Below are 55,219 nucleotides of genomic sequence, written 5' to 3'. Positions count from 1 at the left end.
ACCGCGAAGATGAACGGCTTGCCGGTGATGCCGGCGCCGACGATCCCGCCGTCCGCGGCCTCCTTCTCGACCTGGTCGATCGCGGCGTCGAGGTTCGCCAGCGAGGCCGGGCCGAAGGTGGTCGGCTTGGTGTGGTCCAGGCCGTTGTCCAGCGTGATCAGCGCGAAGCGGCCCGCGCCGAAGGGCAGGTCGAGGTGGCGTACGTGCGCGGACGTGACGACCTCGTCGGGGAACTGCGCGGAGGCCTGCTGCAGAAGCTCGGCGGTGGTGCTCACTTGTCCCCCTCGAAGTGCGGGTTCTCCCAGATGACCGTCGCGCCCATGCCGAAGCCGACGCACATGGTGGTCAGGCCGTAGCGGACGTGCGGCTGCTCCTCGAACTGGCGGGCCAGCTGCGTCATCAGACGGACGCCGGAGGAGGCCAGCGGGTGACCGAAGGCGATGGCGCCGCCGTACTGGTTGACGCGCGCGTCGTCGTCGGCGATGCCGTAGTGCTCCAGGAAGGCCAGGACCTGGACGGCGAAGGCCTCGTTGATCTCGAAGAGGTTGATGTCCTCGATCGACAGACCGGCCTTGGCGAGGGCCTTCTCCGTGGCCGGGATCGGGCCGTAGCCCATGACCTCCGGCTCGACGCCCGCGAAGGCGTACGAGACGAGGCGCATCTTGACCGGCAGGTCGTGCTCGCGGGCGAAGTCCTCGGAGGCGATGATCGAGGCGGTCGCACCGTCGTTGAGACCGGCGGCGTTGCCGGCGGTGACGCGCCCGTGCACGCGGAACGGCGTCTTCAGACCGGAGAGGTTCTCCAGCGTCGTACCCGGACGCATCGGCTCGTCGGCGGTGACCAGACCCCAGCCGGTCTCGCCGGCCTCCGGGTTGGTGCGGCGCACCGAGATCGGCACCAGGTCCTGCTGGATCTTGCCGTCGGCGTACGCCTTGGCGGCCTTCTCCTGCGAGCGCACCGCGTACTCGTCGGCGCGCTGCTTGGTGATCGTCGGGTACCGGTCGTGCAGGTTCTCGGCGGTCATGCCCATGAACAGGGCGGACTCGTCGACGAGCTTCTCGCTCACGAACCGCGGGTTCGGGTCCACGCCCTCGCCCATCGGGTGGCGGCCCATGTGCTCCACGCCACCGGCGATGACGGCGTCGTAGGCGCCGAAGGCGATCGAGCCGGCGGTGGTGGTGACGGCGGTCAGGGCGCCGGCGCACATGCGGTCGATCGAGTAGCCCGGCACGGACTGCGGCAGGCCCGCGAGGATGCCGGCGGTACGGCCGAGGGTCAGACCCTGGTCACCGATCTGCGTGGTCGCGGCGATGGCGACCTCGTCGATCTTCTTGGGGTCCAGACCGGGGTTGCGGCGCAGCAGCTCCCGGATCGCCTTCACGACGAGGTCGTCGGCGCGGGTCTCGTGGTAGATGCCCTTCGGGCCCGCCTTGCCGAACGGGGTGCGGACGCCGTCGACGAAGACGACGTCCCTGACGGTACGAGGCACGATGGCTCTCCTCCAGAATGGGACGCTGAGCGCTTGCTTACGACCATGCTACTTGTGAGTAATGTAGCTGCCCAGTCCCCTCGGCCGGAGCGGCGAACGTCACATGCCCGCAGTCACCTCCGTGTGGACCGGCGTCAAGACGGCCGGCGCGGTGTCCCCTTCCCTTCCCCGTCCCCTTCTGCTGCGCGCCCTCCCCGGATCTTGGCGTGATCTCGACGTCCCGGCTCCGCTTCCGTGGCCCCTACGGCACCCACGGGGAGATCGTTCAGGCCCCCTTCGCCGAGAGCGCCTTCACCAGCACCGGCGTCACCAGGGCCACCTGCCAGGGGCGCGCGCCGTAGCCGGTCAGCGCGGCCTCCACGGAGTCGGTGTCGACGGCCTTCGGCGGCTCCCAGCAGATGCGCCGCACCGTGTCCGGCGCCACCAGGTTCTCCTGCGGCAGGTTGAGCTGCTCGGCGAGGGCGGTGACCCCCGCCCGGGCCGAGGAGAGGCGGGCCGCGGCGGCGGGGTCCTTGTCGGCCCAGGCGCGCGGCGGCGGCGGCCCGGCCACGGGCTGGCCCGGCTGCGGCAGCGCGGTGTCCGGCAGCGCCTTGGCCCGGTCGACGGCCGCCTGCCACTGCTCCAGCTGCCGCCGCCCCATCCGGTGCCCGAAGCCGTTCAGCGCCGCGAGCGCGTGGACGTTGGCAGGAAGGGACAGCGCAGCCTCCACGATGGCCGCGTCGCTCAGCACCTTGCCCGGCGACACGTCCCGGCGCTGCGCGATCCGGTCGCGGGTCTCCCACAGCTCCCGTACGACGCCGAGCTGCCGGCGCCGCCTTACCTTGTGCATCCCGGACGTGCGCCGCCAGGGGTCCTTGCGCGGCTCGGCGGGCGGTGCCGTCGCGATCGCGTCGAACTCCTGGAGGGCCCACTCCAGCTTGCCCTGGCGGTCCAGCTCCTTCTCCAGGGCGTCGCGCAGGTCGACGAGCAGCTCCACGTCGAGGGCGGCGTACCGCAGCCAGGGCTCGGGCAGCGGGCGGGTCGACCAGTCGACGGCGGAGTGGCCCTTCTCCAGGACGTAGCCGAGGACGCCCTCGACCATGGCGCCGAGGCCGACCCGGGGGAAACCGGCCAGCCGGCCGGCCAGTTCGGTGTCGAACAGCCGGGTCGGGATCATGCCTATCTCGCGCAGGCAGGGCAGGTCCTGGGTGGCGGCGTGCAGGTCCCACTCGGCGCCGGACAGCGCCGCGCCGAGCCCGGACAGGTCGGGACAGGCCACCGGGTCGATCAGCGCCGTCCCGGCGCCCTCGCGGCGCAGCTGCACCAGGTAGGCGCGCTGGCCGTAGCGGTATCCGGAGGCGCGCTCGGCGTCGACGGCGACGGGGCCGGAGCCGGCGGCGAACGCGGAGATCACCTCGGTGAGGGAGGCCGCGTCGGCGATCACGGGCGGAATGCCCTCGCGGGGTTCGAGCAGCGGCGTCGGCGCCCCCGTCACAGAAGATCCGGCGTCGTCCGGAGGAGTGCCTCCGGTGGTGCGCAGGGAACTGTCTGCTGCGGTGTCTTGGGCGTCGGTCACCTGTCAAGGGTATCCGTGTATGGACTGCGCCCGTCGACGGAACGTTCCGTCGACGGGCGCGGGAGGGTCGTAAACCGGTCAGCCCGGGGGCGCGAAGACCTCGCGCGGGTGAATCGGTCGCTGCGCCGAACGGCTCAGTGGATGATCCCGGTGCGCAGGGCCACGGCCACCATGCCGGCGCGGTCGCCCGTGCCCAACTTGCGGGCGATGCGGGCGAGGTGGCTCTTGACGGTCAGGGCGGACAGGCCCATCGAGACGCCGATGGCCTTGTTGGACTGGCCCTCCGCGACCAGGCGCAGCACCTCGACCTCGCGGCCGGACAGCTCGCGGTAGCCACCCGGGTGACTCGGGGCACCCGGGGGGCGGCGGTGCATCCGGGCGGCGCCGAGGGGAGCGGCGCCGGGCCGGGCGGGCAGGCCGATGTTGGTACGGGTGCCGGTGACGACGTAGCCCTTGACGCCGCCGGCCAGCGCGTTGCGGACCGCGCCGATGTCGTCGGCCGCGGACAGCGCCAGCCCGTTGGGCCAGCCCGCGGCGCGGGTCTCGGACAGGAGGGTCAGGCCGGAGCCGTCGGGCAGGTGGACGTCGGCGACGCAGATGTCGCGGGGGTTGCCGATGCGGGGACGAGCCTCCGCGATGGACGAGGCCTCGATGACATCGCGCACGCCGAGCGCCCACAGGTGACGGGTGACGGTGGAGCGGACGCGCGGGTCGGCCACGACCACCATGGCGGTCGGCTTGTTCGGGCGGTAGGCGACCAGGCTTGCGGGCTGCTCGAGGAGAACGGACACCAGGCCTCCTGGGGTGGGGGGACGGGGCCGGCTTGTGGGGAATCAGCCGGGACGAACCGTGCTTTCTAGGTCACAGTCGTCTTCGGCAGCAAACTCGTCCGCCTTTAGAGAATGATCACGATCTAGTGAGTAACAATCTGTGCAATTCGGACACGCGATCGATCATCCGAAGATCAAGTCGGTTCGAGCGGATGCGATCCGGGTTCGAAAGTGGCCGTATCGACAAAGAGATGGTCAATGAGGCGTCCAAGCGGGGGACCCCCGGGAACCTTGCGGTCATCTCACCGTGACTGCGGGCCCCTGCGCTGCGGCAGCGTGACCACCGAGGCGTCCCCCGGACCGGCCGGCGGCAGCCCCGCGACCTGCGCCAGCAGATCGCACCAGGAGGCCAGATGGGACGCCGTGTCCGGCACTCCGCCGAGGCCCTCGCGGGGCGTCCAGGAGGCCCGGATCTCGATCTGCGAGGCGGCCGGCCGCTCGGCCAGCCCGCCGAAGTAGTGCGAACTCGCGCGCGTGATCGTCCCGCTCGGCTCGCCGTAGCCCAGCCCGCGCGCCTGCAGCGCCCCGGTCAGCCACGACCAGCACACCTCCGGCAGCAGCGGATCGGCCGCCATCTCCGGCTCCAGTTCCGCGCGCACCAGCGTCACCAGCCGGAACGTCCCGCGCCAGGCGTCGTGCCCGGCCGGGTCGTGCAGCAGCACCAGCCGCCCGTCGGCCAGCTCCTGCTCGCCGTCGACCACCACAGCCTCCAGCGCGTACGCGTGCGGGGCCAGCCGCTGCGGCGCGGGAGTGGGCTCCACCTCGACCTGCGGCCGCAGCCGGCTGTTGCGCAGGGCGTCGACCGCGGCCCGGAAAGCCGGCGGGCCCGCGGTACCGGAGTGCCGGTCCGCCTCCTCGGTGTCCTTCACGTCGTCCATTCCGTCAGCGCTGTCCGACATTCGTCCCTGAGCCCCAGCCATGCGGGGAAGAGTAAGGGGAAGCGCGGCTGTGTGCAGGGCAAGACACCCCCTGAGGGCTGCGGCACTTCTCTCCTCGCGGCCGTGCGAGACTTGCCGTCGTGAGTGCCAACGGAGAGCCCCTGGGCCAGCAGCCGACAGCGACGTACGACAGCGCCTTCCTCAAGGCGTGCAGGCGTGAGCCCGTGCCGCACACGCCGGTGTGGTTCATGCGTCAGGCCGGCCGCTCGCTGCCCGAGTACCGCAAGGTCCGCGAGGGCGTTCCGATGCTCGAATCCTGCATGCGGCCCGAGCTGGCCGCCGAGATCACGCTCCAGCCGGTACGGCGCCATGGCGTGGACGCGGCGATCTACTTCAGCGACATCGTCGTCCCGCTCAAGGCCATCGGCCTCGACCTCGACATCAAGCCCGGCGTCGGCCCGGTCGTCGAGCAGCCGATCCGCACCCGCGCCGACCTCGCCCGGCTGCGCGACCTCACCCCCGAGGACGTCCCGTACGTCACCGAGACCATCGGTCTGCTCACCCGCGAGCTGGGCGCCACCCCGCTGATCGGTTTCGCCGGCGCGCCTTTCACCCTCGCGAGCTACCTGGTCGAGGGCGGTCCGTCGCGCACGTACGAGAACGCCAAGGCGATGATGTACGGCGACCCCGAGCTCTGGGCCGACCTGCTCGACCGGCTCGCGGACATCACGGCCGCGTTCCTCAAGGTCCAGATCGAGGCCGGCGTGAGCGCGGTCCAGCTCTTCGACTCCTGGGCCGGCGCGCTCGCCCCCGCCGACTACCGGAACTCGGCCATGCCCGCCTCGGCGAAGGTCTTCGACGCCGTCGCCGGGTACGGCATCCCGCGCATCCACTTCGGTGTCGGCACCGGTGAGCTGCTGAAGCTCATGGGCGAGGCCGGCGCGGACGTCGTCGGCGTCGACTGGCGCGTCCCGCTGGACGAGGCCGCCCGCCGCGTCGGCCCCGGCAAGGCGCTCCAGGGCAACATCGACCCGACGGTCCTGTTCACCGACAAGAACACCGTCGAGGCCAAGGCCCAGGAGGTGCTGGACGCCGCCGCCGGACTGGAGGGCCATGTCTTCAACCTCGGCCACGGAGTCATGCCGAACACCGACCCGGACGCGCTGACCCGGCTCGCGGAGTACGTCCACACGCGCACCGCCCGCTGACTCACCACGTGGAGCGGGGCCGCGCCCGTCTGCCGAACAGCAGGCCGCGCGGCTCCGGCGGGGGCGGGGTGCCGGGCTTGAGGGGCCAGGCGAGCAGCACGCCCGCGACGAAGCCGACCACGTGCGCCGCGTACGCGACGGTGCCGGCGCCGGAGACGCCGTGCCCCGAGGAGTACACGGCCTGGAGCACGAACCAGAAGCCCAGCACCAGCCAGGCCGGCAGCCGCAGCGGCAGGAAGACCAGGAACGGCACGAGCACCCAGACCCGCGCCCTCGGCCACAGCACGATGTACGCGCCGAGCACCCCGGCGATCGCCCCGGACGCCCCGATCAGCGGGTCGCCCGAGGAGGCGTTGAGCAGCGCGAAGCCGTATCCCGCCGCGTAGCCGCAGACGACGTAGAAGACGAAGAACCGGACATGGCCCATCCGGTCCTCGACGTTGTTGCCGAAGATCAGCAGGAACAGCATGTTCCCCAGCAGGTGCAGCCAGCTGCCGTGCAGGAACATCGCCGTGAACACCGACAGGGGCGGGGACTTGTCGTACGACGGCGGCCCCACGACACAGCCCGGCCCCCGCGGGCCCACGCCCGGCTGCCCCGTCGGCACCAGCCGCGGCAGCTGATGGTGGATCAGCTCCCTCGGCACCGCCGCGTAGTGGTCCATGAACGCCTGGAGATGGCACAGCCGCGCCAGATCGCCGCCGCCGGCCACGGAGCCCGCCATGCCGGGCGTGCGGAGGAACACGACGACGTTGGCCGCGATGAGCGCGTACGTCACCCAGGGAGTGCGGCGCACCGGGTTCACGTCATGGACGGGGATGACCACACAGGAGTACTGCCCGGGACGCGGTGGGCGAATCGCTGAACGGCCGGGGCGCGCCGTGCGTATCTGTTCTCAACCGACGTGAGGACAGGCGATGACGAACGCTCCGCAGGTATCGGCGATGCATGCTCTGCCCGACGGTGAGGCGGAGATCTCCCTCGTGGTGCGGCTGCCCTGGGAGGACGTGGCACGGCTCGGCCAGGAGGCCGGGCGGCTGGCCGCGCAGACGGGGCGGCCGGTGACGCTGGACGAGGCGGTCGGCCACCGCCTGCGCTCCACCCGGCCCGCGGCCACCCACGCGCGGCCCGCGGGCGAGCAGCCGGCCGCCGTCTCCGCCGGCGCGTCCGTGGCCTCGCTGCCGAGGATCAGCGGGACGGCCTAGGACACCGCACCCGCCGCGGCGGCGGCCCGCACCCTTGCCGTCGCCTTTCTCGCCGCCACCAGGACCGGGTCCCACACCGGTGAGAAGGGCGGGGCGTAGCCCAGGTCCAGGGCCGTCATCTGCTCCACCGTCATCCGCGCGGTCAGCGCGACCGCCGCGATGTCGACCCGCTTCGCCGCCCCTTCCCTGCCGACGATCTGGACGCCCAGCAGCCGGCCCGTGCGGTGTTCGGCGAGCATCTTGACCGTCATGGGGGCGGCGCCGGGGTAGTAGCCGGCGCGGTTGGTGGACTCGATGGTGACGGTCTCGTAGCGCAGGCCCACCCGGTCGGCGTCCTTCTCGCGCAGGCCGGTGCGGGCGATCTCCAGGTCGCACACCTTGCTGACCGCCGTGCCGACGACCCCCGGGAACGTGGCGTAGCCGCCACCGGCGTTCGTGCCGATGACCTGGCCGTGCTTGTTGGCGTGGGTGCCGAGCGGGGCGTACTGCTCCTGGCCGGAGACCAGGTTCAGCACCTCCACGCAGTCGCCGCCCGCCCAGATGTCCTCGTGGCCGCGCACCCGCATCCCGAGGTCGGTGAGCAGGCCGCCGTGCGCGCCGAGCGGGAGACCGGCGGCGTGGGCGAGCGCGGTCTCCGGGCGGACGCCGATGCCGAGGACCACCACGTCCGCCGGGTACTCGGCGTGCGCCGTGGCCACCGCGCGCGCGTGGCCGTCGTCCCCGGTGCGGATCCCGGTGACCTCGGCGTCGTTCACCATGGTGATGCCGAGGCCCTCCATGGCCTTGTGCACCAGACGGCCCATGTCCGCGTCGAGCGTCGACATGGGTTCCCTGCCGCGGTTGACGACGGTCACCTCGAAGCCGCGGTTGATCAGCGCCTCGGCCATCTCCACGCCGATGTAGCCCGCGCCCACGACCACGGCCCTGCGGCCACGCGCGCGTGCCAGAGTCTCCAGCAGGGCCTGGCCGTCGTCCAGGGTCTGCACGCCGTGCACCCCGGGAGCGTCCGCGCCGGGCAGGTCGGGGCGGACCGGGCGGGCGCCCGTGGCGATGACGAGCTTGTCGTACGCCGTCCAGGACTCGGCGCCGGAATCGACGTCGCGCGCGCGTACCCGCCGCCCGGCCACATCGATGTCCGTGACCTCCGTGCGCAGCCGCAGATCGATGTCGCGCGCGCGGTGCTCCTCGGGAGTGCGGGCGATCAGGTCGTCCCGCTCGGGGACGTCACCGCCCACCCAGTAGGGGATGCCGCACGCCGAGAAGGAGGTGAAGTGGCCCCGCTCGAAGGCCACGATCTCCAGCTCGCCGGGCCCTTTCAGCCGGCGTGCCTGGGACGCCGCGGACATGCCCGCGGCGTCACCGCCGATCACGACCAGCCGTTCCGTGCCGCCCCGCCCATCGCTCATGGTCATGGGAACACGCTACGGGGCCGCGTCAGTTCAGTCCCGGCCGGTCCCGCGCGCGTCAGGGCCGGAGTCCGGGTCCGGTACCGGGCGCGTGGACGGCAGCGGGCCCAGCGCCGTCGGCACGGGAACGGGCGCGGGCTTCGCGCGGCGCGGCAGCCGGGGCCGTACGACCCGCAGCCACACCAGTGCCGTGAGGGCCGCGCAGGCCGCGAACGGCAGGGCGGCGCCGAGCGCGAGGGCGATCCAGCGCAGCATCGTGACGAACACGTGCCAGCCGCCGGACACGGCGTCCACGACGCCCGGAGAGCGGTCCGGGGCGGCCTTGCGCACGGGCTTCTCGGACAGCGACAGGGTGACGGTCGCGAGGCTCGTGCGGTCCTTCAGGGACGCCTGCTGCGCCAGCAGGGCCTCCAGATCGGCCTCGCGGCTGTTCAACTCGCCCTCCAGGGACACGACATCGCTCAGCCTGTCCGCCCGGCCCATCAGCGCCCGGACCCGGTCCACGCCGGCCCGCTGCGACCGCACCCGGCTGTCCACGTCCACGACCTGGTCGGTGACGTCGACCGCCTTCGCGGTGCGCTCGACGAGCCTGCCGGTGCCCTGGAGAGCGGCGAGGACCTCGTCGTACCGCGCGTTCGGCACCCGCAGGACGACCCGGGTCCGCTCGTGGCCGTCGGCGTCCCGGTCGGTGTTCTCCTCGCCGACGAAGCCGCCCGCGCCCTCGGCGGTCGACCGGGCCGCGGCCAGGGCCCTGGCGGCGTCCTTGACCTCGACGGTCAGGGAGGCGGTGCGGACGACGGCGTCCGGAGCGAGGCTCGGCGTCCGGCGAGCGGACCCCGTGGCGCCCGAGGTGCCCTTGCCGGACGCGCCGTTGACGCCCGTGACCGGCCGCCGGGCCGCGTCGCCCGCGGCGGACTTCGCCGAGGCGTTGCCCTGGTCTGCGGCGGCGCCGCAGCCGGCGAGGGCGAGACAGGCGGCGAGCAGCAGCCCGGCGAGCGGCCGGACGGGGCGGCGTGGGGAACGTGGTGTGCGCATGGGCGGTACCCCCTGGGGACGGCGATCTGCGATGTCTGTGACGGCCCTACGACGGCCGGGCGGGCGCAGACGTTTGACGGCGCGGGTTCCGATGCGGTCACGGTCCGGACGCGTCGCGATCACCGGGGCACGGCGGAGAGGACCTTCGGGCCCTGGCGGGAGTGTCAGAGGGGTCTGAGAGAGTGGAGGGCATGAGCGCAACGGGTACGCGTACGGGGCATGTCGTCGTCATCGGAGCCGGGATCGCCGGGCTGGCCGCCGCCCACCGGCTGCTGGGCCGGGGCGCGCGCGTGACCGTGCTGGAGGCCGCGGACCGGGTCGGCGGCAAGCTGCTGCCCGGCGAGATCGCGGGCGTGCGGGTCGACCTGGGCGCCGAGTCGATGCTCGCCCGCCGCCCCGAGGCGGTGGCCCTCGCGCGCGAGGTCGGGCTCGATGAGCGCCTGCAGCCGCCGGCCACCGCGACCGCCTCGATCTGGACCCGGGGCGCCCTGCGGCCCATGCCCAAGGGCCATGTGATGGGCGTGCCCGGCACCGCCGCCGCCCTCACCGGCGTGCTGTCCGCCGAGGGCCTCGCCCGCATCGGGCGCGACGCCGACCTGCCGCGCACCGAGGTCGGCGACGACGTGGCCGTGGGGGAGTACGTCGCCGCCCGGCTCGGCCGCGAGGTCGTCGACCGCCTCGTCGAGCCCCTGCTCGGCGGGGTCTACGCGGGCGACGCGTACCGCATCTCGATGCGCTCGGCCGTTCCCCAGCTCTTCCAGGCGGCCCGCAGCCACACCTCGCTCACCGAAGGAGTCCGCGAGATCCAGGCCAGGGCGGCCGCCGACCGGCAGACCGGCCCGGTCTTCATGGGCATCGAGGGCGGCGTGGGCACGCTGCCGCTCGCGGTCGCCGACGCCGTCCGCGCGCGCGGCGGCGAGATCCGCACAGGGACGCCCGTGCGCGAGCTGCGCCGGGAGGCCGACGGCGGCTGGCGGGTGGTCGCCGGGGAGCGGGCGCTGCGCGCCGACGCGGTCGTCCTCGCCGTCCCGGCCCCTGCGGCCGCCGGGCTGCTGGGCGCCGAGTCCCCGGCGGCCGCCGCCGAACTGCGCTCGATCGAGTACGCGTCGATGGCCCTGGTCACGCTCGCCTACCGGCGCGCCGGACTGAGGCTCCCCGAGGGCAGCGGCTTCCTGGTCCCGCCGGTCGACGGCCGCACCATCAAGGCGTCCACGTTCGCCTCCCACAAGTGGGGCTGGATCGCGAAGGAGGACCCGGACGTGGTCGTGCTGCGCACGTCCGTGGGCCGGTACGGCGAGACGGAGATCCTCCAGCGCGACGACGCCGCCCTGGTCGAGGTCTCCCGGCACGACTTGCGCGAGGCCACCGGCCTGGACGCCGAACCCCTCCGGACCCGGGTCACCCGCTGGACCGACGGCCTGCCGCAGTACCCGGTCGGGCACCACGCGCGCGTGGCCCGCATCCGCGAGCACGTGGCGAAGCTGCCGGGCCTCGCGGTGTGCGGCGCGCCGTACGACGGCGTCGGCATCCCGGCCTGCATCGCGAGCGCCCATGCCGCCGTCGACCGGCTCGGCGGCGATCCGACCGGAATCCGGGAGCTGGCGGCCAACCCGGTGCAAAGCCTCCACGGCGGAGCGGGAGAATAGGAACCATGAGCGACGACGCCCCCACCACCGAGCCCGGCAGGATCCCGAACAAGGGCAAGCTGGCCAAGGACCTCAACGAGGTCATCCGTTACACCCTGTGGTCGGTCTTCAAGCTGAAGGACGTGCTGCCCGAGGACCGCGCGGGTTACGCCGACGAGGTCCAGGAGCTGTTCGACCAGCTCGCCGCCAAGGACGTCACGGTCCGCGGCACCTACGACGTCTCCGGCCTGCGCGCCGACGCCGACCTCATGATCTGGTGGCACGCCGAGACCAGCGACCAGCTCCAGGAGGCGTACAACCTCTTCCGGCGCACGAAGCTCGGCCGCGCCCTGGAGCCCGTGTGGTCCAACATGGCGCTGCACCGCCCGGCCGAGTTCAACCGCTCGCACATCCCGGCGTTCCTCGCCGACGAGACGCCGCGCAACTACGTGAGCGTCTACCCCTTCGTGCGCTCCTACGACTGGTACCTGCTGCCCGACGAGGACCGTCGCCGCATGCTCGCCGACCACGGCAAGATGGCCCGCGGCTACCCCGACGTGCGCGCCAACACGGTCGCCTCGTTCTCCCTCGGCGACTACGAGTGGGTCCTGGCCTTCGAGGCCGACGAGCTGTACCGCATCGTCGACCTCATGCGCCACCTGCGCGGCTCCGAGGCCCGCCGGCACGTCCGCGAGGAGATCCCGTTCTACACGGGCCGCCGCAAGGACGTCGCGGACCTGGTGGCGGGCCTGGCCTAACCCCGCGGGGACTTCGTGCCCTTGCCGGCCGAAGCGGTCGGCCGGGGCTCCTGGTGCGGTGCGCACGACGCGTGCCGCCCCGGGACCCGGCCGTTGAGCAGGTACGCCCAGAAGTGGCCGTTGACGCACGCGTTGGCGCCGCCCGCGATGCCGTGGGTGCCCGCGTCCCGCTCGGTCACCAGGACCGAACCGGCCAGCCGCCGGTTCATCTCCAGCGCCCCCGTGTACGGCGCCGCCGCGTCCCGCTCGGCCGCCAGGATCAGCACCGGCGGCAGCTCACCGGGCCGGGTCCGCACGTCCAGCGGCTTCTGCCGCGGCGCCGGCCAGTAGGCGCACGGCAGGTTCATCCACGCGTTGTCCCAGGTCTCGAACGGCGCCACGCGGGCGAGCCGGGTGTTGTCCCGGTCCCATGTCTTCCAGTCCGTCGGCCAGGGGGCGTCGTTGCACTCCACCGCCGTGTACACCGCGTTGCTGTTCTCCGCCGCCGCCCGCGCGGCCGGGTCCGGCCCCGCCGCGGCCAGCCGGACCAGCGGCTTCGGGTCGCCCTTGAGATAGGCCGAGAGCGCGGCCGCCCGGCTCGGCCAGTCGTCGTCGTAGTAGCCGGCGCCCAGGAACGCGTCCTGGAGCTGGCTGGGGCCGACCTTCCCGTCCGCCGCCTTCCGAGCCAGGCGCTCGCGCGCGGTGTCGTAGCCGCGCTGTACCTTCCCGGCGGTGTTCCCGAGCCCGTAGACGTCGTCGTGGCGGGCGATCCAGCCCTTGAAGTCCGCCCAGCGCCGCTCGAACGCGGCCGACTGGTCCAGGTTGGAGCGGTACCAGATGTTCTCCGGATCCGGGTTCACCGGTGCGTCCAGCACCATGCGCCGCAGGTGTGAGGGGAACATCGAGGCGTACAGCGCACCGAAGTACGTGCCGTACGACGCCCCCACGAACGTCAGCCGGTCCTCGCCCAGCGCGGCCCGCAGGACGTCCAGGTCACGGGCGTTGTTCAGCGAGGTGTAGTGGCGCAGCCCGCTGCCGGAGCGCCGGGCGCAGCCGCGCGCGTACGCCTTCGCCCGGGCGATCCGCTCCCGCTTGTAGGCCGCCGACGGATGCACCGGCGCCGCGCCGGGCGCCGTGGCGAGGCGCCGGGGGTCCTCGCAGGACAGCGGCGCCGAGCGGCCCACACCGCGCGGGGCGTAGCCGACGAGGTCGTACGCGGCGGCGACCTGCTTCCACTGCGGGACGGCGCCGATCAGCGGGAAGACCATGCTGGAGGCGCCGGGGCCGCCCGGGTTGTAGACGAGGGCGCCCTGCCGGGGTACCCGCCGCTCGCTGTCGCGCGGGTCCTTCTGCGTCGCCTCGGCCCGGCTGACGGTCAGCTTGATCTGCGGCCCGTCCGGGCGGGCGTAGTCGAGCGGGACGCTCACCGTGCCGCACCGCACGGAGCCCGCCGCCGCGGGGATGTCGGCGCGCGAGCACGCGCCGAAGTCGATGCCCCGCGCGCGGGCGCGGGCCGCGGCCACGGCGGTGCCGCGCAGCTCGGCCGCGCCGGGCACACCGGGCGCGCCGGGCAGAGCGCGCCCGGCGTCGAGAGCGTGTCCCGCCGGGGCGGCGGCCAGGGTGGTCAGGAGCAAGGACCCGGCGGCCGAGTACAGGGCGGCAGCTCTCATCGCGTATCCCTTCGGTGCGGCGACGGCGATGGCACGACTGCCACGCCCCGGCGACATCACAAGGGATGTTTCGTTCGGCCGTGGGGGAAGGCAAGCACCATCGGGCCGGTGTCGGCCCCAATGCCCCCGATGCGCCCCCTGCAGCCGCCCTCACTCCCGCCAGGGCTGGTCGCGATGGGTGAAGGCCGCGCGCAGTTCCGGCTCGCCGATCGCCCGGATCCCGCGCACGGCGACGGAGGTGAGGAACGACCGCTCGTCCCCGGCCGGCCTGCGGGTCAGGCCGTCCAGCAGCCGCAGCCCGGCGGGCGAGGCCCAGCGGGAGTACGGCTGCACCTCGAACCGGGTGATGGCGAGGCAGCTCAGGGAGAGCATGAGCGGCAGGGCGAACCACAGGCCGACCAGCAGCCGCGGGGTCCCGGTGGGCAGGGGCAGCAGCAGCGCGCTCACGCCGAGCGCCGCCACGGCCAGCGCGCCCGCCCGTACCTGGCGCACGGCCGCCGCGACGGTCGTGCCGGCACCGTCGGGGACGGCGAGCCCGGCGCGTTCCAGCCGGTCGGCGAGCCGCCGTACGGCCTCGGCACCGGCCGCGCGGGCCCGTACGGGCTGGATCCGGGACTGGCCCTGCGGCCCGATGGCCCCGATGACGGACTGCTCGATCTCGTCGTGCCCCCGCGGGTCCACCACCGTGGCCCAGCCGGTGTGCGCGAGCAGCAGGCGCCGCTGCCGGGCCATCGAGACCATCGTCACATCGGCGACCCGGGCGGGACCGCCGGAGAGGAAGGCCGCCTCGTACAGCGTCAACGCGTGCGCGCGTTCCTGGTCCACCGCGGCACCGGCCGCGTCCGGTGCCGCCGCGTGTACGGCCGCAAGACACAGCCGGGTGCACGCCGTACCGGCGAAAGCCCAGGCCAGGAGCAGGAGAAGAACCCAGAACATGACAAGTTTCTATGCCGACGGCCTGGGTGAGCGCCATGCCCTTTTCACCATCCGGACGCAGTGTGGCCGGTATGTGACGTTCCGTTCCGGGCGGTCGGCGTGGTCAGGGGGTGCTCGGCCCGGCGGTGGCGGGCGGCAGGGAGTACGACGGGGCCGGCGACGGCGTCAGCGGGACGGCGGTGCTCGGGGCGACCGCCGGCGGGGTCGGCACCGGGGTGGGGGAGGCCGCCAGCTCCCGGGCGAGCGTGGCGAAGTCGACGTACCCCGTCGCCTCCAGGACCTTGATGTGGTCGAGGACGGTCGCGTTGGCGTCGTCGGCGAGATCGCGGACCAGGGAGTTCTGGGTGTCGGCCCGGACCTGGGCGGCCAGCGCGTACACCCGGCCGTGCGCGAGGCGCAGCACGGCGGCGAAGTCGCGGTCGAAGTCCTCGCCCTGCGCGCCGTTCAGGTTCGCGAGCCACTGCTTCTGCTGGGCGTTCGGCTCGTTCGGCAGGGGAACGCCGAGCTGGCCGGCGACCGTGCGGAGGTGCGCGTCCAGCGAGGTGTGCCCGTCGACCAGGTGCTGGCCCGCGGTGCGGACGGCCGTCGTGGTGCCCTTCTGCTCCGCCAGCTCGCCGGCGGGCAGCTCCCAGAGCCCCGCGAGCCGCACCTTGGTGATGAAGTCCTTGTCCTGGGCCGACAGCGGACCGTAGGGGGTGGTGACGGTCTGCGTGCTCAGCGTGCTCGCGTCGGCCGTGTCCTGCCGGTCGGCGTAGGACCAGATCGGGTAGAGCAGTGCCGCCGCGGTGGTCGCGAGTGCCGCGATGACCAGCCCGGTGCCGCTGAATATGCCTCGGCCCTTGATCGGGGGTCGGGGTCGCATGGCGCCTCCTGTAGCGCACCGCACGCGTGTGCAGGGGGGATGTGGTGCGGCTTGGCATATTACTGGCGCCGGTTCTCTGCGGGGCCTGGGCGAGGTGCGCGCATGATCGCCGTTTCCGTGCGGTGCGTCGGCGACCGCCGGCACGTTGTGGCTGGTCGCGGCCACGCGGCGGAGCCGCACATGAGTACGGCCCCGTGCCTCTTTGGGGCGCTTGCACCGGGTCGGTACCGGTGAGCGACCTCACTTCCCGCTCAGCCCCGGTGGCCCGGCAGCACCTTCCGGGCCATCCGGGCCACCCGCCCGCCGGGCCGCCTCGGCGCCGGCCCCGACCGGTCCAGCCACCACTCCCGCAGCTCCCGGCGCGCCCCCGCCTCCCGCGGGCGGCCGGCGTGCAGCAGGTGGCCGGCGAAGGTCAGGGCGTCTCGGCGGTACCCCCCGCTCATCGGCTGCTCGCGCGCGTACTCCAGGAACAGCTCCCGGTACCCCGCGCCGAGGATCACCGGCAGCTCCGGAGCCACCTTCGCCACCACGTCGGCCCGCTTCGCCGCGAGGGCCCGGGCCTGGACCCGCATCCGGGCCCGGTCGAACCCCTCCGGCACCGGTGTCCCCGCCACCAGCGAGGACAGCACGGCGGCCTGGGCGACGCCGACCCGCTCACGCGCGGCCTCCACGGGCCGCGCGAGCACGGCGACGCCGCCTCCGTCCGCCCGCGCGGCACCGGCGGCGGCGCTGCCCGTACCGCCGGCGTCACCCGCGCCCGAGGTGGGGGCACCGGTGGCGGCCCCCGTGCCGCCACCGGTGCCGGCTCGTTCCCGCCCGGCCGTCACCGCGTCCCGGATCAGGGTCAACTCCCTTTCCAGTTCGGTCGGTTCGGGGAAGTTCTCGTCGCGCTCCAGCAGCACTCCGGGCGGCGTGGTCCGGGCGGCGAGCTCGGTCAGGATGTCCAGGACCGGGCGCGGCACGGGGTGGGCGTGGCTGTCGTGCCACACCCCGTCGCGCTCGAAGCCGCCCGCGACATGGACGTAGGCGAGCGCCTCCAGCGGCAGACCGGCCAGCGCCCGGACCGGGTCCTCGCCCCGGTTGACGTGGTTGGTGTGCAGGTTGGCCACATCGATCAGCAGCCGTACGCCGGTGCGCTCGACCAGCTCGGACAGGAACTGCGCCTCGGTCAGCTCCTCGCCCGGCCAGGAGAACAGCGCGGCGATGTTCTCCAGCGCCAGCGGCACCGGCAGGGCGTCCTGCGCGATGCGGACGTTCTCGCACAGCACGTCCAGGGCGTCCCGGGTGCGCGGCACCGGCAGCAGGTGCCCGGCCTCCAGCAGGGGGGACGCGGTGAGCGCCCCGCCCGCCCGCACGAACGCGATGTGCTCGGTGACCAGCGGGGAACCGAGGGCCTCCGCCCGCTCCGCCAGCGCCGTCAGCCGCCCCTCGTCCGGGCGGTCGGCATCGCCGAGCCCCAGGGAGACCCCGTGCGGGATCACGGTCACGCCGCGCTCGCGCAGCCGCAGCAGCGACTGAGGGAGGTGCCCCGGGCAGACGTTCTCCGCCACGACCTCCACCCAGTCGATCCCCGGCATCCGCTCCACGGCGTCCGCGATCTCCGGCCGCCAGCCGATCCCCGCGCCCAGCCGCCCCATGGCCCTTCCCCGCATGACCCCTCCCCTCGTGTCCCGTCGTGTCCCCTCGTGCGAATGACGGAGGTATCGCCCCGGCGGGCGGTGCCGAATCCCCTTCCCGTCGCGTTCAGAGCAACATTTGAGGTTCAGCCCCGCACGGGCCACCGCTCGGGGCCGCGGCCCAGCACGCGCAGGATCTCCTCCAGCGTGCCGGAGCCCTCGGCCACCGTCAGGGGCGGGGCGAACGCGAAGCCGGGGCCGCGCCGGGCGGGGTCGGCCGGTACCGCGCGGGCCACGGCGCGGGCGGCGGCGAGGACGTGTGCGGGGAACCGCACGGGGATGCCGAGGGTGGCCGCCACGTCCCAGGCGTGGACGACGTAGTCGATGAAGTGGAAGCTGACCGCTCGGTCGCCGGGGAAGTCGCCGCCCAGCTCCGGCAGGGTGAACTCCCGTCCCTGCACGCCCGGTTCGGCGAACGCCGCGAGCACCGAGGCGGCGGCCGAGCGGTGGGTCCGGGCGGGCTCGCTCATGTCCTCGGGGTCCCGCCAGTGCTCCGGCCGCCGCCCCGCGCCGCGCGCCGCGGCGGCGAACCCGAAGTGCTGTGCGGTCATGTGGGCGACGAGCCGGCGCAGGTCCCAGCCGGCGCAGGGGGTGTCCCGCGTCCAGTCCGCGGGCGTGGCCAGGTCCACCACGCGCACGGCCTCCTGGACGGCGATCCGGTCGAGTTCCACGAAGTCCGTTCCGGTCACAGTCATGGCCCGAGCATAAAACAAAGCGAACGGTCGTGCTCTTTTTTCGGGAAACCCGGTCCGGGCTCCAGCCGGGTGCCGGATCACGGGACTTGAGGGAGCGGGACGCCGTCCACGGCCGCATCCCGCAGCCGCGCCGCGACGGCCACCCGCGCCCTGCGGTACACGCTCTCCTCGTCGTGCAGGACGGACAGGGCGTTCGCCGTCTCCAGCAACGCCACGACTTCGAAGGCGAGTTGCGGGACGTCCGTGTCCGCGCGCAGCTCACCCGCCGTACGGGCCTCGTCGATCGTGCGCTCCACGTGCGCCGACCAGTCGCGCTGGGCGCGGACCGCGGCGTCGTGCAGCGGCCCGGTCCGGGCGTCGTACTCGGCCATGACGCCGTAGAAGAAGCAGCCGCCGGGGAACACCCGGCCGCGTGAGTACTCCAGCCACAGCTCGCACAGCCGCCACACGCGCCCCACCCCGGCCGGGGTCTGCGCCGCGGGCCGGAGCACCCGCTCGGTGAAGATCCGCGCGGCCTCCCGCACGGTGGCCAGCTGAAGCTCCTGCTTGGAGCCGAACAGCGCGAACACCCCGCTCTTGCTCAGCTCCAGCTCGGTGGCGAGCCGTCCGACGGTGAGCGCCTCCAGGCCCTCCACCGAGGCGATCTCCACCGTGCGGCGCAGCACCAACTGCCGGGTGCGGTTGCCCCGTTCGACCCGGCCGTCGACCCGCGTCATCGCGCCGGCCCCTGCTAGCGCAGTGCCGGGTGATCGGCGACGACCGTGCACGAGCCCGGCGCGATCTCGGTGAAGCCGGCGTCACGCACCACCGGCAGCCCGCTGCCGGTCAGCCGCGTCCAGTCGGTCGGGCCGGCGGTGCGGACGGCGAGCGCGAAGCCCGTGTCCCGCCAGGCCGCGCGCTCCGCCTCCGGCAGCGCCCACCAGGCCAGTTGCGCGCCATGCCCGGCCTGGGCCATGGCCTTGCCGGCGGACATCTCCAGCTCCGGGTTGAGCCACAGCACGGGCTGGGCCGGATCGGGCGCGGCGGGCGGCTCAGGGTCGTCCAGCTCGGTGCCGGACACCTGGAGTCTGGCCAGGTCCTTGGGCCAGCCGTCGAGCGGGACCGGCGGGAACACCCGTACCTCGGCCGACTTGCCGGTCACCGTGATCCCGGGCAGCGCCTCGGCCCGCCGCCACTCGGCCCCGCGGGCCCGCCGGACCACCTTGCGGATCCGCGCGTCCTCCCAGTCGCGTACCGCCTCGGCCCACGCGCCGTCGCCGTGCGCCCGCTCGTCCCCGAGCAGCACGAGCACGGCACGGGCGGCCGTCTCCAGCGCGTCGGTGCGGGCGGGCGGCGCGGCGCGCTCCAGCCGTACGACGAGGGGGAGGACGAACTGGGGCGCTTCGTCACGCGTGTCGGTCGCGGGCTCGGTCGGGGGCATGGCATCAGGGCTCACAACAGCCCACCTTAAACGGCACACGGCACGGCGTGACCGGCCCACGGACCGGACAGGGCAGCGGTCCCCGCGGCACGACCGACCACAATGGCCGCATGCAATGTGCCTTACGACTGTCCGCCGTAGGCCGCCGCTACGGCATCCGCGGCCCCTGGGTGCTACGAGGCGTCGACCTCACCATCGCGCCCGGCACCCTCACCCGCATAGAAGGAGCGAACGGCACCGGAAAGTCCACCCTCCTGCGTCTCCTCGCCCGCCTGGACGCGCCGACCGAGGGCCGCGTCACCGGCCGCCCGCGCACGGCGTACGTCCCCGAACGCTTCCCCTCGGCGCTCCCCTTCACCCCCCTCGGCTACCTCACCCACCTCGGCACGGTGCACGGCCTGAGCCGCGCGACGGCACGGCACGCCGCACGCACCTGGCTGGAGCGGTTCGGCGCCGGCGGCCACGCCGACACCCCGATGGCGCGGCTGTCCAAGGGAAGCAGCCAGAAGGTCGCCGTCGCCCAGTCCCTGCTCGGCGAGCCGGAGCTGCTGGTGCTGGACGAGGCCTGGACCGGGCTGGACGCGGCGGCGCGGGCCGAGCTGGAGCGGGCCGTGGCCGAGCGTACCGCCGCCGGGGGCGCCGTGGTGTTCGTCGACCACGACCCGCGCCGGCTGGCCGGAACACCGGACGCGACGTACACCGTGCTCGACGGCGCGCTCAAGCCCCGTACGGGCGGCGGGAGTTCACCGGCCGGGCCGCTCGCCCTGATCGTCGCGCAGGGGCCGGCCGGCGGGGCGCTGCCGCCCGAGGCGGCACGGACCGGCGCCACCGCCGAGGAGACGGTTCCCGGCGGCTACCGCCTCACCGTCCCCGCCTCCCACTCGGACATCCTGCTGCGCGCCCTGCTCACGGCCCGCCCGCCCTGGCACGTCGTGCGGGTCACCCCGCCCCCGGACCACGCACCGGCCCCCGACGGCCTCGCGCCACCCCCCGATCCAGGAAGCCGCCCATGACCGCACTCCTGCGCTACCAGCTGGACCTGCTGGTGCGCTCCCAGCGCTGGCTGCCGCCGGTGCTCCTCTACGCCGCGTACCTAGGAATCGGCGTGCAGAGCGGCCAGCCCGTCCTCGACTCGCTCGGCTACACGGCCGGCGGTCTGCTGCCGGTCGCGGCCTGGCTGGTGCGGATCTGTGCCACCGGCGAGCCGGACGCGGCCCGCGCCTGTGCCGCCGCCGCGCGCGGCCCCGCCCGCGCCCACCTCGCCGCCCTGCTGACCGCGCTGCTCACGGCGGCGGCGCTCGGGGTGGTGGCGACCTCGGTGGTGACGCTGATCAGCGCCCCGGCGGACAACGGCCACCAGATACGCGTACCCCTGCTGAGGGCGGCCGCGGCCGGACTGCCGGCCACGCTCGCCTGCGCTCTGATCGGCGCGGCCGTCGGCGCGCTCACCAACCGGCCGGTGCTGCGCTCCACCGGCCGCGCGGTGCCCGCGATGCTGCTGGGCGCGCTGCTGTCCGTGGTGCTCACCGGCTCCCCGGCGCAGGCCGCGGTGAGCGGTCTGGTCACCGGTTCGCGGACCGGCCGGATCACGGTGCCGCTGCTGCCGCTGGCCGCGGCGCTCCTGCTCGCCGCCGTCGCCTTCGCCACGGCCGCCTGGCTCAGCTCCCGCCGCTCACCCTGACCGGTGCCCGTCGGTCTGCCCGATCAGTTCGGAGACCTTCACGAACCGGTAGCCGCGCCTGCGCAGTTCCGGTACGACCGTGCGGACGGCCCGCTCGGTGGCCGGGGCGGCGCTGCGGGTGCAGTGCATGACGACCACCGAGCCGGGCCGCACCCCGTCCAGCACCTGCCGGGCGACGGCTCCGGCATCCGTCGCGAACGCGTCGCCGCTCACCACGTCCCACTGCACCGCCGTCACCCCGAGCCCGCTCAGCGCGCGCAGCGACCGCTCGTCGTGACAGCCGCCGGGGAAGCGGAAGTACGGCATCGGGTGCGCCACGCCCGCCTTCTTCAGGGAGGCGTACGCGTGCTCCACGTCCGCGCGCATCCGGTCGGCCGGCAGGGCCGGCAAGCCGTGGCAGTCGGCGGTGAACGCGTCGTGGCCGTAGGAGTGGTTGGCGACCTCGAAACGCGGGTCGCGGCCGAGAGCGCGGGCCTGCGCCGGGTACTTCTCGGCCCACCGGCCGGTCATGAAGACGGTCGCCGGCACCTTCAGCGCGCGCAGGGCGCTGATGAGTCCGGGGTTGTCGAAGTGCTCGCCGGCGGCCGCGCGGCGCTCCTCGTCGGCGGTCATGTCGGCGTCGAAGGTCAGCGCGACCGCCTTGCCCCGCGTGCGCGGGCCGTGCTCGAAGACCGGGGTCAGCCCGCCGGGCCCCGGCGCGAGCACGGGCGGCCGTACGACGGGAGGGATGATGGAGACGGGTACGGCGGACCTGCCCGGGCCCTGACGGCCACCGCCCGCACCGCCGCAGGCGGCGAGCGCCGCGCCCAGGACACAGACCGCGGTGATCCGGCATGCTCGCGCGATCATCATGCGAACGTACGGGTAGATCTTCGCTTGTATGCCGAAATGCCGGACGGCGCGGCGGCACGGTCACCCGGTCGGCGGGCTCAGCGGCCGTAGCGGCCGGTGAGGGTTCCCTCGGCGAGCGTGTGGCCGGTCAGGGCCTTCTGGAGGTCGGCCGGGGCGGCGTCCGGGGAAAGTGCCGGGCGGCGGTCGGTGGCGTACACCGTGAGGACGTAGCGGTGCGGGCGCTCGCCGCGGGGCGGGCAGGGGCCGCCGTAGCCGGCCCTCCCGAAGCCGTTGCGGCCCTGCGTCGCGCCCGGCGGGCGCTCCCCCGCGGCGAGACGCGCGGTGCCGCGCCCGATGCCCCACGCCAGCCAGTGCGTGAACGTGCCGTGCGGGGCGTCCAGGTCCTGTAGGACCAGGGCAAGGGACGCCGTGCGGGCGGGTACGCCGGTGACGGCGAGCGGCGGGGAGATGTCGGCTCCGTCGCAGGTGAAGCGGCGCGGGATCGTGCCGCCCTCGGCGTACGCGCTGCTCGTGACCGTGATGCGGGCGGCGGCGGGCTTGGGGGAGTGGGTGCCGGCGCCCGGGGCGCTCGTGCGGCCCGCACCGCCGCACCCGGCGACGCAGCCCAGCACGGCCGCCAGGACCGCCGGTGCCACCACGCTCTTACGCATGCCCGGCACGCTAGCCGGACCGTGCCCCGCCGTCACCGTCCGGCGCGCGTGACGCCGTGTCGGCGTCCGGCACGTGCTGCGTACTCCCGCCGTCCAGGGCGCGCTGTGCGTCGGCGCCGTCCGGTGCCCGCAGCGCCCGGTCGCCGTCGGGTGCCCCCACTGCTCTGTCGCCTTCCCGTGTCTGCGGGGCGGTGTCACCGTTCGGCGCCTGCTGCGGGTTGTTGCCCCGCTCCAGGAAGTGCAGCAGCTCCACCGGGATGGGCAGCACCAGCGTGGAGTTCTTCTCGGCCGACACCGCCATCACCGTCTGGAGCAGCCGCAGTTGGAGCGCGGCGGGGGTGTCGGCCATCTGCTGGGCGGCCTCGGCGAGCTTCTTGGAGGCCTGGAGCTCGGCGTCGGCGTTGATGATCCGGGCCCGGCGCTCGCGGTCCGCCTCGGCCTGGCGGGCCATGGACCGCTTCATCGTGTCGGGCAGGGAGACGTCCTTGATCTCGACCCGGTCGACCTGGATGCCCCAGCCGACGGCGGGGCTGTCGATCATCAGCTCCAGCCCCTGGTTGAGCTTCTCGCGGTTGGACAGCAGGTCGTCCAGGTCGCTCTTGCCGATGATCGACCTGAGCGACGTCTGGGCCATCTGCGACACCGCGAACTTGTAGTCCTCGACCTTCACCAGGGCGCTCTCCGGGTCGACCACCCTGAAGTAGACGACCGCGTCCACCCGGACGGTGACGTTGTCGCGGGTGATGCCCTCCTGGGCCGGGATCGGCATCGTCACGATCTGCATGTTGACCTTCTGCAGCCGGTCCACGAAGGGGATGACCAGCGTGAAGCCCGGCGCCCGTGCCTCACCGCTGACGCGCCCGAGCCGGAACAGCACACCGCGTTCGTACTGCTTGACCACCCGGGCCGCCATCGCCAGGTAGACCAGACCGGCGGAACCTGCCGCCGCGATGGCGCCCAGCAGCTCCTGGAGCATGGTGACCTCCTCACGGAGAGGTCTGCTTTTGTCCGCTGCTGTCACCATAAGCCGGTTGGGCCGCTCTGCAAGGGGTACCGGCGGACCGGTGCACTCCGCGAGGACCGGGCCGGGATGCCGAGGGGCGTCGGCATCCCGGCCCGGGGACAGCGGCCGTCGGGGCGGCCCGGGCGGTGACCGGTCAGACGGCCTGCGCCGCCGTGACCCGCACCGGTTCCGTCCCGGCCGCGCTGTGGCGTTCGGCCCAGTTCTCCAGGGCCGTACGACAGGCGTGGTCGAGGTGGTGCAGGCCGGTCAGGTCCAGGCGGACCGGGCGGTCCTGGGGGAGGGACTCCAGGCTGTCGAGGATCTTCGGCAGCCGCAGGAAGGTCGCGTTGCCCGACAGGTGGGCCTCGACCGGACCCGCGCCCTTGTCGACCACCTCCAGCCTGACGTGCGAGGCCTCCCAGGCCGTCTTGACCACCGCGAGCGCCAGGCCGATCAGCACGCCCTCGAACATGCTGACCGCCACGATCGAGACCGCCGTCACGGCCAGGATCAGGGCCTCGCCCCGGTGCTCGCGCCACAGCCCCGCGAGGGCCCGGACCGGCACCAGCTTGGCGCCCGAGTGGATCAGGATGCCGGCGAGCGCCGGGATCGGGATGTACGCCAGCACACCGGGCAGCAGCGCGGCGAACAGCAGCAGCCACACGCCGTGCAGCACCCGGGAGGCCTTGGTACGGGCGCCCGCCTGGACGTTGGCCGCGCTGCGCACGATCACCGCGGTCATCGGCAGCGCGCCGAGCAGCCCGCAGATCGCGTTGCCGGTGCCCTGGGCGACCAGCTCCTTGTCGTACGCGGTGCGCGGCCCGGAGTGCAGCCGGTCCACGGCCGCCGCGCTGAACAGCGACTCGGCGGACGCGATCAGCGTGAAGGCGACGACCGTGCCGAGCACCCCGACGCCCGCCAGCTCGCCGAAGGCGCTCAGCGGGGGCGGCTGGACGGCGCCCAGCAGCCCCCGCACCTCGACGGTGGCCACCGGCAGGTCCAGTGCGAACGCGGCCAGCATGGCGAGACCGACCGCGGCCAGCGGGCCGGGGACCGTGCGCGCCTTCGCCGGGACGTGCTTCCACAGCAGCAGGACCGCGACCGTGCCCGCCGCGACGGCGAGCGAGGCCAGGGCCGTGCCGTCGCCGAAGGCGGCCCAGAACGCCCCGGGCAGCCCGGCGATCTTGCCCGGCCCGGAGTCGGGGGCCTTGGCCGCCAGCGCCGGATACAGCTGCCCGGCGACGAGGACCAGCCCGATTCCGGCCAGCATGCCCTCGACGACGGAGACCGAGATGGCGCGGAAGTAACGGCCCAGCCTCAGCAGGCCCATGGCGATCTGGATCGCTCCGGCGGCGAGCACGATCACGCCGAGCACCGGCAGGCCGTGCTCCTTGACCGCCTCGAAGACGAGCACGGTCAGGCCGGCGGCGGGCCCCGACACCTGGAGGCTGCTGCCGCGCATCAGCCCGGTGACGAGGCCGCCCACGATGCCGGTGACCAGACCGAGTTCGGCCGGGACACCGGAGGCGACGGCCACGCCGACGCACAGCGGCAGCGCGACCAGGAAGACGACGAGGGACGCGGCGAAGTCCTGCCGCGCGTGGGGGAGACGGGGTATCCGGGATATGAGGGGGTTCTTGCCGGTCGTCGGCTTGGCGTCGGTCATCGATGCGCTCACAGGGACTCGAAGGTGTCGGTCTGCGGGCGGTGCGCCCGTACGGAGCCCGTGTGCACCTCGTAGTACCAGGCGTGCAGGCCGAGTTGACCCTGTGTCAGCTTCCGCGCGACGCAGGGGTACGAGCGCAGCCGCAGCAGCTGGGTCAGGACGTGGGCCTGCACGCCCTTGGCGACCTCCGGGTCCTCGGCCTGGCCGGCCGGGCGCGGGGTGGCGGCGTGTGCCAGCCAGTCGCGCACGGCCGGTACGGCGGTCAGGTCGTCGCCGCGCACCAGCGCGCCGACGGCCCCGCAGTGCGAGTGGCCGCAGACGACGATGTCGCGGACGCCGAGCACCTCCACGGCGTACTCGATGGTGGCGGCCTCGCTGGTCGGGTGCTGTGAGGTGTGGGGCGGGACGATGTTGCCCGCGGTGCGCAGCTCGAAGAGCTGGCCGGGGCGGGCGCCGGTGATCAGGGCCGGGACGACCCGGGAGTCGGAGCAGGTGATGAAGAGCACCTGCGGTGACTGGCCTTCGGCGAGTCCGGCGAACTCCTCAGGGCGCTGTCCGAAGCTACGGGCGTTGTCGATGAGGGGCTGCATATGTGTGGTTCCTCCTGGCGCGCCTGCACGGGCGCGTCGGTGTTGAACGATGATGGTGGGGGGAGCGAGAGGGCCCGGTGGGGCCGGGCCGGCGTCGGCCGGCTGTCAGCAGGGGAAGACCTGAAGTGCCGCCGGGGTGTGGGGTCTTGAGGCCTTCGGGGCGCGTGGCTCCACGGCTCCGGGGATGCCCGGGGCGTCGGTGCCGGCGACCCGGCCGGCTATGAGCGGGTGCTCCTGCGCGCACGCGGCGGAGCCCGCGCCGTCACGTACCGCCTCGGCGGGGGAGGTGATTCCGGGCTCGGCGTTGGCCTGTGCCTGACTGGGCGTGTGCGCGGGTGCGAAGGATCCCGCGAGGGTGAAGAACGGGAACGCGAGCAGTGTGACGGCGAGGAGGACGAACGGGGTCCGGGTCGTCGTACCTCGGAACATGCGCCCCCCTTCCGTGTGTTCACGCGTCTCGTGCACACCAAGCATTGGTCAATGCTTGGTCAAGAAACACGTTAACCCTGCAAAGTCCTTTGCAGGGTTAACAGCGCGTTACGAGCGCGAGAGAGCGTGAAAAGTGCCGGTCGGGTGGCGAGATCTGGCTCTTGACTACGGGGTGACGAGCCCCTTGGCGTCCCGGGCCAGCGCGGTGAGCCGGGATATCGCGCGGAAGTACTTCTTGCGGTAGCCGCCGTTCAGCATCTCCTCGCTGAACAGCCGGTCGAAGGGCAGCCCCGAGGCCAGCACCGGCACCTCGCGGTCGTAGAGCCGGTCCGCGAGCACCACGAGCCGCAGCGCCGTCGACTGGTCCGGCACCGGCCGCACCCCGGTCAGGCACACGGCCGTGACCCCGTCGGTCAGCGCGCCGTACCGGCTCGGGTGGACCTTCGCCAGGTGCTCCAGCAGATGCGGGAAGTCGTCCAGCGAGGCGCCCTCGGTGGCGTACGCCGCCTTCGTCACCTCTTCGTCGGAGAACGGCAGGGGGGCCGCGGGCAGACCGCGGTGCCGGTAGTCCTCGCCGTCGATGCGCAGGGCGCGGAAGTGGGCGGACAGCCCCTGTATCTCGCGCAGGAAGTCGGCGGCGGCGAACCGGCCCTCGCCCAGCTTGCCGGGCAGCGTGTTGGAGGTGGCGGCCAGCGCGACGCCCGCCTCGACCAGCTTGCCGAGCAGGGTCGACACCAGCACCGTGTCGCCCGGGTCGTCCAGCTCGAACTCGTCGATGCACAGCAGGCTGTGCCCGGACAGGGTCTGCACCGTCTGCTGGAAGCCGAGGGCGCCGACCAGGTTCGTCAGCTCCACGAAGGTGCCGAACGCCTTGCGGGCGGGCTCGGCGGGGGTGGCGTGCCACAGGGAGGCGAGCAGGTGGGTCTTGCCGACGCCGTAGCCGCCGTCCAGGTAGACCCCGCGCGGGCCAGCGGGGACCTTGGGCGCCCTGGCCCGGCCGAAGCCGAAGAAGCCGCGCCTGCCGGCGCCGGAGGCGTGCGCCCCGCCCAGCCCGGCCGCGAAGCCCTCCAGGACCGTCACGGCCTCGGTCTGGCTGGGCTGGTTCGGGTCCGGGATGTACGTCGAGAAGCGGACCGAGTCGAAGCGCGGCGGCGGCACCATCTCGGCGACGAGCCGGTCCGCGGGGACGCGCGGCTCGCGGGCGCACAGGGAGAGGGGGCCCGCTTCGGTCACGGGGCTGGAACCGGGGGCGGCGGTGGAGGACGACACGGTTACCCATGCTAAGCGCCGTGTCACACTGCACGACATGCGACGCCTGTTCCCTGTGACCGACGAAACAGCAGCCCAGGACCGTACGGCGGCGCTCGCCGACCGTGAGTGGAGCCTCGCCGAGCTGGCCGCCGCCTACGCCTACCCGGAGCCGGGGCCGGGGTCCGAGCCGGGGCCGGGGGCGGAGCCGGGGGAGCCGCGGCCGTGGCTGCGGGCCAACATGGTCTCCACGCTGGACGGCGCGGCCCAGCACGACGGGCGCTCGCAGCCCATCTCCTGCGCCGCCGACATGCGGATCTTCGGCACGCTGCGGGCGCTCGCGGACGTCGTGGTCGTGGGCGCGGAAACGGTACGTCAGGAGGGGTACCGCCCGGCACGCGCGCGTGCCGAGTTCGCCGCGGCCCGCGCGGCCGCCGGACAGGGCCCGGCGCCGGCCGTCGCGGTCGTCACCGCGAGCCTGGACCTGGACCTCTCGCTCCCGCTGTTCACCTCGCCCCTCGTGCCCACCCTGATCCTGACCGGAGCCGCGGCCGCCCCGGACCGGGTCGCCGCCGCCGGGAAGGCCGGCGCGCGGGTGGTGGTCGCGGGCGACGGCGCGGGCATCGACCCGGCCCGCGCGGTACGCGCCCTCGCCGGGCTCGGCCACACCCGGCTGCTGACCGAGGGCGGGCCCCGGCTGCTCGGCCAGTTCATCGCCGCGGGCGTGCTGGACGAGATGTGCCTGACCCTCTCGCCCATGCTCACCGCGGGCGAGGCGCAGCGCATCGCCGGGGGCCCGTCGGTCGCCGTGCCGCGCCGCTTCGCACTCGTCTCCCTCCTTGAGGAGGCCGGATTTCTGTTCGGTCGCTACCGTCGGTCCTGAAATAAGCGGAATCTGCCGTTCCGTTTAGCTTCCGGAGGGCAGACTTAGACCGGCAGAACCCGTGGGAGCACGGGGCAGGATGGTTTCCGCAGCGGCCCTGCCGGGGCCACGGAGGAGAAGAGGCGTCCGGTGTTCACAAGCGTTCTGATGATCGAGAAGGCCTTGACGTCCGCCGACGTGGAGTTCGTCACCACCTTGCATGGAGACGAGCCGGTCACCTTCCACGTGCTCCTCCAGCCGCGCGGCGACCAGGCGGACCGCCTGCTGCGGGCCATCGACGACATCGCGCTCGGCGAACTCGACGAGGCGGTGCGGGAGCGGGACACGCCGGAGGGGACGGCGGCGCAGGGGGTCGGACAGCAGGCCCTCGACGTCTCGGTGCAGGCGCTGCACGCGGCGGGGAGCACGGCGCAGGGGCGGTTGGTCGAGGACCATCCGCTGGAGGCGCTGAAGGCCCTGGTGGCGGAGGTGTCGGCGGACGAGGTGATCGTGCTGACCGATCCGCACTATGTGGAGGAGTTCTTCCACCGGGACTGGGCCTCGCGGGCGCGGCACAAGGTGGGGGTGCCGGTGCTGAAGCTGTTCTCGCACAGCAAGGCGTGAGCGCCGCGTCCCTCGGGCGGGACCGGTGACCCCTTGGTGCAGAGGGCCCGGCGCTTGAGCACATAGGCTAGGGCCCGCTCAGCCTCGTACCGGAGATTTTGGGGAGAACCACATGGCACCCGGCCTTCCTGCCGCCATGGACCGACCGCACTTCATCGGCATCGGCGGCGCCGGGATGTCGGGGATCGCGAAGATCCTCGCCCAGCGCGGGGCCGCGGTGGCCGGCAGCGACGCCAGGGAGTCGGCGACCGTCGAGGCGCTGCGCGCGGCCGGTGCCACCGTGCACATCGGGCATGCGGCCGGGCACCTCGCCGACGACGCGAGCTGTGTCGTCGTCTCCTCGGCGATCCGGCAGGACAACCCCGAGCTGGCCCGCGCCGCCGAGCTGGGCATCCCGGTGGTGCACCGCTCCGACGCGCTCGCCGCGCTGATGGAGGGGCTGCGCCCGATCGCCGTGGCGGGGACGCACGGCAAGACCACGACGACCTCGATGCTGGCCGTCTCGCTCACCGAGCTGGGCCTGAAGCCGTCGTACGCCATCGGCGGCGACCTGGACGCGCCCGGCTCCAACGCGCTGCACGGCACGGGCGACATCTTCGTCGCGGAGGCGGACGAGTCGGACCGCAGCTTCCACACGTACGCCCCCGAGGTCGCCATCGTCCTCAACGTCGAGCTGGACCACCACGCCAACTACGCCTCGATGGACGAGATCTACGAGTCCTTCGAGATCTTCGCCGGGAAGATCGTGCCCGGCGGCACGCTGGTGATCTCCGCCGACCACGCGGGGGCGCGGGAGCTGACCCGGCGGCTGGCCGGGTCGGTGCGGACGGTGACGTACGGCGAGGCCGAGGAGGCCGACGTGCGCGTGCTGTCGATCGTCCCGCAGGGGCTGAAGAGCCGGGTCACCGCGGTGTTCGACGGGCAGGAGCTGACCTTCGCCGTCTCCGTGCCCGGCCGGCACTACGCCCTCAACGCCGTCGCCGCGCTCGCCGCCGGTGCCGCCCTCGGTATCCCCGCCGCGGAGCTGGCGCCCGCGCTCGCCGCCTACACCGGGGTCAAGCGGCGCCTGCAGCTCAAGGGCGAGGCGGCCGGCGTCCAGGTGATCGACTCATACGCCCACCACCCGACCGAGATGACCGCCGACCTGGAGGCCATGCGCGCCGCCGCCGGCGACTCCCGGATCCTCGTCCTCTTCCAGCCGCACCTGTTCTCCCGCACCCAGGAGCTGGGCAAGGAGATGGGCGACGCCCTGGCCCTCGCGGACGCGTCGGTCGTCCTCGACATCTACCCGGCGCGCGAGGACCCGGTCCCGGGCGTGACCAGCGAGCTGATCATCGAGGCCGCGCGGGCCGCCGGCGCCGACGTCACCGCCGTGCACGACAAGGCGGAGAGCCCCGCCGTGATCGCGGGAATGACGAGGCCCGGTGATCTCGTTCTCACCATGGGCGCGGGCGACGTGACCGACCTGGGCCCGCTGATCCTGGACCGCCTGTCGCAGCAGTAAAGGGGCTGAGGCTCATGTCGTACGACGTCGAGAAGCCGGACGAGCAGTGGAAGGCGGAGCTGACCCCGGCCGAGTACGCCGTGCTGCGCCAGGCCGCCACCGAGCCGGCGTTCACCGGTGAGTACACGGACACCAAGACCCGGGGCGTCTACTCCTGCCGGGCCTGCGGTGCCGAACTGTTCACCTCGGACACGAAGTTCGAGTCGCACTGCGGCTGGCCCTCCTTCTTCGACCCGAAGGACACGGACGCCGTCGAGCTGATCGAGGACCGCTCGCACGGGATGGTGCGCACCGAGGTGCGCTGCGCGCGGTGCGGCTCGCACCTCGGGCACGTCTTCGCCGGCGAGGGCTACCCGACCCCGACGGACCAGCGGTACTGCATCAACTCCATCTCGCTGCGCCTGGCTCCCGAGGAGAGCTGAGGACGGTCGGCCTCCGTCTCTGGCGATCTCGTGGAGGCCCGGCATGCAGCGGATCAACGGACACGCCGAATCTGGCAAAAGGAGTGTCCGAAACGCTTCGGCCGGTCGAAAATGAGCACCACCGGACACGGGGGCGGGAGTGGGAATGGGGTCCCGCACGGGGCTGCCGGGTCTGACGGGGTCAACGGTACGAATGTGATGCATGAGGCCGATGCCCCGTTCGCCCCGGTTTGAGATTCTGTGAGGGTGTTGGGTGTGGCGCGCTGGATCCAGTCCCGTCGCAGGTCGTGGCCTGCCGACAGCGGCCACCGTCGCGCCGACGCCGACGACCAGGCGCCGTCGGCGTCCACGCGCACCGCGGCCGCCGCGCAGGCCGTGCCGCCCGTCGACGTCGCCGCGGCCGGCGCGCGGCTCGCCCTCCTGCGCGACGCCCTGGCCGGCATCGGCAGCACCCTCGTCGAGTCCACCACCTGTGCCGAGTTGACCGAGGCCGCCGTACGGCTGGCCGGCGGGACCGCCGCCGTGCTGCGCCGGACCGGGAAGACGATCTCCGGGTACGAGGAGATCAACGGGGACGCCGATGTGCTGCCCGACGTCCGCTGGGCCACCGCGGTCGCCCGGGAAGCGGTCGCACCGGCGCTCGACACGACGGCCGAGCCCTGGCTGGAACACGCCGGCGCGCCCAGCACCCGGGCCGCCCTGTGCCTCTCGCTGACCAGCGGGGACGACGTGTACGGCGTCCTGGTGTGGGCTCGCTCCGGGGAGCCGTTGCGCCCCCTGGAGGCCGAGCTGCTGAGCCTGCTCGCCGAGCGCGCCGCCTCCCACATCCGCCACGCCCGCGCCTACGAACACGTCAACCGCACCGCCGGCGACCTGCAACGCGCCCTGCTGGAAGAGCCCGGCCGCCCGCACCCCAACCTCGACGTCGCCATCCGCTACCTCCCGGCCGGCCGGCACGCCGTCGTCGGCGGCGACTGGTGCGAGACCGTGCGGCTGCACTTCGGGCGGACCCTGCTGGTCGTCGGCGACGTCATGGGGCACGGCCTGGAGGCCGCCGTCGACATGAACGCCTACCGCTCCTCGCTGCGCTACATAGCCTCCGCCGACCTGCCCCCGCACCGGGTGCTGCGACAGATCGACGAGATCTCCTCCCGGGAGGCCGAACGCCGGCCCGCGACCTGTCTGCTGGCCGGCGTCGACCCCGGCCGGGGCCAGGTCACGCTGGCCAGCGCCGGGCATCTGCCGCCGGTGCTCATCGAACCGGACGGCTCGGCCAGGCTGCTTTCGGTGCCCGTGGGGCCGCCGCTGGGCACGGGGCTCGGCGGGTACGAGTCGGCCACGCATCCGCTGGCGCCGGGGCAGACCCTGGTGCTGTTCACCGACGGGCTGGTGGAGCGGCGGGGCGAGGACATCGACCAGTCGCTGGCGCGGCTGTCCGCCGTCCGCTTCCCCACGGGGGACGGGCTGGACGACGTACTGGACACGATCCTCGCGCGGCTGGACGCGCGGCACGCGGAGGACGATGTCGCGGCGCTGGCCGCGCGGCCGTACAGCAGGCAAGCGGTCTCGCCGTAGCGGTGCGGGTCCATGGCCGGCGTCGATAAGGCCCCGCGCCCCTCAGGGAGTTGCAGCCACCGGCAACCGGACCGTGAACACCGTCAGCCCCTCCTCCCGACCCAGCCCCAGACTTCCCCCGTGCGCCGTCACCAGCGCCCGCGCCACCGACAGGCCCAGGCCGCTGCCGCCCCGGTCGCGGCTGCGGGCCCTGTCGACCCGGTAGAAGCGGTCGAAGATCCGCTCCCGGTCGGCGGCGGGGACGCCGGGGCCCGCGTCGGCGACCCGGACGCACACGCCGGACGCCCCGGCCGTGACGGTCACGGACACCCGCGTCCCGGGCGGGGTGTGCACGGCCGCGTTGGCCAGCAGGTTGTCCAGCACCTGGCGGATCCGCACCGGGTCCGGACGCAGCCGGACCGGTGCCGTGCCGGGGTCCACGACCAGCGGGTGGCCGGGGTGAGCCGCGCGGAAGGCGTCCCCGGCCTCGCCGGCCAGTTCCACGAGGCCGGTGTCCGCGCAGCGCAGCGGGCTCTCGACCTCGGCCGCGTCCAGCCGGGCGAGCAGCAGCAGATCGTCCAGCAGGACGCCCATCCGCGCGGCCTCGGCCCGCGGGCGGGCCAGGTGGTGGTCGCGTTCGGCGGGTTCGTTGGCCGCCGCGTACTGGAGGAGGTCGGCGTAGCCGCGCACCGACATCAGCGGGGTACGCAGCTCGTGCGAGGCGTCCGCGACGAACCGGCGCAGCCGCTGCTCGGCCTCCGCGCGCACCGCCAGGGAGTCGTCGATGTGCTCCAGCATGGTGTTGAAGGCCGTGCGCAGCTCCTCCACCTCCGGGCCGCCGGGTCGGTCAGATCGTGCGAGGCGATCCCGTGGGCGGTGTGGGCCATGTCGCTGAGCGGCTTCAGACCCCGGCGCAGCATCCTGCGGCCGATGACCACGAACGCCAGCAGGGCCAGCGTGAACGCCACCACCTGGACCGTGACCAGCTGCCGTACGGTCGCCTCGACGTCCGCCACGGGCGCCGCGCTCACCAGCACCACCCCGGGCTCCACCTCGCAGGCGCGCAGCCGGTAGGTGCCCTCCCCGGCGATGGTCACGGTGCGGAAGAGCGACCAGCAGGCGTGCTTTCTCCACCCGCCCGTCCTGCGTCACCCGTCCGGCCCTGCCGGAGCTGCCCGCCGCGACCGGTCGTATCGATACTCAAGTGACAGTCGTCCGACAGGAGAACGACAGCATCGGCGGGCGAAGCTCGTCACCCAGGACCCGATCAAGGAGCTGCCGTCCGTGACGACCCTCCAGAGCCGTCCCGCGCCCGCCGCGGCGATCCGTCCCCGGGCCGTGGCCCGGACCGGGCTGTACACCCTGCTGGCCGCCAACGCGGCCGTTGTCGCCTGGTTCTTCGTCCAGGCCGGCTTCGCCTCGAACACGCTGATCGTGCTCGGCCGCCTCTGCGGCCTGTACGGCGCCCTCCTCATGGCCTTCCAGCTGGTGCTGGTGGCCCGGCTGCCCTGGCTGGACCGCAGGATCGGCATGGACCGGCTGACCTCCTGGCACCGCCGGACCGGCTTCGGCGTGCTGTGGACCCTGCTCACGCACGTCGTGTTCATCACCTTCGGCTACGCCCGGGCGTCCTCGATGGACCCGGTGAACCAGCTGGTGAACCTCGCCGAGACCACCGAGGGTGTGCTGCGGGCGGTCGTCGCGCTGTCGCTGATCGTCGTGGTCGGCGCGGTCTCCGCCCGCTGGGCCCGGCGCCGGCTCGCCTACGAGACCTGGCACTTCATCCACCTGTACACCTACGTCGCGGTGGTCCTCGCCTTCACCCACCAGGTCGCGGCCGGTACGACGTTCACCTCCTCGCCCGTCGCGCGGACGTACTGGTACACGCTGTGGGGCGGCGCCCTCGGATCGGTGGTCGCGGGCCGGATGCTGCTCCCGCTGTGGCGCAATCTGCGGCATCGGCTGCGCGTCGAGGCCGTCGTCCCCGAGTCCGACGACGTGGTCTCCGTCTACGTCACCGGCCGCGACCTGGACCGGCTGCCCGCCCGGGCCGGCCAGTTCTTCCTGTGGCGCTTCCTCACCAGGGACCGCTGGTGGCAGGCCAACCCGTTCTCCCTGTCGGCCGCCCCCGACGGCCGCACCCTGCGCCTGACCGCCAAGGCGGCCGGTGCCGGCAGCGCCGCCCTGCGCCGGCTGAAGCCCGGCACCCGTGTCTTCGCCGAGGGCCCGTACGGCGCCTTCACCGCGCTGCACCGCACCCGCCCGGAGTCCGTGCTGATCGCCGGCGGCGTCGGCGTCACCCCCATCCGGGCGCTGCTGGAGGAGCTGGAGGGCCACGCCGTGGTCATCTACCGGGTCGCCGCCGACCGGGACGCCGTCCTCCACGACGAGCTGCGCGACCTCGCCCTCGCCAAGGGCGCCGAACTGCACCTGGTGACCGGGCCCGTCGTCCCCGACCGGCTCGCCCCGCGCGAACTGGCCCGGCTGGTCCCGGACATCGCCGACCGCGACGTCTTCCTGTGCGGGCCGCCCGGGATGATGACCGCCGTGCTGCGCAGCCTGGCGGACCTGGGCGTGCCCAGGAAGCAGATCCACTTCGAGCGTTTCAGTCTCGCGGGCTGAGAGAGGCGTCCCACCGTGAAGCGAGCCGTTCCCGTCTTCCTCCTGACCGTCGCGGGTCTGATCCCCGTCTGGCGCTACCAGCCCTCGACCGGGACCGCCGACATCGCCCGGCCCGCGTCGACGCCGGCCACCGTGCCGTCCTCCTCCTCGTCGTCCTCGCCGTCGTCCCCTTCGTCGTCGAAGGTCGTCCCCGGCACCGCGGTGGACACCGTGAAGGGCGTCTTCCAGGTGGAGGTGACCTTCCGCGGCGACCGGATCGCCGCCGTACGGATGCTGCAGGCGCCGCACCATCCGCAGACCAAGTGGGCCGTGCCGGAGCTGGTCGCGGAGACCCTGAAGGCGCAGAGCGCCCACATCGACTCGGTGTCCGGGGCCACGATCACGAGCCAGGGATACAAGGAGTCCCTCCAGGCCGCCATCGACGCCAAGGGCTCCTGACGTGCGGCGTGTCGAACACGTCATGGGCTTCCCGGTCTCGCTGCGCATCGACGACGAGGGGGACTTCGGTGCGAGCGCCGACGCGGTCTTCGCGTGGCTGCGCGAGGCGGACGCCCGGTTCAGTCCGTTCCTGCCGCACAGCGAGGTGTCCCGGTACGGCCGGGGCGAGGTGGCGTACGGCGCGCTGAGCGCGGACCTCACGGAGGTGCTCGGCCTGTGCGAGGAGTACCGGGCCGCGACCGGCGGCGCCTTCGACGTACGGCTGCCCGGGCGGGAGTTCGACCCCTGCGCGGTGGTCAAGGGCTGGTCGGTGCAGCGGGCGGCCGGTCTGCTGGCGGCGGCCGGGGCGCGCCGGTTCTGTCTCAACGCCGGGGGTGACGTGGTCGCCGCGGGCGGGCCGTGGCGGGTCGGGATACGGCACCCGGAACGGGCCGACCAGGTGTGCGCCGTGCTGGCGGTCACCGACGCGGCGGTGGCCACCTCCGGGCGGTACGAGCGCGGTGACCACATCCTCGACGGCCGCACCGGCCGCCCCGTGACCGGACTGCTCAGCCTCACCGTGCTGTCCCCGACGCTGACCGAGGCGGACGCGACCGCCACGGCCGCCTTCGCGCTCGGCGCCGAGGGGCCGGCCTGGGCCGCCGCCCGCCCGGGCTGCGAGGTGTTCGCGGTCGACGCCGGCCGGAGCGTGCTCCGTACCCCCGGGCTGCCCCTGGCCTGACCGGCCACGCGCCCGCCAAAGCGCCGAAACACTCGCGGTCTAGACTCTCCCCGCAACGGCCTGCGCACGACGACCCTGGCCGAAAACGGGCGGAAATCTGCCAAACCCGAAGGGTATTCGGCGTTTTGATACGGATAGATTCAGTCACGAAGCGGTATCCGGACGGCACGGTCGCGGTCGACCGGCTGTCGCTGGAGATACCGGACCGCGCGATCACCGTCCTCGTCGGGCCCTCGGGCTGCGGCAAGACGACGACGCTGCGGATGATCAACCGCATGGTGGAGCCCACCGAGGGCAGCATCCTCCTCGACGGCACGGACATCCGGCAGCAGCCGGTCAACACCCTGCGCCGCTCGATGGGTTACGTCATCCAGAACGCCGGTCTCTTCCAGCACCGCACCATCCTCGACAACATCGCCACCGTGCCCCGGCTGCTCGGCACCCCCAAGAAGGAGGCCCGGGCCCGCGCCGCCGAGCTGATGGAACGGGTCGGGCTCGACGCCACGCTGGCCAGGCGCTACCCGTACCAGCTCTCCGGCGGCCAGCAGCAGCGCGTCGGCGTCGCCCGGGCGCTCGCCGCGGATCCGCCGGTGCTGCTGATGGACGAGCCGTTCTCCGCCGTCGACCCCGTGGTGCGCAAGGGGCTCCAGGACGAACTGCTGCGCATCCAGGACGAGTTGGGCAAGACCATCGTCTTCGTCACACATGACATCGACGAGGCGATCAAGCTGGGCACGATGGTCGCCGTGCTGCGCACCGGCGGCCGGCTCGCCCAGTTCGCCCCGCCCGCCGAACTGCTCAGCGCGCCCGCCGACGCCTTCGTGGAGGACTTCCTCGGCGCCGACCGCGGCATCCGCCGGCTGTCCTTCTTCCCGTCCGCGGACCTGGAGTTGGAGACCGAGCCGATCGTGGCCGCCGACGCCGACGCCGAGACGATCGCCGCACGCTCCGCCGCCCCCTACCTCCTCGTCACCGACGCGGAGGGCAGGCCGCTCGGCTGGAGCGAGCCGGACCGGCTCACCGCCGGAGCCGTCGACCCGGATCAACTCCTCGACCACGGACGCCCGTTCACGCCCGGCACCGACTCGCTGCGCACCGCGCTCGACGGCGCCGTGCTCTCGCCCACCGGCCGGGCCGTCGCCGTGGACGGCGAGGGGCGCGCCGTCGGCGTCGTCTCGCAGCAGGTCATCGGCGAGGCCATCCGCGCCGCCCACAGCCGGGCCGCCGGCGCCGCGGAGCCGGCCGCTGCCGCCGACGCCGAGGCCGTCCGGTGAACGGCTTCTTCGACCTGCCGAGCGACCTGCAGTACAGCTACCTCGGTCTCGTCGCCCTGCACCTGCGCGAAGGGCTGCTGCCGGTGCTGGCCGGGCTGCTCCTCGCGCTGCCGGTGGCCCAGCTGTGCGTCCGCTTCCGCTGGGTCTACCCGCCCGTGCTCGGCGTCACGACCGTGCTCTACTCCATCCCCTCGCTGGCCTTCTTCGTCGTCCTCATCGACTACTTCGGGCAGAGCGAGACCACGGTGATGATCCCGCTCGCGATCTACAGCCTGGTGGTGCTCGTCCCGGCGATCGTCGACGGCGTCCGCTCCGTGCCGCCCGAGACCCTCGCCGCCGCGCAGGCCATGGGCTTCGGGCCGGTGCGCCGCTATCTCCAGGTCCAACTGCCCATCGCCGTACCGGCGATCATCGCGGGCCTCAGGGTGGCCACCGTCTCCAGTCTCTCCCTGGTCAGCGTCGGCATGCTCATCGGCAACCAGGGCGCCCTCGGCAACATGCTCTACGCCGCCACCACGTACCACCGCCCCGCCCTGGCCGTGAACTCCGTGCTGACCACGGCCGTGCTGGGCATCCTCGCCGACGCGACGCTCGTCCTCGTCCGCCGGCTGCTCACCCCCTGGATGCCGACGAAGGGTGCCGTCCGGTGAACGTCCTGAACTTCGCGCACGCCTTCTTCGGCGACAGTGCCCACTGGCACGGCTACGACGGCATCCCCACCCGGCTCGTCGAACACGTCACGTACGCGCTGGAGGCGCTGCTGTACGCCGCCGTGATCGGCCTGCCCATCGGCCTGGTCACCGGGCACTACGGCCGCGGCGGCAACGCCCTCGCGCTGATCGCCACCGCCGGCCGGGCCCTGCCCAGCTTCGGGCTCCTCGTGCTGATGTTCATCTGGATCGGCTTCGGTCTGCTGCCGGTGATGATCCCGCTGGTCGTGCTCGCCGTACCGCCGATCCTGGTCACCACCTACGAGGCGATCCGCTCCGTCGATCCCTCGCCGGTGGACGCCGCCCGGGGCATGGGCATGCCCGAGGCGCGGGTGCTGTTCCAGGTGGAGGTGCCGGTCGCGCTCCCGCTCATCCTGAGCGGCCTGCGCACGGCGGCCATCCAGATCGTCTCCACCGCCACCATCGCGGCCTACGTCAGCCTCGGCGGCCTCGGCCGCTACATCATCGACGGCCTCTACCAGAAGAACTACGAGAAGGTCGTCGGCGGCGCCACCCTGGTCGCCGGACTCGCCCTCGCCACCCTGCTGGTGTTCTGGGCACTGTCCCGGATCACGGTCTCGGCGGGGGTGCGGCGCAGCGGCTGACTCCCGCTACGACTCGGTGCGGGCCAGCGCCAGTTCGAGCACGACGAGCAGCGCGTCCCGCACCGAGCCCCGCTCCCGGGCGTCGAACACCACGACCGGCACCCCGTCGGAGACGTCCAGTGCCCAGCGGACCTCGTCCAGGGTGTGCTCCACCCTGCCGTCGAAGGCGTTGACGGCGACGGCGAACGGGATGTCCCGGTGCTCGAAGTAGTCGACGGCCGCGTAGCAGTCGTCCAGGCGGCGGGTGTCGACGATGACGAGCCCGCCGACCGCGCCCTCGACGATGTCGTCCCACATGAACCCGAACCGCTCCTGCCCGGGCGTGCCGAACACATACAGCTTCAGCGTCGGGTCGATGGTCAGGCACCCGAAGTCCATCGCCACGGTGGTCGTGGTCTTGCGCGGGGTGTGCGTGAGGTCGTCCACGCCCGCCGCGACCTCGGTGATCGACGCCTCGGTGGTCAGCGGCTCGATCTCCGAGATCGAGCCGACCGCGGTGGTCTTGCCCACGCCGAAGCCGCCCGCGACCACCATCTTCACCGGCAGCGGCGGCCGTACGGCGGCGGGTGCGGCCGCGCCGCGCACGAGCGGTTCAGTCGGTGTCACTCGGTACCTCTCGGGAGTCGGGGACGGCCCTGAGGCCATCGATGAGCCTGCGCAGGACGGACGCGTCGCGGGTGGCGCCGACGTCCGGCACGTACACCGCCAGCTGCCCGGCCTCGCGCAGGTCTTCGGCCAGGACGCGGACCACGTTGAGGTGCAGGCGCAGCCGGGCCGCGAGTTCCGCGAGGGACTGCGGCAGCCGGCAGGCGGCCACGATGTCGTACTGCTCGAACGAGAGCCCGGCGAGCGCCGCCAGCCCCTCGGCGGTGGCCACCACCTGGGTCTCCAGGGGCAGCGCCCGGCCTGAGCCGTCGTCCGCGACCCGGCCGGCGGTCACCAGGAACGGACGTACGGCGGGGGCGGGGCCGACCGGGTCCGGACCCGTCGTGCCGTCCGCCATGACCATCTGCTCTCTCTCCGTGCGCGGACGCTCAGCGGGCGGACGCGGCGGCGACGTTGTTCTTGAGCTCCAGCACCAGCTGCGGGCTCAGCGCGGCACCGGCGCGGTTGGCGAACAGGGTCATCTCGTAGGCGATGTTGCCGAGCTTCGCCTCCTTGTCGGTGACGACACCGAGCACGGCGCCGGAGCCGATCGCGGAGACGATCACATGGCCGCCCTCCAGATCGATGATGACCTTGTTCAGGCCGCCCAGACCGTAGTTGCCGGAGGCGCCCGCGGCCAGGCTGGTGATGCCCGACACGATCGCCGCGAGCCGCTCGGAGTCGGCGGGCTCGCGCAGCTCGGACACCGCGATCAGCAGGCCGTCGGAGGACACGGCGATCGCGTCAACGACCCCGGCGGTCTCGGTGGCGAAGCGGTTCAGCAGCCAGGTGAAGTCGGCCGCGGCCGCCTGGAGATCGGCCGGCGCGGCGCCGCCCGTCGGGGTGTCACCTGTCGACGTGCTCAACTGTCGGCTCCTTCGGGAAGGTGGATCTGGTCGTGCGGTGCGGTGGAGTGGACTGCCGGTACGGCACCTTCAAGGGGGGTGCGGGGGGTGCCGGGGCCGTGCGCGGGGTTCTCGGCCGAGGCGCGGTCGGGTGCTTCGGCGGGGGCGTGGTGGGCGTGCTCCGGGACTTCGGCCGGAGTGCCGCCGTGGCCACGTGCGGAGTCCGCGACCGGTGAGCCGGGGGTGTGCGTCGGCTCACCGGCCGGGGCGTCGACGGCGCGCGCGTCCGCGTCGCCGTGTGCCTCGACGGCGCCGGCCTGCGCCTCCCCATCGACGTGCGGCTCAGCGTCGGCCTGTGCTGCGGTGTCGGTGGCTGTCCCGGCGTGGGCGTGCGGCCTTGTGTGGGCGGGTGTGTCTGCGGCGGCGCGTGTCCCCGTGGCCTTCAGTGGTGTGGTGTCGGGGCGGGGGTGGTTGCCCGTGTCGCTGTCGCGGTGGGCGCGTTCGACGGCGGCCTCGAACTCCTCCAGCGCGCTGCGCTCGGCCTCGGCGTCGCGGGGCCGGGCCGACGCGGGGAGCGACTGGGCGGCACCCGCGGTCGTGTGCAGCGTGGCGCCGCGGACCCGGCGGCGCAAGGGGCGGGAGCCGGTGGGGGCCTGCTCCGGAGCCTGCGGCTCGCGGCGGGGGAGCCGGCGGGGCAGCGGGCCGGCGGGCTCGATGCCGTCGGCGTCGGCCTCGGCGTCGTCGTCCCGGGACCGGGCGGAGGAGGGGCCCTGCGCGGACTCGGCGGGCCGCACGGTGCTCTTCGACCGCTCCGGACCCGACACCGCCCCGGCGGGCGTCGGCCGTACCGTGACCGCCCCGGCCACCGGACTCGCCGGCCGCAGCAGCGCGCTCGGCAGGGTCACCTCGGCCGTCACACCGCCGCCCGGCGTCCGGGTCAGCTCGACCGCGATCTCCCAGCGGCGGGCCAGCGCACCCACCACGAACAGGCCGAGCACCTTCGTCGGCACCAGGTCCACGCGTTCGCGGCGGATCAGCCGGGCGTTCTCCTCGGCCAGCCGCTCGGCGCTCATGCCGAGGCCGTGGTCGGCGATCACGACGTGCGTGCCCTCGGCGCCGGTGCGCACGGTCACCTCGACCGGGCTGCCCTCGGGCGAGAACGACACGGCGTTCTCCAGGAGTTCGGCCAGCATCAGCGTGAGGTCGCCGATGACGTCCGGCTCGGCCAGGGCGTCCGACGCGGCGTACAGGCGTACCCGCTGATAGCCCTCGATCTGCCCGAGCGCGGCCCGTACGACGTTGGACAGCGCCGTCGGCTCCCCGTCCAGCCCGCCCTCACGGATGCCGGCCAGCAGCATCAGGCTGTCGGCGTTGCGGCGCAGGCGTACGGCGATGTGGTCGATGGAGTACAGCCGTTCCAGCAGAGCCGGATCCGTCTCGCCGCGCTCCACGGCGTCGATCAGGGCGAGTTGACGGGACGTCAGGTTGCTGACGCGCCGGCCCACGTTGCCGAACATCTCGGCGGTGTTGCGGCGGCTGAGCACCTGCCGCTCCAGCAGCGCGCCGGCGGTGGTCTGCACCCGGTTGAACGCCTCTGCCAGCTCGCCGATCTCGTCGCGCGCGGTGACCGGCATGTCCCGCAGCCGGGGCGGCCCGTCGTCCTCGGCGTCGTCGTCGGCGACCCGGGCCAGCTCGCGCCCGGCCACCTCGGCGACCTCCCGCGCGGCCCCGGTCAGCGCCTGCACGGGCCGGATCACCGAGCGGCGCACCAGCACCGCGAAGGCGATCCACAGCGCGAACATGAGCAGCGCCCCGCTCAGCAGCAGCCCGGCGCGCCACCGCGCGGAACCGGCCGAGTGCTCCGCGCCGGCGGCGATCTGGCCGATCAGCGAGGTGGTGATCGTCAGCCGGGCGTCGGCCTGTTGGGAGAAGTCCGGGTAGCCGGCCAGCGCGTCCTGCACCGCCTGCCGGATCTCGTCCTTGCCGTTCGCCTGGAGCTGGCCCACGTCCACCTGCAACTCGGCGAAGGACTGGGCGATGTTGCGCTGCTCCGGGGTGTGCTCCATGCCCGCGAGCCCCTCGGCCTGGGCCTCGGTGGCGAACCGGGCGAAGCGGTCGGCCTGGTGGTTGTAGAGGTCGTAGGCACCGACCGCGCTGGTGAACTCGATCAGCGCGTTGGTGTCGCCGGTCTTCGCCGCGAACACGTTGGTCTCGAAGGCCCCGTGCGCGGCGTCCGCGCGCAGCAGTGAGTCCAGCAGGTTGCCCGTGAAGGTGTCCGCGAGGTCCGCGTTCCGGTCCAGACCGAGACCGTCGATCACGCCCTGGGCGGCGTGGGCGTAGGCCGGGTCGACGTTGTCGGCGGGCATGTACGACTGCTCGACCGACAGGCGCAGGCTGGTCAGGCCGTCGACCTCGCGCAGCGCCTGCGCCTCACCGGCGGGCAGCCGGTCCCCGAAGACCGCGCGGACCTTCGCCACCTGGGCGTCGACCGCGGCCTGGGCCTCGTCGTAGGCGGAGGTCGAGGACTGGGTGTACCCGGCCTCGTAGTTCACCGAGAGCAGGATGGCCTGCTGGTGCTCGGCCTCGATACGGTCGACGAGCTGTGCCACCTGGACGCTGTCGCGCACCAGTCGGGCCGCCGAGGAGGAGCTGTTCCACTGCAGGACCAGGTCGGTGAAGACGTAGGACAGCAGGACGGCGATCACGGCCAGCGGGATGCCGACCAGGAGGTTGAGCTTGCGCCGGAAGGGCCAGCGGTCGGCGACGCCCCGTACCCTGCCCCGCGCCGGGGTGTGCCGGGCGGGCGCGTCCACCTGGTCCGTGGACACACGGGCCTCCTTCTCGGGTGCTCTCCGACACCGAAGCGGGCCCCGTGCACTGCCGTGGCCGGATTTCAACTGACCCAGAGATTACAGTCTTCTTGAAGGAACAATCGGCGCAGATCGCATCACGAATCCATGACGAAGACAGCGCTCTCTGTGCGCAACTGACCGCAGATCGAGGCCAATCGGTAATCTGCTGCCCTTGACTGACCGAGAACCGGCTGGATTGGATCAGTGGGTGACTTCCACACAGCGCATCAGCAGGTCCATCCGAAGGAACCGGGGCGCGGCGGCCGTCGCCCTCGTGGCGGCGACGGCTCTGCTGGCCGGCTGTTCCTCCAAGAGCGGCTCCTCGGGCGGCAACCCCCTGACGGACGACGGCAAGGCGAGCGGCGACACCGTCGTCGTCGGCTCCAACAACTTCCCCGAGAGCACCCTGATCGCCGACATCTACGGCGAGGCGCTCAAGGCCAAGGGCATCAAGGTCACGTACAAGCCGAACATCGGCAGCCGCGAGACCACCTACGGGCTGATCAAGAACGGCTCCATCAAGCTGCTGCCCGAGTACAACGGCGCGCTGCTCGCGTACCTCGACCCGAAGGCGAAGCCGGCGACGGCCGACGCCACCACCACGGCCATCGAGGCCAAGCTGGACTCCAAGCTGACCCTGCTGAAGCCGGCGGCGGCGCAGTCCAAGGACTCGGTCACGCTCAACGCGGCCACCGCGAAGAAGTACGGCCTGACCGAGAAGTCCACCATCGCCGACCTGAAGGACGTCGCGAAGGACCTGGTCCTCGGCGCCTCGCCGGAGTTCCAGACCCGGCAGCAGGGCCTGGTGGGCCTGCAGTCCGTCTACGGCCTCGACTTCAAGTCCTTCCGGGCGCTGGACGCGGGCGGCCCGCTCACCCAGGCGGCGCTGCAGAAGGACGCCGTGCAGGCCGCCGACATCTTCACCACGGACCCGACCATCACCAAGGAGAAGTTCGTCGTCCTCCAGGACCCGAAGAACCTCTTCGGCTTCGAGAACGTCCAGCCGCTCGTCCACAAGGGCGCCCTGTCCCAGAAGGGCGTCGACGCGCTGAACGCGGTCTCGGCCAAGCTCGACACCGCGACCCTGCTGGACCTGGACACCCAGGTGCAGGCCCAGAACAAGGACCCGCTGGACGTCGCCCAGGCCTGGCTGAAGTCCGCGGGCCTGAGCTGACACCGCTGGACGAACACCGGGGGCGGGGGCACGGTCGACGGTGTCGAGCGTGCCCCCGCCCGCATCCGGCCGGCGGGGCTCAGAGGTCGAACTCGTGCGGCGGCAGGTCCAGCGTGAAGCAGGCCTCGCGCACCACGGCCTGCTCGGACTTGTCGAAGTCGCCGTCCGCGCCGCCGATCACGATGCCGATCTGGACGACGGCCCGCGCCTCGGCCGGCTTCTTCTTCGCCTTGGCGATCTCCTGGAGGACGCTCACCTTGCCGAAGGCGAAGTCGGTCGTCAGCTTGTTCAGGTTCTCCTCGAAGCGGCGGCGCAGGTCGTCCGCCGGGAAGTTCTGCAACACCTCGTTCGTCGCGATGAGCTGGGCCACCCGCTGCCGCTCCGACGGGTCGACGGTTCCGTCGGCGGCGGCCACGAGCGCGCACATCGCCATGCTCGCGTCCCGGAACGCACCGCTCTTCAGGTCGTTCTTCCTCGCCACCAACTGGGTCTGCATCGTCGACGCCGACTCCTTGATGCGGTCCCACAGGGCCATGCGCACTCCTCGTGTCAAAAGGCCGGGCGCTCCCACGGCACACCGGCGGCAACTTCTACAACACCGTAGAAACTCATGGCGCCGCCGGGAAGTTCCCGCCCGCCTAGACTGGGTCCCCGTACCTGGAATCCCGACCCGGGATCCCGTACGCGGACGGAAACCCCGTCACGAAGCGGACGACGCAGCGGAAAGCAGAGGAAGGCGACAGTGGCGACAGCGCCCGGCACCGGCCATCAGGACCCCTCCGCCGAGGTGCTCACCGAGGCGGCCGCCGCCTTCGGGCTGCTCGCCTCGCCCGCCCGGCTGCACATCGTGTGGGCGCTGATCCAGGGTGAGAGCGATGTCACCGGGCTCGCCGAACGGGTCGGCGGCGCGCTGCCGGCCGTCAGCCAGCACCTGACCAAGCTCAAGCTCGCCGGTCTGGTCCGCTCCCGCCGCGAGGGCCGCCGGCAGGTGTACTTCGTCGACACCGCGGGGCAGGCCGCCGTCGTGGAGGTCGTACGACTCCTCGTCGGGAGCCTCGCCGCGAAGGACACCGCCGCCGAGGCCCCGGCCCGTCGCCTGCGCGGTCTCTGATCCAGGTTGTACAGTTGCGCAATATGGCAACTGTTCATGAGAGGGAGGGGCGGACATGCTCCGCAACGGACTCGAACCCTGGCATCTGCTGATCGTCGCGGTCGTCTTCATCGTTCTCTTCGGCGCGCGCAAGCTCCCCGACACCGCGCGGGCGCTGGGCAAGTCGATGCGCATCCTCAAGAGCGAGGCGAAGGCGATGAAGGAGGAGGGTGCCGCGGTCACCGCCGCCGCGGACGCGTCGGTGGTGCAGCCGACGGAGGTCCTGACGTCGAGCGATGTCCGCGCGGCGGCGAGCACGGCCACGGCGCCCGGCGCGGGTGCCGCGGCGGCCCGCTGAGCGACGCCGCCTGCCTCCCTGACGGGGGCGCGCACTCCCCGGCTCGGCGGAGGGCGTCCCCCTTCCCGGCCGGGAGCCGGCCGCTCGGGGGCCGGCTCCCGGAACCTCGGGCCGGGCTGGGACCGGTCCGCGGCCGGTCCTCAGACCGGGCCTTCCACTCCCTCCGCCGCCGCGTGTGCCGCGGCGGCGGACCGGAGCCGCTTGCGGCGCTCCCGACGGCTGACACGCGGCTCCTGGTCGGGCAGCCAGCCGAAGGCGAGGCAGCAGCCGGTGGCGCCGAGCAGGAGGCCGAGGAAGAAGCCTCCCAGGTTGGACGTGAGCCAGGTGCCCAGCGTGACCAGGATGCCGGTGATGGAGTAGAAGAGCCGCTGCGAGGGGTTGAAGAGGATCAGCAGGCCCAGCAGCGCCATCAGTGCCGGCAGCAGATAGCCGGCCAGGCCCTGCATGCCGATGTGCATCACGACCTTCAGCGAGGCCTTCTCGGTGAGCAGGATCCAGCCGCCGCCCAGGGCGAGCAGCAGCCCGCCCCAGAACGGCCGGCGGGCCCGCCAGCCGCGGAAGGCCGCCCTCGCACCCCGATGCGGACGGTCCGGCACGGCGATCAGCAACCCGAGTCGCTGAAGCGGAGCTTGAGGCCCGGCAGCTTGAACACGCCTGCCGTGGTCGCGTAGTTGGTCTGCCGCAGATTGGCGATGTGCACGGTGTCGGCCTGCTGGCTGAAGACCCCGATCGGACCCTTCACGCCCGCCTTGTTCAGCGTGCTCGCGTCGTTGCCGATCTCGATGTTGTTGAACGCCGCGTCGCCCGACAGCTGGGACGAGTCGGTGGTGAGGTCGCTCGCGGACACCGGCGTGCCGCCGCCGCCCGCGGTGATCAGGAGGTTGGTGCCGCCGAGGTCGACGCTCTGGCACAGCTTGGTGAGCGTGGCGTTCCTGATCGCCGAGGTGACGATCAGCTCCTGCCCGCCGCTGTCCCCGGCGTTCGGGCTGCCCGGCGCCATGTTGTCGAGCCCGCCGAACTGCTCGAACCCGGTGCCGGTGAGGTCGGTCGCGGTGACCGTGAACGGCATGCCGGAGATCGCGAACTGCACACCGAGGGCGCCCTGCGCGGTGAGGACGGCGAGGCCGGCGGCGACGAGGGTGGCGGGCACCGCCATCACCGCGGCCCGGCGTGCGCGGACCCGCCCTCGTCTCTCGCCGGCGCCGGCGGCCCGGGCGGTCTGTGGTGCTTCGGACGGTGAACCGCTTCCCGGGTTCTCGGGGGTGTTGCCGTCGGACGGGACGTCCGGGGACGAGGCCATGTCTGCTCCCATGGTCATGGATCCATTGCGGGTCGGGCATCAGGTGGCGGCGCGGTGTCCTGGCGCGGACAGCGACCGCCGCGCACGCCTCCTCGCACTCCCGGCGGGCAAGGGCTTTCTCGTTACGCGGCAGTAGCCTCCGAGGAAGTTACTGCCGGTTACTTTGAAGGGTCAAGGGAGATGTGAAAAAAGGGTGTCGAACCCGTTCGGACCTCGGTCACATGCCACAACTGCCCTTGCGGTGCTTGACGTTGATGGTTGATCAGGTCTACAACTTCCCCTGTTTCACGGATCCGTGGCGCCGGATCCGCCGAGCGTCACGGGCCGCGTTCCCGGCCCTCTCCCGGCGACCGCTCACCTCGGCTCACGGCAACCGCTCACACCGGCGCGGCGCACGGGTCCCTTCCCCCCGGACCCGGGTGCCCGCCGTCCCCCTCGGCCCGGCCGGAGGTCTTCCCCCGAGGCCTCCGGCCGGCGTCGGCCCACCGCCGTCGACGGCCCGTCGCGTACGGAGAAGGCGCGACGGCCCGCGCCGACGGCACTCCGAGCCGCCGTCGCCGCCACCACCGCGTCACGCACCCCGCGCCGCCGCCACCGGCGCCCGCACCACTCGCGTGACGCACCACGCGCACGTGTGCCCACGACGGCTCGCGCCTCCTCGCAGCACCGGGCGCACCGGCGTGCCGCAGGCGCCGTACCTGTGCCGCCCCGCACCACCGCCCAACCCGCCACCCCTCACCTCACCTCACCCGATCCCCACTCAGGAAAGAGGCACCCGCCCATGCGTACGCGATCCGTCCTCACCCTCGCCGGCGCCGCCACCGCGCTCGCCCTCGCCGTGGCGACCCCGGCCTCCGCCGACGGCGCCGTCCTCACCACCGGCGGCGCGGGCGGCACCGCCGTCGCCGTCGGCGACACCCTCACCGCCCCGCTCGCCTCCGGCACGTCCGCCACGCTCTACTCCAGCGCGACCGGCACCAGCGGTGTCTCGTGCACGTCCTCCCAGTTCACCGCCTCGGTCACGGCCAACCCGGCCGCGCCCGGCACGGCCACCGAGTCCGTCTCCGGCCACACCTTCGACGCCTCCTCGTGCACCAGCAACGTCCTCGGTGTCACCGGCGTCAGCAGCATCACCGTCGACAACCTGCCCTACACGGCGACGGTCGCCTCCGACGGCACCCTCACCGTCTCCCCGGCCAGCGGCTCGACCATCCAGACCACGGTCAAGCTGAAGACCCTGCTGGGCAGCATCACCTGCGTCTACCAGGCGGCCGCTCTGACCGGGAAGACCGACAACTCCGACAGCAGCATCACCTTCACCAACCAGCAGTTCACCAAGTCCTCCGGTTCGTCGCTGTGCTTCGCCAACGGCTACTTCACGGCCAAGTACGCACCCGTCACCGACGGCGGCGCCCAGGTGTACGTCAACTAGACTCAGAACACGGGAAGTTCACCGAAGGCCCGAGCCGCCACCGGCGGCTCGGGCTTTTGGCGTGCCACCGCGTGCCGCCGCTCGCGACCGCGTCACGCCGCCCGCGAGAACGTGCGAACACGCGAACGTGCGAACACGCCGGACACGAGCGGGAGGTGTCCGGCGTGCCGCTGTTCCGCCGGGCCGGCGCACCCGTGATCGGGGGCGCAAAGCACCGACCGGTTCGGCTGTTTCGCGCCTCCTGTGAGCCCCCATTGAGGAGCGGGTCGTCGGCCTCGTATGGTGGCGATCATGCGCGCGGCGCGCACCGTCGCGCGACTGCCGTGCATCGGCGGGCAAAGAAGGGGGAGGGCGCCCTGATCTCGCACGATCACAGACCGCTGACGGGCTGTTCGCCAGGGGGGTCACCGATGGCGCGGGTCGCGCCGTCGGCCCGCACGGCCGACTCCCCATGCCGGTCGGTGAGTTATCGTGTGCAGGGTGTCAGAAACAAACCGCATGTCCCGTTCGTTAACGTCGCGAGGAGGGGTCCCGTCATGGCGAGGCAGTTACGCGCCGAGCAGACCCGGGCAACGATCATCACGGCCGCCGCCGACCTGTTCGACCGGCAGGGCTACGAGTCCACCAGCCTGAGCGACATCGTCGCGCACGCAAAGGTCACCAAGGGCGCGCTGTACTTCCACTTCGCCGCCAAGGAGGACCTGGCCCAGGCCATCCTGGAACTCAACGCCGAGGCCGCGCGCCGGCTCGTCGCCGAGGTCGAGAGCCGGGGCTACTCCTCACTGGAGGCCTTGATGCGCGCCACGTTCGGCATCGCCCGGCTCGCCGTGGAGGACCCGGTGCCGCGCGCCGCGCTGCGCCTCGCCACCGCCGACATCGCCGTACGGCCGCCTGTCAGACACCTGTTCACGGAGTGGCTGGAGTTCGCGAACCGCAAGTTCCACGGGGCCGTGCGGGAGGCCGACGTGCACAGCGAACTCGACGTCGGCGTCGTCGCCCACTCCCTCGTCTCCTTCTATGTCGGCACCAGGGTCGCCGGCCGCTCGCTCGAACCGGTGGGCCGGCTGCCGCGCCGGGTCGCCGAGATGTGGCACCTGATGATCCGGGGCCTGGTCCCGGTGCACCGCCGCCCCCGCTACGTCACCCTCGCCACGCAGCTGGAGCGGGAGATCAGAACCGCCTGACCCGCGCGCTACCGTGACGCACATGCCCGACACCCCGTTCGCACCCGTGATCCTCGGCAACGAAACCGGCTCGTTCCCGCACAGCGTGCTGGCCGAACGGCACCCCGCGATCATCCAGCAGGTCCGGGACGCCTTCCCGTACGGCCCCGGACAGCACCGGGCGCTGGACGAACTGCTGGCGAGCTGCACCGAGGGCACGATCGAACCGCTGCCGGCCGACGCCCCGGACCGGGACCTGTGGCACGGCTGGGGCCTGCCCGCGTACACCGGGCGGTCCTGGTACGACGTGCCCTGGCTGTGGTCCGAGAGCTGGTTCTACCGCCGGCTGCTCGACGCCGTCGGATACGTCGGCCCCGGCGCCTGGCAGGGCATCGACCCCTTCCGTCCGTTCAAGCGCGCCGAACTCGACGCGCCCGAGACCGATGCGGAACTCGCCGCCCTGGACGACCTGGCCGGCCTGCCGGAGGAGGAGCGGGCGCGCGCCCTGCTGCACGGCTCGCTCTGGGGCAACCGGGCCGACCTCGGCTTCCGGCTCTCCGTCGAGAGCGCCGACAGCACCGAGAGCGCCGAGGGCACCGAGGGCGCCGAGACCCGTGACCCGGCGCCCGCGCTGGTCGCCGACGACAGCGACGCCCTGTTCGCACTGCTGCCGCGCACGGGAGCCGGCACGCTCGTCCTGGTCGCGGACAACGCGGGCCGCGAACTGGTCCCGGATCTGCTGCTGATCGCCCACCTCCTCGACCAGGGCCGGGCCGCCCGGGCGGTGCTGCACGTCAAGCCGCACCCCTACTACGTCTCCGACGCCACGACCGCCGACGTCGTCGACGCGCTGCGCCGGCTGCGATCCGCCCCGGGCGCGGCCGCCGGGTACGCGCGCGTGCTGTGGTCGGCGCTGGCCGACGGCCGTCTCACCGTGCGCGCCCACCCGTTCTCGTGCGCCCCGCTGCCGTACGCGGACATGCCGGACGACCTGCGTGCCGAGTTCGCCGCGGCCACGCTCACCCTCTTCAAGGGCGACCTCAACTACCGCCGTCTGGTGGGCGACCGGCTGTGGCCGCCCACCACGCCCTTCGCCGCGGTGACCGGATACGCCCCGGGCCCGGTCGCCGCCCTGCGCACCCTGAAGTCCGACGTCGTCACCGGCCTGTCCCCGGCGACCGAGGCCGCACTCGTCGCGGCCGAGGAGCAGCGCTGGCGCACCAGCGGCACGCACGCGCTGATCCAGGTCTCAACCGACCTCGAACCGCAGTGACTTGATCCCGTTGATGAAGTTCGACACCAGCCGTGCGGGCGGCGCCGCCAGCCGGGCCTCCGGCAGGGCGCGCAGTACCTCCGCGTAGAGCCGGCGCAGTTGCAGCCGTGCGAAGTGGGCGCCCAGACAGACGTGCGGGCCGTCGCCGAAGGACACGTGCGGGTTGGGGGAGCGGGTGAGGTCGAGCCGGCCGGGATCGGCGAAGACCCGCTCGTCGCGGTTGGCCGAGGCGTGGAAGACGACGACCTTGTCGCCGGCCCGGATGCGCGTTCCCGCCAGCTCGGTGTCCTCGGCGGCGGTGCGGCGGAACGTCAGCACGGGCGGATGCCAGCGCAGCAACTCCTCGACGGCCGAAGGGAGTCCGGCCGCTCCGGCACGCAGCGCCGCGTAGCCGGCCGGATGTCCGGCGAGGGCCAGCAGGCCGCCCGGGGCCGCGCTGCGCACCGTGTCGTTGCCCGCGATCGTGAGCAGGAAGAAGAACATCTCCAGCTCGGCCGGGGCGAGTTCGGCCTCATGGGCGAGCGTCGTGAGCACGTCGTCCGCCGGATGGCGCCGCTTGTGCGCCGCGAGCTGCCGCGCGTAGGCGAACATGTCCTCCAGCATCGCCGGGGAGCGTGGATCGACCGGCTTGCCCGCCGCGTCCAGCACTGGGGTGCCCGCCTCGTCCGGGTCCTGGTAGCCGATGACCCGCCGCGTCCAGTGCAGCAGCAGGCCCCGGTCGCTCTCCGGGACGCCCAGCAGATCCGCCAGGTTGAGCAGCGCGTACTCGTCGGTGACGGCGGCCACCAGATCGACCGTGCCGTCCCCCTCCCGCGCCGCCGCCAGCGCCCCGGCGAGCAGTGCGCCCGCCCGCTCCCGGGCGACCGACGCGAACCGCTCGATCCGGCCCGGCGTGAACGCGCGGCTCACCAGCCGACGCAACCGGCCGTGCTGCGGCGGATCCTGATTGAGCATCATCCGTCGGATGAACGGCAGGTCCGCCGGATCGGGGTCCCGGATCTGGGTCGCGCCGACGTACGAGGAGTACGTCGCCCCGTCCTTCAGCACCCGTACGACGTCCGCGTGCCGGGTCACCGCCCAGAACCCGGGCCCGGCCGGCCAGCCCAGCACCTCCGGCTCCTCCTGCCAGGCGACCGGATGGTCCTCGCGCAGAACGCGGTAGTCGTCGTGGGGGACCCCGATGCCGTACCGGCGGGGGTCGAACACGTCGGGCACCGGGGGCCTTTCGCGGACGGTCACGCCGACTCCCGTGCCGTCGGCGGCTCTTCGCCGTCCGCCCGCAGGAAGTCCTCGACCGCGCGGATCAGTTCCAGCGGCGTCTCGTCCATGGAGTAGTGCCCGGCGCCCGCCAGCGTGACGAGTTCGGCGCGCGGGAACCAGGACAGCCAGGTCTGCCGCATGACCTCGGCCGACAGTGCCGGGTCGAGCGCGCCGGCCACCGCGAGGGCGGGCACCGCGCAGCCCTCGACGTCGGCGTGGAAGTCGTCGCCCGCCCAGGAGTCCAGCCAGGCCCGGAACGCCTGCGCGTCGCTGCGCTCCAGCGAGCGGGCGACCATGCGGTCCAGCCAGGCGGCCGGGCGCAGCCCGCCGGTGGTGACGTCGAGGATCGCCCGGCGGTTCCCCGGCTTGTGTGCCGCGTCCCTGAACAGCGCGGCCTGCTCGCCGGCCAGCGGCAGCCCCGAGGCCGGCACCGGCGAGACGCCGACGATCCGGCGCAGCCGGTGCGGGGCGAGGCCCAGCAGCCGCTGCGCCACCGCGCCGCCCATGGAGTGCCCGACCACCGAGAACCGCTGCCAGCCGAGCCGGTCGGCCAGTTCCAGCAGGTCCCCGGCCGCCTCGGCCGTCGTGTACGGGCCCGCCGCGTCCCGGGCCTCGCCGTACCCGCGCAGGTCCACCAGCGCGTAGGTGAAGGAGGTCCGGTCGAGGTCCGGCAGCACGGCCGCGTAGGCGGAGCGGTCGGCGAACCAGCCGTGCACGGCGAACACCTGGTGGGGGCCGTCGCCGTGCACCTCATGGGGCAGCACGAAGGAGGTCATGCGCCTACCGTGGCCCGCGCGCGGGGGCACGGCAAGGGCACGGCAAGGGCACGGACCGGGGCATACGGGGGGACCTGCGGGCGGGGCACACACCCGGCGTCGGGAGGTCAGGGTTTCGAGGGCGGTTCACGCGATGGTGTGGCCCTGTCCGGGGCGGCGGATGGGCGTCGCGGGCCACGGGTAGTGCCCCGGCCATGACGCAGCCGTTCGAACTCCCGCACTTCTACATGCCGTATCCCGCGCGGCTCAATCCGCACCTCGACGAGGCGCGGGCCCACTCCACCCGGTGGGCACGCGAGATGGGCATGCTGGAAGGCTCCGGGATCTGGGAGCAGGACGACCTGGAGGCGCACGACTACGGGCTCCTGTGCTCCTACACCCACCCCGACTGCGACGGCGCAGCCCTCTCCCTGATCACCGACTGGTACGTGTGGGTCTTCTTCTTCGACGACCACTTCCTGGACATGTACAAGCGCACCCAGGACCGTGCCGCCGGCAAGGCCCATCTCGACCGTCTGCCGCTGTTCATGCCGCTCGACCTGAGCGGCGAGGTGCCCGAGCCGCAGAACCCGGTCGAGGCCGGGCTGAAGGACCTGTGGGCGCGCACCGTACCGGCCATGTCGCAGGACTGGCGGCGCCGCTTCGCCCTCGCCACCGAGCATCTGCTCAACGAGTCGATGTGGGAGCTGTCGAACATGAACGAGGGGCGGATCGCCAACCCCGTCGAGTACATCGAGATGCGCCGCAAGGTGGGCGGCGCCCCCTGGTCGGCGGGGCTCGTGGAGTACGCGACCGCCGAGGTGCCCGACGCCGTCGCCGGCACCCGGCCGCTGCGCGTCCTCATGGAGACGTTCTCGGACGCCGTCCACCTGCGCAACGACCTGTTCTCCTACCAGCGCGAGGTCGAGGACGAGGGCGAGAACAGCAACGGCGTCCTGGTCCTGGAGAAGTTCTTCGGCTGCACCACCCAGGAGGCCGCCGAGACCGTCAACGACATCCTCACCTCACGCCTGCACCAGTTCGAGCACACCGCGCTCACCGAGGTCCCGGCCGTCGCCCTGGAGAAGGGCCTCACCCCGGACCAGGCCGCCGCGATCGCCGCCTACACCAAGGGACTTCAGGACTGGCAGTCCGGCGGTCACGAATGGCATCTGCGCTCCAGCCGCTACATGAACCAGGGGGCGGTGACGCAGGCGCCCTGGCAGCTCCCGAGCGGCCCCGGCACGTCGGCCGCCGACGTCGGCGCCCTGCTCGCCTCCGCCGCACGGCAACGGCTGCGCGCCTATACGCATGTGCCGTTCCAGAAGGTCGGCCCGTCCGTGGTGCCCGACTTCCACATGCCCTGCGAAGTGAGCCTGAACCCCCATCGGGAGAACGCCCGCGACAACCTCGTCGCCTGGTCGCACCGCATGGGCATCCTGGAGGAGGGCGTCTGGGACGAGGACAGGCTCGCCGCCTTCGACTTCGCCCTCTGCGCGGCGGGCGTGGACCCGGACGCCACCCCCGAGGCCCTCGACCTCAGCGCCCAGTGGCTCGCCTGGGGGACGTACGCCGACGACTACTACCCGCTCGTCTTCGGCCACCGCCGGGACCTGGTCGGGGCGCGGCTGAGCACGGCCCGGCTCTCGGAGTGCATGCCGGTCGAGGGGGAGCCGGCCGTCACTCCCGCGGGCGCCATGGAACGCGGCCTGCTCGACCTGTGGACGCGCACCACCGCCGGGATGGACACGGAGCGGCGGCAGGCCCTCAAGGCGTCCGTCGACGTGATGACCGAGAGCTGGGTGTGGGAGCTGTCCAACCGGCTCCAGAACCGCATCCCCGACCCGGTCGACTACCTGGAGATGCGCCGCGCCACCTTCGGCTCCGACCTCACCCTGAACCTTGCCCGCGGGGGCTACGGCCCCGCGATCCCGCCGGAGGTCCACCGCAGCGGCCCGGTCCGGTCCCTGGAGAACGCCGCCGTCGACTACGCCTGCCTCCTCAACGACATCTTCTCGTACCAGAAGGAGATCGAGTACGAGGGCGACATCCACAACGCGATCCTGGTCGTGCAGAACTTCTTCGGCGTGGACTATCCGACCGCACTGCGCGTCGTGCACGACCTCACGACCCAGCGCATGCAGCAGTTCGAGCACGTCATCGCCCATGAACTGCCCGTCCTGTACGACGACTTCGCGCTGTCGGCCGAGGCCCGCGCCGCCATGGACGCCTACGTCGCCGACCTGCGGAACTGGCTGGCCGGCATCCTGAACTGGCACCGCACCGTCGACCGCTACCGGGCCGGGTTCCTGGCCCGCCGCGCCCACGGCTTCCTGCCCGGCCGGGCGCCCGCCGTCCCGGCGCTGTCGCTCCGCTGACCGTCGCGGAAT

The 55,219-nt window shown here is 73.2% G+C and carries 55 protein-coding genes and 1 pseudogene (1 of these 56 only partly in view); 24 read left to right on the top strand and 32 right to left on the bottom strand.

What is annotated here, in order from left to right; genetic code table 11:
* The 5 genes from ACFC8N_RS05610 to ACFC8N_RS05590 form a co-directional block, all read right to left on the bottom strand.
* Positions 1–275, bottom strand: the 5' end (the start) of a protein-coding gene (locus ACFC8N_RS05610) for a 3-hydroxyacyl-CoA dehydrogenase NAD-binding domain-containing protein (protein WP_376286700.1). 1,855 nt of this gene lie to the left of the window's left edge; the window shows 275 of its 2,130 coding nt (coding positions 1–275); the start codon lies at positions 273–275; its stop codon lies beyond the left edge, outside the window.
* Positions 272–1,489 (bottom strand): acetyl-CoA C-acyltransferase, encoded by a 1,218-nt coding sequence (locus tag ACFC8N_RS05605; RefSeq protein WP_356021727.1) that lies wholly within the window; start codon positions 1,487–1,489, stop codon positions 272–274. Before ACFC8N_RS05605 ends, ACFC8N_RS05610 begins: the two co-directional genes overlap by 4 nt.
* Before the next feature lie 265 nt (positions 1,490–1,754).
* The gene (locus tag ACFC8N_RS05600; protein WP_376286696.1) at positions 1,755–3,044 is read right to left on the bottom strand and encodes an HRDC domain-containing protein; all 1,290 of its coding nucleotides are present in this window, start codon (positions 3,042–3,044) and stop codon (positions 1,755–1,757) included.
* Between the two features lie 134 nt (positions 3,045–3,178).
* A complete protein-coding gene (locus ACFC8N_RS05595) occupies positions 3,179–3,835 on the bottom strand; it encodes a response regulator transcription factor (protein WP_069778144.1) in 657 nt (218 codons plus the stop codon).
* 281 nt (positions 3,836–4,116) lie between these two features.
* Positions 4,117–4,794 carry a DUF3000 domain-containing protein gene (locus ACFC8N_RS05590; protein ID WP_376286693.1) on the bottom strand — a complete coding sequence of 226 codons (678 nt, stop codon included), beginning with the start codon at positions 4,792–4,794 and terminating at the stop codon, positions 4,117–4,119.
* Positions 4,795–4,892: 98 nt separating this feature from the next.
* On the opposite strand from ACFC8N_RS05590, the gene hemE reads away from it, so the two are divergent.
* Positions 4,893–5,960 (top strand): uroporphyrinogen decarboxylase, encoded by a 1,068-nt coding sequence (gene hemE / locus ACFC8N_RS05585; protein ID WP_356021731.1) that lies wholly within the window; start codon positions 4,893–4,895, stop codon positions 5,958–5,960.
* A 1-nt stretch (position 5,961) separates the two neighbouring features.
* Here the strand turns inward: hemE and ACFC8N_RS05580 are convergent, their stop codons facing one another.
* The gene (locus ACFC8N_RS05580) at positions 5,962–6,786 is read right to left on the bottom strand and encodes a rhomboid family intramembrane serine protease (RefSeq protein WP_356021733.1); all 825 of its coding nucleotides are present in this window, start codon (positions 6,784–6,786) and stop codon (positions 5,962–5,964) included.
* A 91-nt stretch (positions 6,787–6,877) separates the two neighbouring features.
* On the opposite strand from ACFC8N_RS05580, the gene ACFC8N_RS05575 reads away from it, so the two are divergent.
* Complete coding sequence (locus ACFC8N_RS05575) at positions 6,878–7,165, top strand: hypothetical protein (RefSeq protein ID WP_356021735.1); 288 nt, start codon at positions 6,878–6,880, stop codon at positions 7,163–7,165.
* On the opposite strand, the gene ACFC8N_RS05570 is transcribed toward ACFC8N_RS05575, so the two are convergent.
* A complete protein-coding gene (locus ACFC8N_RS05570; RefSeq protein WP_376286688.1) occupies positions 7,162–8,577 on the bottom strand; it encodes an FAD-dependent oxidoreductase in 1,416 nt (471 codons plus the stop codon). The two genes, ACFC8N_RS05575 and ACFC8N_RS05570, sit on opposite strands and share 4 nt — an antisense overlap.
* A 27-nt stretch (positions 8,578–8,604) precedes the next feature.
* Positions 8,605–9,606: a DUF4349 domain-containing protein gene (locus ACFC8N_RS05565; protein ID WP_376286685.1), complete on the bottom strand. Its 1,002-nt coding sequence runs from the start codon at positions 9,604–9,606 to the stop codon at positions 8,605–8,607.
* Between the two features lie 191 nt (positions 9,607–9,797).
* On the opposite strand from ACFC8N_RS05565, the gene hemG reads away from it, so the two are divergent.
* Both hemG and hemQ read left to right on the top strand, forming a co-directional pair.
* Positions 9,798–11,252: a protoporphyrinogen oxidase gene (gene hemG / locus ACFC8N_RS05560; protein ID WP_362821119.1), complete on the top strand. Its 1,455-nt coding sequence runs from the start codon at positions 9,798–9,800 to the stop codon at positions 11,250–11,252.
* A gap of 5 nt (positions 11,253–11,257) precedes the next feature.
* A complete protein-coding gene (hemQ, locus tag ACFC8N_RS05555; RefSeq protein ID WP_071373478.1) occupies positions 11,258–11,989 on the top strand; it encodes a hydrogen peroxide-dependent heme synthase in 732 nt (243 codons plus the stop codon).
* Here the strand turns inward: hemQ and ACFC8N_RS05550 are convergent.
* From ACFC8N_RS05550 to ACFC8N_RS05520, 7 genes are all read right to left on the bottom strand, one after another.
* The gene (locus ACFC8N_RS05550) at positions 11,986–13,638 is read right to left on the bottom strand and encodes an alpha/beta hydrolase (protein ID WP_362821120.1); all 1,653 of its coding nucleotides are present in this window, start codon (positions 13,636–13,638) and stop codon (positions 11,986–11,988) included. The two genes, hemQ and ACFC8N_RS05550, sit on opposite strands and share 4 nt — an antisense overlap.
* Positions 13,639–13,788: 150 nt before the next feature.
* A complete protein-coding gene (locus ACFC8N_RS05545; RefSeq protein ID WP_376286680.1) occupies positions 13,789–14,574 on the bottom strand; it encodes a TIGR04222 domain-containing membrane protein in 786 nt (261 codons plus the stop codon).
* 103 nt (positions 14,575–14,677) lie between these two features.
* Entirely contained in the window at positions 14,678–15,436 is a 759-nt protein-coding gene (locus ACFC8N_RS05540) for a DUF4142 domain-containing protein (protein ID WP_376286677.1), read from the bottom strand.
* Between the two features lie 251 nt (positions 15,437–15,687).
* Entirely contained in the window at positions 15,688–17,073 is a 1,386-nt protein-coding gene (locus ACFC8N_RS05535) for a DUF692 domain-containing protein (RefSeq protein ID WP_376287114.1), read from the bottom strand.
* 125 nt (positions 17,074–17,198) lie between these two features.
* Complete coding sequence (locus ACFC8N_RS05530) at positions 17,199–17,807, bottom strand: TIGR03086 family metal-binding protein (protein ID WP_376286675.1); 609 nt, start codon at positions 17,805–17,807, stop codon at positions 17,199–17,201.
* Positions 17,808–17,884: 77 nt separating this feature from the next.
* Positions 17,885–18,523 carry a TetR family transcriptional regulator C-terminal domain-containing protein gene (locus tag ACFC8N_RS05525; protein ID WP_362821124.1) on the bottom strand — a complete coding sequence of 213 codons (639 nt, stop codon included), beginning with the start codon at positions 18,521–18,523 and terminating at the stop codon, positions 17,885–17,887.
* 14 nt (positions 18,524–18,537) lie between these two features.
* The gene (locus ACFC8N_RS05520; RefSeq protein WP_356021966.1) at positions 18,538–19,227 is read right to left on the bottom strand and encodes a peptidyl-tRNA hydrolase; all 690 of its coding nucleotides are present in this window, start codon (positions 19,225–19,227) and stop codon (positions 18,538–18,540) included.
* Between the two features lie 110 nt (positions 19,228–19,337).
* Between ACFC8N_RS05520 and ACFC8N_RS05515 the strand changes: the two genes are divergently transcribed.
* Both ACFC8N_RS05515 and ACFC8N_RS05510 read left to right on the top strand, forming a co-directional pair.
* Positions 19,338–20,240 (top strand): ATP-binding cassette domain-containing protein, encoded by a 903-nt coding sequence (locus tag ACFC8N_RS05515; RefSeq protein ID WP_376286671.1) that lies wholly within the window; start codon positions 19,338–19,340, stop codon positions 20,238–20,240.
* Entirely contained in the window at positions 20,237–20,908 is a 672-nt protein-coding gene (locus ACFC8N_RS05510; protein ID WP_356021754.1) for an ABC transporter, read from the top strand. The genes ACFC8N_RS05515 and ACFC8N_RS05510 overlap by 4 nt, the downstream gene beginning before the upstream one ends.
* On the opposite strand, the gene ACFC8N_RS05505 is transcribed toward ACFC8N_RS05510, so the two are convergent.
* From ACFC8N_RS05505 to zapE, 7 genes are all read right to left on the bottom strand, one after another.
* On the bottom strand, positions 20,900–21,757 hold the full coding sequence (locus ACFC8N_RS05505; RefSeq protein WP_376286668.1) for a polysaccharide deacetylase family protein: 858 nt from the start codon (positions 21,755–21,757) through the stop codon (positions 20,900–20,902). The genes ACFC8N_RS05510 and ACFC8N_RS05505 overlap by 9 nt on opposite strands.
* Before the next feature lie 80 nt (positions 21,758–21,837).
* Positions 21,838–22,410, bottom strand: a complete 573-nt coding sequence (locus ACFC8N_RS05500) for a YbhB/YbcL family Raf kinase inhibitor-like protein (RefSeq protein ID WP_376286666.1) — start codon at positions 22,408–22,410, stop codon at positions 21,838–21,840.
* Between the two features lie 10 nt (positions 22,411–22,420).
* Positions 22,421–23,386, bottom strand: a complete 966-nt coding sequence (locus tag ACFC8N_RS05495) for a slipin family protein (protein ID WP_376286663.1) — start codon at positions 23,384–23,386, stop codon at positions 22,421–22,423.
* A gap of 181 nt (positions 23,387–23,567) precedes the next feature.
* Positions 23,568–25,079 carry a SulP family inorganic anion transporter gene (locus ACFC8N_RS05490; protein ID WP_376286660.1) on the bottom strand — a complete coding sequence of 504 codons (1,512 nt, stop codon included), beginning with the start codon at positions 25,077–25,079 and terminating at the stop codon, positions 23,568–23,570.
* An 8-nt stretch (positions 25,080–25,087) separates the two neighbouring features.
* Positions 25,088–25,669: a carbonic anhydrase gene (locus tag ACFC8N_RS05485; RefSeq protein ID WP_356021764.1), complete on the bottom strand. Its 582-nt coding sequence runs from the start codon at positions 25,667–25,669 to the stop codon at positions 25,088–25,090.
* 105 nt (positions 25,670–25,774) lie between these two features.
* Positions 25,775–26,098 carry a hypothetical protein gene (locus ACFC8N_RS05480; RefSeq protein ID WP_356021766.1) on the bottom strand — a complete coding sequence of 108 codons (324 nt, stop codon included), beginning with the start codon at positions 26,096–26,098 and terminating at the stop codon, positions 25,775–25,777.
* Positions 26,099–26,263: 165 nt separating this feature from the next.
* On the bottom strand, positions 26,264–27,367 hold the full coding sequence (gene zapE / locus ACFC8N_RS05475) for a cell division protein ZapE (RefSeq protein WP_376286655.1): 1,104 nt from the start codon (positions 27,365–27,367) through the stop codon (positions 26,264–26,266).
* Between the two features lie 37 nt (positions 27,368–27,404).
* Between zapE and ACFC8N_RS05470 the strand changes: the two genes are divergently transcribed.
* From ACFC8N_RS05470 to ACFC8N_RS05450, 5 genes are all read left to right on the top strand, one after another.
* On the top strand, positions 27,405–28,229 hold the full coding sequence (locus tag ACFC8N_RS05470) for a pyrimidine reductase family protein (protein WP_376286652.1): 825 nt from the start codon (positions 27,405–27,407) through the stop codon (positions 28,227–28,229).
* A gap of 129 nt (positions 28,230–28,358) precedes the next feature.
* On the top strand, positions 28,359–28,832 hold the full coding sequence (locus tag ACFC8N_RS05465; RefSeq protein ID WP_356021772.1) for an indole-3-glycerol phosphate synthase: 474 nt from the start codon (positions 28,359–28,361) through the stop codon (positions 28,830–28,832).
* 112 nt (positions 28,833–28,944) lie between these two features.
* On the top strand, positions 28,945–30,336 hold the full coding sequence (gene murC / locus ACFC8N_RS05460) for a UDP-N-acetylmuramate--L-alanine ligase (protein ID WP_376286650.1): 1,392 nt from the start codon (positions 28,945–28,947) through the stop codon (positions 30,334–30,336).
* Positions 30,337–30,350: 14 nt separating this feature from the next.
* Positions 30,351–30,758 carry a peptide-methionine (R)-S-oxide reductase MsrB gene (gene msrB, locus ACFC8N_RS05455; protein WP_356021776.1) on the top strand — a complete coding sequence of 136 codons (408 nt, stop codon included), beginning with the start codon at positions 30,351–30,353 and terminating at the stop codon, positions 30,756–30,758.
* Positions 30,759–31,013: 255 nt separating this feature from the next.
* Complete coding sequence (locus ACFC8N_RS05450; protein ID WP_376286645.1) at positions 31,014–32,333, top strand: PP2C family protein-serine/threonine phosphatase; 1,320 nt, start codon at positions 31,014–31,016, stop codon at positions 32,331–32,333.
* 42 nt (positions 32,334–32,375) lie between these two features.
* Here the strand turns inward: ACFC8N_RS05450 and ACFC8N_RS05445 are convergent.
* Positions 32,376–33,421 (bottom strand): annotated as a pseudogene (locus ACFC8N_RS05445) (sensor histidine kinase); the annotation flags it as partial.
* A gap of 175 nt (positions 33,422–33,596) precedes the next feature.
* Here ACFC8N_RS05445 and ACFC8N_RS05440 point away from each other — a divergent pair.
* The 6 genes from ACFC8N_RS05440 (at position 33,597) to ACFC8N_RS05415 (ending at position 38,682) form a co-directional block, all read left to right on the top strand.
* Positions 33,597–34,934 (top strand): ferric reductase-like transmembrane domain-containing protein, encoded by a 1,338-nt coding sequence (locus ACFC8N_RS05440; RefSeq protein ID WP_376286642.1) that lies wholly within the window; start codon positions 33,597–33,599, stop codon positions 34,932–34,934.
* A gap of 15 nt (positions 34,935–34,949) precedes the next feature.
* Complete coding sequence (locus ACFC8N_RS05435; protein WP_356021782.1) at positions 34,950–35,372, top strand: FMN-binding protein; 423 nt, start codon at positions 34,950–34,952, stop codon at positions 35,370–35,372.
* A 1-nt stretch (position 35,373) separates the two neighbouring features.
* On the top strand, positions 35,374–36,093 hold the full coding sequence (locus tag ACFC8N_RS05430) for an FAD:protein FMN transferase (protein WP_356021784.1): 720 nt from the start codon (positions 35,374–35,376) through the stop codon (positions 36,091–36,093).
* Positions 36,094–36,218: 125 nt separating this feature from the next.
* Positions 36,219–37,367 carry an ABC transporter ATP-binding protein gene (locus tag ACFC8N_RS05425; RefSeq protein ID WP_356021786.1) on the top strand — a complete coding sequence of 383 codons (1,149 nt, stop codon included), beginning with the start codon at positions 36,219–36,221 and terminating at the stop codon, positions 37,365–37,367.
* Positions 37,364–38,017 carry an ABC transporter permease subunit gene (locus ACFC8N_RS05420; protein WP_356021787.1) on the top strand — a complete coding sequence of 218 codons (654 nt, stop codon included), beginning with the start codon at positions 37,364–37,366 and terminating at the stop codon, positions 38,015–38,017. The genes ACFC8N_RS05425 and ACFC8N_RS05420 overlap by 4 nt, the downstream gene beginning before the upstream one ends.
* On the top strand, positions 38,014–38,682 hold the full coding sequence (locus tag ACFC8N_RS05415; RefSeq protein ID WP_356021789.1) for an ABC transporter permease: 669 nt from the start codon (positions 38,014–38,016) through the stop codon (positions 38,680–38,682). The genes ACFC8N_RS05420 and ACFC8N_RS05415 overlap by 4 nt, the downstream gene beginning before the upstream one ends.
* A gap of 6 nt (positions 38,683–38,688) precedes the next feature.
* Here ACFC8N_RS05415 and ACFC8N_RS05410 read toward each other — a convergent pair whose 3' ends face one another.
* From ACFC8N_RS05410 to ACFC8N_RS05395, 4 genes are read right to left on the bottom strand one after another with little or no spacing between them, the layout of a single operon-like run.
* A complete protein-coding gene (locus ACFC8N_RS05410; RefSeq protein ID WP_356021791.1) occupies positions 38,689–39,288 on the bottom strand; it encodes an ATP/GTP-binding protein in 600 nt (199 codons plus the stop codon).
* Positions 39,275–39,685: a DUF742 domain-containing protein gene (locus ACFC8N_RS05405; RefSeq protein ID WP_356021793.1), complete on the bottom strand. Its 411-nt coding sequence runs from the start codon at positions 39,683–39,685 to the stop codon at positions 39,275–39,277. The genes ACFC8N_RS05410 and ACFC8N_RS05405 overlap by 14 nt, the downstream gene beginning before the upstream one ends.
* A 31-nt stretch (positions 39,686–39,716) precedes the next feature.
* A complete protein-coding gene (locus ACFC8N_RS05400) occupies positions 39,717–40,193 on the bottom strand; it encodes a roadblock/LC7 domain-containing protein (protein WP_356021795.1) in 477 nt (158 codons plus the stop codon).
* Positions 40,190–43,000, bottom strand: a complete 2,811-nt coding sequence (locus ACFC8N_RS05395; RefSeq protein ID WP_376286634.1) for an ATP-binding protein — start codon at positions 42,998–43,000, stop codon at positions 40,190–40,192. Before ACFC8N_RS05395 ends, ACFC8N_RS05400 begins: the two co-directional genes overlap by 4 nt.
* A 232-nt stretch (positions 43,001–43,232) precedes the next feature.
* Between ACFC8N_RS05395 and ACFC8N_RS05390 the strand changes: the two genes are divergently transcribed.
* The gene (locus ACFC8N_RS05390) at positions 43,233–44,198 is read left to right on the top strand and encodes an ABC transporter substrate-binding protein (RefSeq protein WP_362821138.1); all 966 of its coding nucleotides are present in this window, start codon (positions 43,233–43,235) and stop codon (positions 44,196–44,198) included.
* A 79-nt stretch (positions 44,199–44,277) separates the two neighbouring features.
* Here ACFC8N_RS05390 and ACFC8N_RS05385 read toward each other — a convergent pair whose 3' ends face one another.
* Positions 44,278–44,733, bottom strand: a complete 456-nt coding sequence (locus ACFC8N_RS05385) for a TerB family tellurite resistance protein (RefSeq protein WP_356021801.1) — start codon at positions 44,731–44,733, stop codon at positions 44,278–44,280.
* A 207-nt stretch (positions 44,734–44,940) separates the two neighbouring features.
* Between ACFC8N_RS05385 and ACFC8N_RS05380 the strand changes: the two genes are divergently transcribed.
* Together ACFC8N_RS05380 and tatA are read left to right on the top strand one after the other, a co-directional pair.
* The gene (locus tag ACFC8N_RS05380) at positions 44,941–45,309 is read left to right on the top strand and encodes a metalloregulator ArsR/SmtB family transcription factor (RefSeq protein WP_356021803.1); all 369 of its coding nucleotides are present in this window, start codon (positions 44,941–44,943) and stop codon (positions 45,307–45,309) included.
* A 55-nt stretch (positions 45,310–45,364) separates the two neighbouring features.
* Positions 45,365–45,646, top strand: coding sequence for a Sec-independent protein translocase subunit TatA (gene tatA, locus ACFC8N_RS05375; protein WP_356021805.1), 282 nt, complete (start codon positions 45,365–45,367; stop codon positions 45,644–45,646).
* Positions 45,647–45,786: 140 nt separating this feature from the next.
* Here the strand turns inward: tatA and ACFC8N_RS05370 are convergent, their stop codons facing one another.
* Together ACFC8N_RS05370 and ACFC8N_RS05365 are read right to left on the bottom strand one after the other, a co-directional pair.
* Positions 45,787–46,242 carry a DUF6114 domain-containing protein gene (locus ACFC8N_RS05370; RefSeq protein ID WP_376286629.1) on the bottom strand — a complete coding sequence of 152 codons (456 nt, stop codon included), beginning with the start codon at positions 46,240–46,242 and terminating at the stop codon, positions 45,787–45,789.
* 5 nt (positions 46,243–46,247) lie between these two features.
* Complete coding sequence (locus ACFC8N_RS05365; protein WP_356021968.1) at positions 46,248–46,946, bottom strand: DUF6230 family protein; 699 nt, start codon at positions 46,944–46,946, stop codon at positions 46,248–46,250.
* 781 nt (positions 46,947–47,727) lie between these two features.
* Between ACFC8N_RS05365 and ACFC8N_RS05360 the strand changes: the two genes are divergently transcribed.
* From ACFC8N_RS05360 to ACFC8N_RS05350, 3 genes are all read left to right on the top strand, one after another.
* Positions 47,728–48,378 (top strand): Tat pathway signal sequence domain protein, encoded by a 651-nt coding sequence (locus ACFC8N_RS05360; RefSeq protein ID WP_362821141.1) that lies wholly within the window; start codon positions 47,728–47,730, stop codon positions 48,376–48,378.
* 536 nt (positions 48,379–48,914) lie between these two features.
* Positions 48,915–49,562: a ScbR family autoregulator-binding transcription factor gene (locus ACFC8N_RS05355; RefSeq protein WP_356021811.1), complete on the top strand. Its 648-nt coding sequence runs from the start codon at positions 48,915–48,917 to the stop codon at positions 49,560–49,562.
* A 22-nt stretch (positions 49,563–49,584) separates the two neighbouring features.
* Positions 49,585–50,814, top strand: coding sequence for a damage-control phosphatase ARMT1 family protein (locus ACFC8N_RS05350; RefSeq protein WP_376286624.1), 1,230 nt, complete (start codon positions 49,585–49,587; stop codon positions 50,812–50,814).
* Here ACFC8N_RS05350 and ACFC8N_RS05345 read toward each other — a convergent pair.
* Together ACFC8N_RS05345 and ACFC8N_RS05340 are read right to left on the bottom strand one after the other, a co-directional pair.
* Entirely contained in the window at positions 50,791–52,053 is a 1,263-nt protein-coding gene (locus ACFC8N_RS05345) for a cytochrome P450 (RefSeq protein WP_376286621.1), read from the bottom strand. The genes ACFC8N_RS05350 and ACFC8N_RS05345 overlap by 24 nt on opposite strands.
* Positions 52,050–52,850: an alpha/beta hydrolase gene (locus ACFC8N_RS05340; protein ID WP_356021816.1), complete on the bottom strand. Its 801-nt coding sequence runs from the start codon at positions 52,848–52,850 to the stop codon at positions 52,050–52,052. The genes ACFC8N_RS05345 and ACFC8N_RS05340 overlap by 4 nt, the downstream gene beginning before the upstream one ends.
* 194 nt (positions 52,851–53,044) lie before the next feature.
* Here ACFC8N_RS05340 and cyc2 point away from each other — a divergent pair, with 194 nt between their 5' ends.
* Positions 53,045–55,207 (top strand): germacradienol/geosmin synthase Cyc2, encoded by a 2,163-nt coding sequence (gene cyc2 / locus ACFC8N_RS05335; RefSeq protein ID WP_376286618.1) that lies wholly within the window; start codon positions 53,045–53,047, stop codon positions 55,205–55,207.
* Positions 55,208–55,219 lie beyond the last annotated feature (12 nt).

The sequence above is a fragment of the Streptomyces sp. NPDC055966 genome, assembly GCF_042269865.1.
Taxonomy (GTDB): Bacteria; Actinomycetota; Actinomycetes; order Streptomycetales; family Streptomycetaceae; genus Streptomyces.
This window is presented reverse-complemented; position numbering and strand designations above follow the sequence as displayed.

Bases quoted from the DNA above. Each gene is read 5' to 3' on its own strand.
- ACFC8N_RS05590 (WP_376286693.1), bottom strand. From the start codon at position 4,794: ATGGCTGGGGCTCAGGGACGAATGTCGGACAGCGCTGACGGAATGGAC.
- ACFC8N_RS05575 (WP_356021735.1), top strand. From the start codon at position 6,878: ATGACGAACGCTCCGCAGGTATCGGCGATGCATGCTCTGCCCGACGGT.
- ACFC8N_RS05570 (WP_376286688.1), bottom strand. From the start codon at position 8,577: ATGACCATGAGCGATGGGCGGGGCGGCACGGAACGGCTGGTCGTGATC.
- ACFC8N_RS05565 (WP_376286685.1), bottom strand. From the start codon at position 9,606: ATGCGCACACCACGTTCCCCACGCCGCCCCGTCCGGCCGCTCGCCGGG.
- hemG (WP_362821119.1), top strand. From the start codon at position 9,798: ATGAGCGCAACGGGTACGCGTACGGGGCATGTCGTCGTCATCGGAGCC.
- hemQ (WP_071373478.1), top strand. From the start codon at position 11,258: ATGAGCGACGACGCCCCCACCACCGAGCCCGGCAGGATCCCGAACAAG.
- ACFC8N_RS05550 (WP_362821120.1), bottom strand. From the start codon at position 13,638: ATGAGAGCTGCCGCCCTGTACTCGGCCGCCGGGTCCTTGCTCCTGACC.
- ACFC8N_RS05545 (WP_376286680.1), bottom strand. From the start codon at position 14,574: ATGTTCTGGGTTCTTCTCCTGCTCCTGGCCTGGGCTTTCGCCGGTACG.
- ACFC8N_RS05540 (WP_376286677.1), bottom strand. From the start codon at position 15,436: ATGCGACCCCGACCCCCGATCAAGGGCCGAGGCATATTCAGCGGCACC.
- ACFC8N_RS05535 (WP_376287114.1), bottom strand. From the start codon at position 17,073: ATGGGGCGGCTGGGCGCGGGGATCGGCTGGCGGCCGGAGATCGCGGAC.
- ACFC8N_RS05530 (WP_376286675.1), bottom strand. From the start codon at position 17,807: ATGACTGTGACCGGAACGGACTTCGTGGAACTCGACCGGATCGCCGTC.
- ACFC8N_RS05525 (WP_362821124.1), bottom strand. From the start codon at position 18,523: ATGACGCGGGTCGACGGCCGGGTCGAACGGGGCAACCGCACCCGGCAG.
- ACFC8N_RS05520 (WP_356021966.1), bottom strand. From the start codon at position 19,227: ATGCCCCCGACCGAGCCCGCGACCGACACGCGTGACGAAGCGCCCCAG.
- ACFC8N_RS05515 (WP_376286671.1), top strand. From the start codon at position 19,338: ATGCAATGTGCCTTACGACTGTCCGCCGTAGGCCGCCGCTACGGCATC.
- ACFC8N_RS05510 (WP_356021754.1), top strand. From the start codon at position 20,237: ATGACCGCACTCCTGCGCTACCAGCTGGACCTGCTGGTGCGCTCCCAG.
- ACFC8N_RS05505 (WP_376286668.1), bottom strand. From the start codon at position 21,757: ATGATCGCGCGAGCATGCCGGATCACCGCGGTCTGTGTCCTGGGCGCG.
- ACFC8N_RS05500 (WP_376286666.1), bottom strand. From the start codon at position 22,410: ATGCGTAAGAGCGTGGTGGCACCGGCGGTCCTGGCGGCCGTGCTGGGC.
- ACFC8N_RS05495 (WP_376286663.1), bottom strand. From the start codon at position 23,386: ATGCTCCAGGAGCTGCTGGGCGCCATCGCGGCGGCAGGTTCCGCCGGT.
- ACFC8N_RS05490 (WP_376286660.1), bottom strand. From the start codon at position 25,079: ATGACCGACGCCAAGCCGACGACCGGCAAGAACCCCCTCATATCCCGG.
- ACFC8N_RS05485 (WP_356021764.1), bottom strand. From the start codon at position 25,669: ATGCAGCCCCTCATCGACAACGCCCGTAGCTTCGGACAGCGCCCTGAG.
- ACFC8N_RS05480 (WP_356021766.1), bottom strand. From the start codon at position 26,098: ATGTTCCGAGGTACGACGACCCGGACCCCGTTCGTCCTCCTCGCCGTC.
- ACFC8N_RS05470 (WP_376286652.1), top strand. From the start codon at position 27,405: ATGCGACGCCTGTTCCCTGTGACCGACGAAACAGCAGCCCAGGACCGT.
- murC (WP_376286650.1), top strand. From the start codon at position 28,945: ATGGCACCCGGCCTTCCTGCCGCCATGGACCGACCGCACTTCATCGGC.
- msrB (WP_356021776.1), top strand. From the start codon at position 30,351: ATGTCGTACGACGTCGAGAAGCCGGACGAGCAGTGGAAGGCGGAGCTG.
- ACFC8N_RS05405 (WP_356021793.1), bottom strand. From the start codon at position 39,685: ATGGCGGACGGCACGACGGGTCCGGACCCGGTCGGCCCCGCCCCCGCC.
- ACFC8N_RS05385 (WP_356021801.1), bottom strand. From the start codon at position 44,733: ATGGCCCTGTGGGACCGCATCAAGGAGTCGGCGTCGACGATGCAGACC.
- tatA (WP_356021805.1), top strand. From the start codon at position 45,365: ATGCTCCGCAACGGACTCGAACCCTGGCATCTGCTGATCGTCGCGGTC.
- ACFC8N_RS05365 (WP_356021968.1), bottom strand. From the start codon at position 46,946: ATGGCCTCGTCCCCGGACGTCCCGTCCGACGGCAACACCCCCGAGAAC.
- ACFC8N_RS05360 (WP_362821141.1), top strand. From the start codon at position 47,728: ATGCGTACGCGATCCGTCCTCACCCTCGCCGGCGCCGCCACCGCGCTC.
- ACFC8N_RS05355 (WP_356021811.1), top strand. From the start codon at position 48,915: ATGGCGAGGCAGTTACGCGCCGAGCAGACCCGGGCAACGATCATCACG.
- ACFC8N_RS05350 (WP_376286624.1), top strand. From the start codon at position 49,585: ATGCCCGACACCCCGTTCGCACCCGTGATCCTCGGCAACGAAACCGGC.
- ACFC8N_RS05340 (WP_356021816.1), bottom strand. From the start codon at position 52,850: ATGACCTCCTTCGTGCTGCCCCATGAGGTGCACGGCGACGGCCCCCAC.
- cyc2 (WP_376286618.1), top strand. From the start codon at position 53,045: ATGACGCAGCCGTTCGAACTCCCGCACTTCTACATGCCGTATCCCGCG.